Source organism: Methanobrevibacter ruminantium M1, assembly GCF_000024185.1.
Taxonomy (GTDB): domain Archaea; phylum Methanobacteriota; class Methanobacteria; order Methanobacteriales; family Methanobacteriaceae; genus Methanobrevibacter; species Methanobrevibacter ruminantium.
In genome coordinates, this window is the sequence record NC_013790.1 from 1,171,201 (window position 1) to 1,228,871 (window position 57,671).

Here is a 57,671-nt window from a genome sequence, read left to right on the forward strand (position 1 = left end):
CATATTCAAAGCTTGTTCAAGACGGATATCCTGAAACCTTTGTCATAATAGCCCCTAATCACACTGGCTTTGGAGAACATGTTTCCATCTTCAATGAAGGATCTTGGATAGTTCCAAATGGGGTTGCAGATGTGGATGATGAGCTTGCAAACGCAATTATAAATCAATCCAACTATGCAAAGGCAGATTTCCTGGCTCATAGGAACGAACACAGTATTGAAGTTCAGATACCCTTACTAAAATACTTTGATAGCAATTTCAAGATAGTTCCAATCTGTATGATGGATCAATCTCCTCAAGCATCAATCGACCTTGCCAATTCTATATTCGAAGCGGCCAATGATTTGAACCGAAAAATCACCTTGATTGACAGCACTGATTTAAGTCATTTTAAGTCACAGGAAAAGACCATTGAACATGATAACTTAGTGTTTAATGAAGTGATAAATGGAAATACTGAAGGCCTTTATCAAGTTGTTAAAAAAGAGCAGATTACTATGTGTGGATACGGTCCAACTATGGTAAGTATGGAATATTGCAAGAAATTAAATCAGAAGAACTTTGAATTGCTCCAGCATTCTACTAGCGGTGATATAACTTTGGATTATGCTTCTGTTGTTGGATATGGATCTGGGGTTTGGTTCTAGAAGCTTTTTCAGCAAGCTTTTTTGGCCTTCGGCCAAAAAACCTTGACCAAAAATTTTATTTCAACAGGCTTGTATAACGTATTTTAATTATTTGTTCAATAGAGCCTAAATTTTATTTATTTGCTTATTTTAATTATTTTGTTCTAAAAGCAGTCTTATTTTAATTATTTGCTTATTTACTTCTTTATTTTCTTTTAACTTAAATCTCTTTTTTTTCCCAATCATTACAGCTGTCATATTGATTGATTAATTTTTCATGAAAAACGCAATAATACTGTGTACATAAATTTAAGTCAAATTCCAGATATTTGCAGTTATAGCATTCCTTTTCTTCCATATTTATAGTATGGTTTTTTATATTATTTAAGATATAATTATAAATATACTAAAAGTTTAATGATTTTTGATTTTATTAGTTTTAATCAATATTGATTTTATTTAAAAAAGGCATTGTCCTTTTAATGATTATTTGGAGAAATTTGATGAGAAAGATGTCTGTGGCTTCCGCACCTGGAAAAACCATATTGTTTGGAGAACACTCTGTTGTTTATGATGAGCCTGCTATTGCAGGAGCAGTAAATAAAAGGGCTTCTGTAAAGATACAAGAGTCTCTAAATAATTATTCTACCTTAAAGTCTTATGACCTGGGCTTTGAAGTCATATTGAATACAAGAAGAGGGACCTATAAGCTAGTAAAGGGCAAGCCAGGAATCATTCGCTATATATTAAATGCAATGGGCAAGTTCCATGACCACAGCAATATTGACATGACATTGGGACTTAATCTGCCGATAGGTTCAGGATTAGGCTCTTCAGCAGCTGTAACTGTAGCTACAATTGCAGCATTGCATGACTATCATGGGGTTCCTATAACCAAGGAAAAGTTGGCAGAGGAGGCTCATGGGGTTGAGCAAGACGTTCAAGGAATTGCAAGTCCATTGGATACCTTGGTAAGCACTAATGGAGGGCTTGTTTATCTCTCTCGCGAAAAGCGCATCGTCCGCTTTGACAAGCCTTTGGATGCTCCTTTTGTAATAGGCTTTACCAATAAGTATGGAAATACAGGAAAGATGGTTAAGCATGTAAGGCATCTGAAGGACAATTATCCGGAGCTTATAAATCCTGTAATCAGCACTATGGGCAAGATTGCAAATGAGGCAAGAATTGCGATTCTAAAGAATGATATTGATAGGATAGCGGATTTGATGAACTTGAATCAGGGGCTACTTGATGGATTGGGAGTCAATACATATGAGTTATCTAGAATGATTTATACAGCTCGTGAAAATGGTGCTTTAGCTTCTAAAATCACCGGTTCCGGTGGAGGGGGAAGCATAATTTCATTATGTAAAAATAGCACTGTGGATAATGTTGCAAATGCGATAAATAAGGAAGACAGTACGATAAAGGTTAAATTCTCTGGAGAGGGTGTTTTGGTAAATAGGCGTTCTCCTCCATTTAATTAATCCTTTTTAATGGGTTCTTTTTATTTAGTTATTTATTTAGTTATTTTATAGTTATTTTATAGTTATTTTATAGTTATTTTATAGTTATTTTTTAATTAGTTTTATTTATTGTTTTTTTCTAAAATTTTATTTTTCATTTAAATTAAATATTAAACAATTTATTTCTTGAAATATATTATTTTTATCTTTAATTAATTCTTAAGTGTGATTTTATGATTATTTTAAAAATTGGCGGTAGCATATTAACTGAAAAGGATTCTGCAGAGCCTAAAGTGGATTATGCTAACTTAAACAGAATTGCAGAAGAGATCAGACAATCTTTATACTCAGATGAAATGAGCAATGACCTTATTGACGGGCTTGTAATTGTTCATGGTGCAGGCTCTTTCGGCCATCCACCTGCTAAGAAGTACAGAATCGGAGAGCCTTTTGATATGGAAGACTATCTTTCTAAAAAGATAGGATTCTCTGAGGTTCAAAACGAGGTAAAGAAGCTGAACTCAATCATTTGCCAGTCCCTTATAGAGCATGGGATTCCAGCTGTTGCGATTCCGCCATCTGCATTCATCACAAGCCATAATAAGAGAATCTATGATTGCAATTTGGAATTGATCAAGACCTATATTGGAGAGGGATTTGTTCCTGTTCTCTTTGGAGATGTTGTCTTGGATGATGAGGTGAAGATAGCAGTCATCTCTGGAGACCAGATTCTTCAATACATTGCCAAATTCCTAAAGTCAGATAGGATAGTTCTTGGAACAGATGTTGATGGGGTTTATACAAAGAATCCTAAGACACATGATGATGCGGTTCATATTGATAAGGTAAGCTCTATAGAGGACATTAAGTTTTTAGAGTCCACTACAAATGTTGATGTTACCGGAGGGATGGTTGGCAAGGTCAAGGAGCTTCTAGACTTGGCAGAGTATGGCATAAGCTCTGAGATAATTGATGCAAACGAGAAGGGAGCCATTTCAAAGGCACTTCAGGGTATGGAAGTTAGAGGAACTAAAATTTCCAAGGAATAATCTTTTTACAATTCTTTTGATAAAATTAAGTAATTGAGATTATTTTTTCACATTAATTGTCGTTTAACACTTGTTTAAAAATTTCTAGTTTTGATTTATTTATATTCAATCTTTTAAAAATGGTTTTTTCAATATGTGGTAATTTTTGATAATTTCATACTCAATATTTAAATACTATGATGATTATAAATAATTATTAATGAATTATATGGTGGTTATATTTATTTGATTATTATCATATGATTGGAATTTTAAATTGTCGTTTGTATATTAAAGTTTAAAATTCATCCGGGACCCTAATAAAACACTTAAGGGTATTTAATTTATCAAAAAAGATTTAAAATAAAAAATTAAGGTGATTTATAAATTTTAAAGAAATAAAATTTTATAGATATTAGATTAAAATTTGATTAAGATCTAGATTAAATTTTAGGTCAAATTTTAGATTAAATTTATCATAATTTTCAATATTTTATTTTAGGATTTATCATTTGGATTTAAGTTAATTAGAGTTAATTTCATATTTTAATAGATAATTTAGCTTATTAAATGATTTAATTTTCATTTTTTAAAAGATAATAAAATTTATATTTTATGTTTTATATTTTATGTTTTAAATAATTTTTAAGGGTATTAAATTATTTTAAGATAATTTAAGTAATATAATAATTTTTATCAAAAAATCTTCACTTAAATTAAATATCTGTTTTTTAGGTTTCTGTTTTTATTTAAATAATCATAAATTATTATTTTATAATAATTTCAATGGTTTTTATTTACTTATCATAACTTTTATTTTTTTAAAATAATGCTATGATTTTTATGTACTTGTCGTAAGTTGTTATTTTTTTAAAATAATGCTATGATTTTTATGTACTTGTCGTAAGTTGTTATTTTTTTAAAATAATGCTATGATTTTTAATTGTTATTTTTTAAAAATAACTCTAATGATTTATATTTTACAAATCAATTATTTATTATACTTATTCAATACAAAAGAGGAAAGAAATGATATCTGATAGAAAATTGGAACATCTTTTGATTTGCAAGAATTATGATGTTAGCTATAATGATAAGACTACCGGATTTGAGGATATTGAACTCATCCATAGGGCCTTGCCTGAAATCAATAATGATGATATAGATTTATCTACTGAAGTATTTGGAAAGAAACTGGATTCTCCATTATTCATTACAGCAATCACTGGAGGACATAAGGCTGCAAAGGATATTAATAAGGAATTGGCTATTATTGCAGAAAGCAGAAATATCGGTTTAGGTTTAGGAAGTCAAAGAGCAGCTATAGTAAATCCAGAGCTAAGGGATACCTATGATGTTGTAAGGGAAAATGCTCCCGATGCATTGATTTTAGGAAATATTGGAGCTCCACAAAGCGACTTGGCAATTGATGCTGTAGAGATTCTAGACAGCGATATCTTGGCAATTCACTTGAATCCTCTTCAGGAATCCATTCAGCCTGAAGGAGATGTTGATGCAAGGGGATATGTAGATTCAATAAAGGAGATCTGTAAGACAGTGGATGTTCCTGTTATGGCTAAAGAGACAGGCACAGGCATAAGAGCTGAAGATGCAATAGAACTTGAAAAGGCAGGAGTCAGTTTCATTGATGTTGAAGGAGCTGGAGGAACCAGTTGGGCTGCTGTAGAGACATATAGAGCTGAAGATAGATATCTTGGAGAGCTATTCTGGGATTGGGGAATTCCAACTGCTGTAAGCACTGTTGAAGTGGTAAATTCAGTTGAGATCCCTGTTGTATCCTCTGGAGGAATTTCGTTCAGGACTCGATGCAAGCTAAGGGCAATTGCCCTTGGAGCAGATGCTGTTGGAATGGCTTTGCCTGCATTGAAAGGAGCCTATGAAGGTCAAGAAGCTTTAAACCAGATGGTAAACAGATTCAATGAATCTTTAAGGATTGCAATGTTCCTTTTAGGGGCAAGCAATTTAGAAGAGTTAAAACGATCTGATTTGATTATTAAAGGCGAAACTAAGCAGTGGCTTGAAGCAAGGGGCTTTGACACAAAGCATTATGCACGAAGATAGTTTTAGCAAATAGATAATCTCGAGTATAGTTTTAGCTAAATAGATAATATAGGATATAATTTTAGCTAAATAGATAATATAAGATATAGTTTTAGCTAATTATTAATTTAATGAATTTAAAAAAGATTATTTAATTTAAAGGATAATTATCTATTTTTTAAAATAACTTATCAATAGGTCTATTTTTTAATTTTATTAAAGATAATTATCTTAATTTAATTTTAAAACCTTAAAACGGTTAATAATTTATTTATCATACTAATTAATTACGGGAAAAAATAACCAAAGGAGAAAATAAATGACAGTAGAAGTAATAGCAATTGGTGGATACGAAGAAGTAGGAAAGAATATGACTGCCGTAAAGGTAGGGGAAGATGTAATCATATTTGATATGGGTATCCACTTAGACAGAATAAGTATCCACGAGGATACAGATATAGACAGAATGCACAGTTTGGACTTGATAGAGCGTGGAGTCATTCCAGATGACACATTGATGAAGGATGTAGACGGTAAGGTTAAGGGAATAGTCTTCTCCCACGGTCACTTGGACCATATTGGAGCTGTAGCAAAGCTTGCTCACAGATACGATGCTCCAATCATAGGAACTCCATATACAACAGCCCTCATTGAAAAGCAAATCAAGGGAGAGCGCAAGTTCAAGGTAAACAATCCTATAAGACCACTCAATCCTGGAAGCAAGATCAAACTGTCAAAGGACATAACCTTGGAGTTTGTTCAGTCCACTCACAGTATTCCACAAGCGGTTTTCCCTGTATTGCACACTTCAGAGGGAATAATTGTCTATGCATTGGACTTTAAGTTTGACAATCATCAGAAGGTCTCTCCACCACCTGACTATAACAGGCTTAGGGAATTAGGAAGAAAAGGAGTATTGGCTCTTATTGTAGAGACCACCAATGCAATCAACTATACAGAAACAAGGACATACTCTGAAAAGGTTGCAAGAATAATCCTTGAAGACTTGATGAAGAGAGCCTTTAAAGGCCAAAAGGAAGGAATGATTGTAACCACATTCTCTTCACATATCGAAAGGATTCAAACAATTGCAGACATTGCAAAGGACAGCAATAGGGAAATATTATTCCTTGGCCGTTCCATGGAAAGGTTCTGCGGAATCGCTCAAAACCTTGGAATATTGAAATTGCCACAGAATGCATATGTATATGGCTCTCCAAAGGCTGTAAACAAGGCTCTTATGAAAGCAGAGGACGATAGGGATCAATACCTCCTTGTAACCACAGGTCACCAAGGGGAACCGGATGCTCTCCTTCCAAGAATAGCAAGCGCAAGAACTCCATTCAATGTAAAGAAAGGAGATAATGTTATATTTTCAGCTCCTATCATTCCAAATCCGACCAATGCAGCTAACAGACATATTTTGGAAAGCAAATTAAAGGCAAACGGTGCAAGAATCTATGCAAACGCTCACGTTTCAGGTCACGCAGGAAGGGAAGACCATAGGGACTTCTTAAGAATGCTAAGGCCTAAACACATCATTCCAGCTCACGGAGAGTTAGAGATGCTTGTGGCTTATGGAGAGCTTGCAGAGGAAGAAGGCTATAGGATCGGAAACAATGTTCATATATTAAGGAATGCTCAAGCTCAGGTTTTTAATGGTGATTAGCTCAAGCTTTTTTGAGGCCTTTGGCCTCAAAAAACCTTGACCAAAATTTTTTTCTTGGCTATGCTTGTAATCGCTTAGGGGGCTATCTAATAATTGCCTTTATATGTGCTTTAATTTAATACGGCTTATTTTTGTTCATTTTTATTTTAAATTTTTTTTATTAGGATTAATTATAATTCATAATTTATTAACCCATTTAAGAGTTTTCTTATTTTTAGGGACTTTTATTTTAAGAAAATAACTATTTAATATAGAAATAGCAATTAACTATTTAATTAAGTTTAAATAAATCTAATAATGTAAAATATTAATTTAAAATTATTGGTAATAAAAATTACCATTTTTATATTTATACTAATTATCATTCTATTTTAAGAGGGAAACTATGTCTGATGTAACTGATGTTTTAAAGGAATATTCTGCAGATGTCATTAAAACAATTGAAGAGAATTTAGCTCCTGTTCAACCTCAAAACTTACAGGATGCTTGTATTTATTTAACTAAGGCAGGAGGCAAAATGCTTAGGCCTGCTCTTACTTTAATATCCTGCGAAGCGGTAGGTGGAAATAAGGAGGATGCTCTTAAGACCGCAGCAGCAATCGAACTCATTCACACATTTTCACTTATTCATGATGATATTATGGATGATGACGATATGAGAAGAGGCATGCCTTCAGTTCATAAGGTATGGGACGAGCCATTGGCTATATTAGCTGGAGATACCCTATTTTCAAAGGCATTTGAAATGATTATCTCATCTAAGGAAGAGAACGCTCATCCGGAACATGTTGCAAATGCCCTTGCAACTGTAGCTGATGCATGTGTTAAAATCTGTGAAGGACAGGCTTCAGATATGAGCTTTGAAGGGGACTTTGATGTCAAAGAGGCCGAATACTCTGAAATGATTTATAAAAAGACTGGCGCATTGATTGCAGCAGCAACTAAGGCTGGAGCGATTATGGGTGGCGCTGATGAAAAGGAAGTCACTGCATTATATGAATACGGCAGAATGATTGGTATTGCATTCCAGATTCAGGATGACTATTTGGATGTAATCAGTGACGAAAAGGACCTTGGAAAACCTGTTGGCAGTGATATTGCAAAAGGAAAAATGACCCTTATGGTTGTAAAGGCTTTAGCTGAATCAGATGGTGAAGATCACGAAAGACTTCTTGAAATCTTAAAGGACAATGACTGTTCACAGGATATGGTTAATGAGGCAATAGATTTATTCAATAAGTATGGCTCAATTGATTATGCTTATAATTTAGCTTTAGAAAATGTAAATGGGGCTAAAGAGGCTATTGCATTTTTACCAGACTCTGATGCAAAATCAATGCTTATTGCATTGGCTGACTTTGTAATAGCCAGATCTTCATAATCTTATTCTTTTTTAATTTTTTTAATTTTTTTAATGGTCTTATTTATATCTAAAACAATTTTTATTTTTATTAATATCTTTCTTTTATAGAATAAGTGATAATATGGGTTTTAAAGACAAGGTTTTATCCTCTAGCAATCAATTCAATTATTATAAGGACAATTATGAAAAATTGCTTAATGAGAATAAGCAATTGAAGCAAAAGCAAAATCAGCTTATCGAAGAGAATGAGCAATTGATTAAGGAATTTGAATTAAATAAGCAAATCATAATCAATAAAGAGAATTTATCTACCGAAAGCAACTATTGCCCATATTGTGGGAGGATTTCTAATTTTGAACCTTATGGTGTTGTCAAAAGGGAAAAGGCAATGTGCCCATATTGCAAGTCTTTAGAAAGACACAGATTAATTTATCTTTTCTTTGAAAGAAACTATAGTTCTATTTTTAAAAATAAGGACATTAAGTTATTGCACTTTGCTCCAGAGAGAATTTTCTATAATTATTTCACCCAATTCGACCATGTGGATTATTATCCTGTAGACATAGACCCTGAAACATATGCAAAAAGAGGCCTTAAGCTTAAGATGAAGGTCAATATGGAAGAGGTTCCATATGGCGATGAGGAATTTGACTTCATCTATAACAGTCATGTTTTGGAACACGTTCCAAATGATTTTAAAGCTATGGGTGAGTTATATCGTGTACTTAAGCAGGATGGAGTCTGCATAACTGTGGTTCCCCTATCTGGAAATGAAGAGACTCTAGAAAAGGAAGAGTATAACACTCCTGAATTAAGAGAAAAGCATTATGGAAACAAGGATCATCTAAGGTTTTATGGTCTGGATGTTAAGCAAAGGCTTGAATCTGTTGGATTTAAGGTAAAAGTATCTAAATTAGAGGATTTGAATTTAACTGAAAAAGAGATTGAACTCTTTAATGTAAAGGAATCTTTAATTTTTGTATGCACTAAATAATCCTTATTGTGGGGATTATAAGGCTTTTTTTTATGAATTTTATCCTTTTATTTTTCATATACTACTTTTTTTAAATTATCAATTTTTTTACTTTTCATATACTTAGTTTTTTTAAATTATCAATTTTTTTACTTTTCATATACTTAGTTTTTTTAAATTATCAATTTTTTTTTAACTTTTTCTCAATCACTATTTTTTTCAAAACCCAATAATTTTTTTATTTTCCAATATGTCCTTTTTTTTTAAAATTCAATAATTTTTAAGTTTTTTACCAAAAAGTAGTCGATTTTTATAATTTTTTAGGTAAACTTTATTAATAAATAAATAAAAAATATTAATTAATAATAATTTAATTTAATATCTAAATAAGTAATAATTTATTCAAATAAATTATTTTATTTTCTTTTGTTTTAGGGGAGGTTAATTTGTGAATCTAAAACGTATTTTACTAGTGGTTTTAGTTGCTGTTGTAGTGATTGGCTCTACTGCATTCCTATTAAATTATGATGAAACTGTAAAATACACTACATATAATTTATCCAAAACATGCATGATGGATTTGCCATCTGGAGACAATTATGAAAATACCACTGTTAATGAAGCAATTCGTCAAATCAATGATACAAACCGTGATTTAACTGTTTTATTCTATAATAGTGAAGACAATAGTACTGTAGCCCGGGTAGAATTCGAATTTACCATAAATGATTTTAAAGCCACTGCTACTGAACAGACTGTTGCAAACAGAACTGTCTGGTATAACGAGGAAAATGGTACTTATATGGCATTTTTAGGTAATTCAGTTACCCATGACAATATAATCATCATCACAAATGATGTTGAGATATTGGAACATCTCATATCAAGCGTGAAATTTATTTTCCTAAATGAAGACGGCACTGTAAATTCCACATCTGATATGGTCAATAATCAAAGCATAAATGTCACTGGCGGTACGGCTTCAAATGGAACTGATGCAAGTGCATCTACAGCTACTTCCAATGTTTCAAGCTCTAATTCCCAATCTACAGGCAATGATGGATATTATTGGTCTGGACAAGATCAGGATTATATTAAGGAGTATACCGACAGCAATGGCATACAGCATATAGACCGTAGGAACGGACCTAATGAGGCTTATGATCCAAACACCCAAAGGCATTATACTGATGGTGTAGAGGATACAGCAGCTTATAATCAAGACTTTAATTAAATAGGATAATTTATTTTATCCTTTTGACTCTTTTTTTCATTACTAGGCTATTTGCCCTATCTTTAAGACTTTTTATTTTATTTTATTTCATTACTGGACTATTTGTCCTTTCTATTTTATTTTATCCATAGATTTCCTACTTATTATTTTATCAATTCTCTTTTTATTAAGCTGTCACACTTTTTTTAAAAATATCTTGTCACATAGATTTAGGGTGTGTCATATAAATTTAGAACAAAACATTTATATACTAGTTTGTTCATAATAATAATTGTGATTAGAAAAAACTTGAATTTGATTCAAGTTTTAATTTTTTTCAATCATTGGATTTGTCATTAAAATTAAGAACATTATCTCATAAAAATACTTTGACCTCTTCATTAATAAAAATCCATAATAAAACACATAAATCGAAACTCATTATGCAAATTTGGTGGTTGAAAAAATCTAATCCTTATCAAATGAAAATTTGATTATTCCATTGATTATATGATAAGATAAAAAAGCTCATGTTTATTCATATAACACCTATAATTAATTGATGGGATCTGTTAAGTTTCTTAATCAGGTCTTGTCATCGAAATAGTAATATATTGTTTCTGGATTCTAAGAATCATTTTGATACTTTATTTTACTAATCTGTTATTTGGAATAAGATTCTGGATTTTAGATTTTAAAATATCGTCTTTTGATTCTTATTATTTGGAAACAATATTATTTAAAAACGGAGAAGATATGAAAGTTTTAAAATGATAAAGAATTATTGTTTAATATCCAAATAAATTGTTTGTCAAATGTCTCTAAAAGATTCATAATATCATCATGCTTATGAAAAAATAATTGCATTCTTGGGGGTGAATTATGCAATAATGAAATATGAACTGGGGTGATTCATATTTCATTTTTCATAAGAAATAAGCTGGGGTGATCTTATTTCTTTTTAAAAAAGAATTGAGTTCGGGGGTGAGCTTTATTCTTTTTTCCTAGAAGCAAGTCATGATGAACTTGATTCAAATATTATATGATTCTTGGGGGTGAAAATTAAGGAAATATGAATTGGGGGTGATTCGTATTTCATTCATTGAATAGGCCTGGGGGTGAGCTTATTCATTTACTCTTATAGAATAACTCATCATTTAACTCTTATTGATAAGCTTGGGGGTGAGCTTATCCTTATGGATTGAATAAGTTATGGGGGTGACTTATTCAATTACCAATTATAATCTCATATGCGCTTTTTAAGAATTTAATTCTTAAATTCTTTAATCCTCTTTTAAACTGCTTATTTTCTATTTAAAAATCCATCTTATTTAAATAGTTTTTTTTGAATCTTAAACAATAATTTTCGCTGTTTTATAAATCATTTTTTAAAAACTTCTTTTAATTTTTCCACTAAAAATCCTTAAGTTTAAGAACAATAAGATACATAATATTATATATTCTTAAATTTTAGAACATTCATTTAATATTTATTTCATCAAATGATGAATAAGGTGAGGACTTAGATGATAGAAAAGGTACGATTCGATCAGATTGCAGATATCTTTACGGGAGTAAGGGTAAAAAGGTATCAGAAAGGTAAAGGAACTACAGTTGAAAGGCCCATTCTAAAGAAAACATATTCCGAAAACAGTTCAAAATTGGATTTGGAATATGAAGAGGTATCAGAGGAGATCCATGAAAGATTCTACTCACAGGAAAATGATATTGTAATTCTCCTTGCAGGATCTAAAGTGAGCAAAATAGAAGAGGCTGGAATTATCATTCCAATGTATTATGCTGTTGTTAGAGTAAAAGAAGGTTATGATGTTGATTTTATCTACCATCTGCTTAAAAGCGATATCTTCCCAAGGGAATTGCATAAAATTGAAGAGGGAACTACATTAAAGATTATAAAGACAACTCACCTTAAATCTATTTATTTGCCTGTTCCAGATTTAGAAACTCAAATAAACTATGGAAAATTGTTTAATTTAATGGATAAGCGCATCAAATTAAATATGGAATTGGCAGAACTTGAAAAACAGATTGAAAAGTCAATTATCAATGAGATGCTCCTGGAGGAAAAAACTTTTTAAAGACTATAAAAGATTTAGTTTTTTACTATTGAGGTTTATTTTTACTATTAACGTTATTTTTATATTGAGGATTATTTTTACTATTGAGGTTTATTTTTACTATTAGCTTTATTTTTATTATTGAGGTTTATTTATGTCAAGCAGATTAGGACGCCAACTATGGGATAAATATGAGGAATTAAGAACAAACAGCATGGTTGGTTTTTTAACAGATGAAGATTTCCAGAAGTACTTTTTAGGTTTCATAACCTACAAGTATCTCTCTGAAAATTTGGAATTGTATCTTGATAAGGAATTGGAAAAGGACGATTTGAAGTTTGAAGAGGCATATAACTTTGAAAATTATGGCAAGGTTTTAGCGAAAAAGGCAATCTATAACTTAGGCTATTTTATTACACCTAACCATCTATTTAGAAATGTCATAGCCTCCTATAATCAGGGTGCAGATATTTCAAGAGAATTGAAATGGGCTTTTGCTGAAATAAATAGTTCCTGTAAGAAAACCGAAAGTCAGGAAGATTTTGAAAACCTATTTGAAAGCGTTAATCTCCAAGCCACTCCATTAGGTAAAAAGCAGGAGGATAGAAATAGGGTAATCTATAATATATTGAACGCTTTGGATAGTGTTGACTTTGGCTTGGATGAGTTCAATTCTTCACTCTCTTTAATTAACCATTATTCTGAGCCTGCTCGAGAGCTTGGTGTGAATCTGGATGCTTTGGAAAAGGAATTGCTTTCAGATCCTAATAAGAATATCTTTTTAGATGATTCTCCCCTAAATGAAAGTTCTTCAATTCCATTAAATGAGGCTCCATTTGAAGAGTATGCATCTATGGAACTTTTCTTAGACGATATTGCTCCTGTTGAAGAGTTTGATTCTATGGAACTTTCAAATAAAGAGAATATTGTCACAGGTTTAGAAAATCCAAATCATCCCAATAGCTTAGTCAATGAGGGATGGAATGACAGGTCCTATGACAGCTATAGGATTCAAAAGCAATATTCCATAGGTGACGCATTTGAATATCTCCTTGATAAGTTTTCCCTAAATGCCTCAAAATCTGCTGATTTTTACACTCCAAATGATGTTTCAGTTTTGGTTTCAAAGCTTGTGGCCACAAACAAAAGGGCTATTGATTCAGTTTACGATCCTTGCTGCGGCTCTTCCTCAATGCTTCTGGAATTAAACAAACATGTTTCCTTAAATCTTATCTGCGGCCAGGAAGTGAATGCATATTACTATAATATTTCAAGGCAGAACATGATCTTGCATAACATTCACTTTAAGGACTTTGACATAAAGCAGGGAGATTCATTGGATAGCCCTCATCATATAGGGTATGATAAATTTGATGTTGTAGTCTCTCAGATTCCATTCAATGTAAGTTGGACCGCCAAGAAAAGCTTCTTAAATGATCAAAGATTTAAGGAGTACAATGCATTGGCTCCAAGGGTAAAGGCGGAATATGCATTTATTCAGCACATGCTTTATCATTTGGATGATGATGGGATTATGGTTGTAATAGCTCCTCATGGGGTATTATTCAGATCCGCTTCTGAAGAATCAATAAGAAAGATAATAGTCTCTAAGATGAATTATCTGGATGCAGTCATCGGTCTTCCGTCAAATATGTTCTATAGCACAAATAGCCCTGCATGTGTACTGATATTCAAGAAAAACAGAAGATATGATGATGACGTATTATTCATTGACGCTTCCAAGAACTTCAATAAGATAAAGCTTAGAAACAATCTTAGAAAAGAGGATATCAATAAGATTGTAGGCACTTATGTCTCAAGGGCTGAAGTTGACAAATACTCTCGAAGAGTCAGCTTAAGGGAAATTGATGAAAACAATTGTAACTTGAATATCCCTAGATATGTGGATACATATGAGGAAGAGGAAATAAACATCCAGGAAATTTATAAAAGACGGGAAGAAGCCTCTCGTGAACTTAAGGAAGTTACTTATGAAATAGATGAGCTTTGTAAGGAATTAGGTATTGAGAATCCCTTAATAAATAATATCTTTGAATAATGGATTTCATATAAGTTTCATAAAACGAAACAGAATTATTAGTTTTCACACGCTCTTGGACAATCCATTTATATATGCCTATCCAATATAATAACTAAGAACAATTATTTTGGTAAGGCTTTTAAAAAGCCCTTATTGGAATGGTTCTTTATCGGAAAACATGATTTAAAATTAATTTTCATTAAATTATTTTGGATTATTTGGATAATTGTTTGGACATATAAATTCTGGATGTCAACTCCTAAAACTACATTCTTATTATTTGGAATCAAAATGTTTGAATTAGCTTTTTCTAAATGCAATCTGGATTAATTTAAATGATTTTAGTTTTATCGGATTATTCTAAACCTAATATTTTATCAATTTATTCGGCTCTTTTATTTCTCGTTTAGAATAATCTCCAAATTCCATTTTCCGTTTTTCTTTTTTTATGCATGTTCATTATTTTTTTAGATTTCCATGATCCGTTTTTATGTATATTCATTATTTTTTAGATTTTAGTCATTTTTGCAAGGTTAATTTTTTATGATTATTATATTTATCCGACTATTTTATCAATTTTATAAGGAGTTTTTCCAATTAAAGAAAAATTATAAAAAGAATTAATTAAATAATTAATAAATGGTAAAACTAAAAGTTTAATCAATTTATAAATCTATAAAACTTAAGGTTTTATTATCAATTATAATTATAATAATTTATCAAAAATATTTAAAGGTGATATAAATGAGCAAAACTTATATTTTTGGACATAAAAGTCCTGATACTGATTCAATTACTTCAAGTCTTGTAATGTGTGACTTAGAAAACAAATTAGGAAATGCTGATGTAGTGTCATGCAGATTAGGAAATCTTAATAAGGAAACTGAATTTGTTTTAGATTACTTCGATATTGAAGCCCCTCAATTGATTGAAAGCATCGAAGATGATGCCGAGGTTATTTTAGTAGATCATAACAGTCCAAGCGAATCTGTTGACAATATTGAAAATGCAAAGATTTTAAAGCTTGTTGACCATCACAAGATTGCTTTTGAAACTTCCTATCCATTATTCATTAGAACAGAGCCTGTAGGCTGTACTGAAACAATCTTATTTAAATTATATAAGGAAAATGGCCTCACTCCAGATAAGACCATTGCATCCTTAATGTTATCAGCAATCATATCAGACACATTGCTTTTAAAATCTCCTACAACAACTGAAGATGATAAGCAAGCGGTAAAGGAACTTGCTGAAATTGCCCAAATTGATTATGAGGAATACGGTTTGGAAATGCTAAAGGCAGGAACTGACTTATCAAGTTTCTCAATTGAAGAGATCTTAAGCTTAGACGCTAAGCAAATTGACTTTAAAGATGTCAGATCCATTGTAAATCAGGTAAACACTGCAGATATTGATGATGTGATGACAATGAAAGATGATTTGGAAGCTGGAATGAATAAAATCATAGAAGATGAAAATCTAGACTTGTTCATGCTTTTAATCACTGACATTGTAAACAGCAATTCTCAAGTAATTGCTCTTGGAAAAGATGTGTGCCTTGTTGAAAAGGCATATGGAGTTAAATTGGAAGACAATACTGTTCTTTTAGAGGGTGTAGTCTCCCGTAAGAAACAGGTTGTTCCAATAATGACTGAAAATGCTTAATCTTTTTACTTGATTATTTTTTATTAAAGGGGGTTTTTTTATGTCAAAGTTTTGTCCGAAATGCGGTTGTGAAAATCTAGATGAAGCTTCTTTCTGCTTGGAATGTGGCGCTTCTCTTCCTAGCATTGAAGAGGTTAAGGAAAGGTCTTCTCATGGAGCTGGAACTAGCCATCAAAGCACTTTTAGTTCAAATTTAAATGAGGAAAATGGCTTTAATCAGGAAACCAGTAGTTTTTCACAGTCCAACTCAAATTCTAATGAAGCAAGCAATTCAAGCAAGTTTAAAAATGTAATAAATGAGGCAAATCCCGCCAATAATGACAATCAAGACTATGCTATCTGTTGCCTGGTCATATTTGTTCTTTTATTGATTGCATTCCTATGTAATTTTTAATTGATAAATAGGGTGGTAGTGTTTTTATAAATGAGGATTGCTTTATTTTAATTTGACTGATTAAATAAACTGATGTTTTTAAATAGATATTAATAGTGTTCTTATGGAAATAAATGATTTTGGCCATGATTTAGATGAATCTGCTCAGTTTTTAGTTCAAAAGCTATTGATTCTCCATCCTTGGGATGAAGAATGGGACTTAAGCGTAACTGCCAATTTGGTTCCCTTTTATAAGGAAAAGATAGATATACAAATATCTAAGCAAGGAAAATGCGATGAGGAGTTTTTTGATAAGCTTATCCGATTTTCCTCTATTTTAGATACAAATCAGGTTAGACTTCTTTTTATGGAACAATTAGTTGGTATGCCTTTAATCCTTGATGGCAAATATCTAAATAATGATGAGCGCATTGATTTATTGATAGAATCTTTAAATGGAAGGTTAAAAAGAGTTGATAATGGTTTATATTTATTTTTCAATCACGAAGAGGAATTTTAATCATCTATTTTCATTTATACATTATTTTTAAACTCTTTCCCCTATTTTTTTCTATATTTTTAACTTTTTTTTTTTAATATTTTTTCTAATTTTTTTTTAACTGTTCTTTTTTTATAATTTTTTCTTATTTATTTTTCTAAACAGTTTTTTTTTCAACGATTTTATTAGCATTTATCCATTAAATCTATTTGCCAATTTTTAATTAGCTATTTTTATATATTCTTTTTAACAAAAATTATATGTGTGATTAAGATTATATTTTTTAAAATTAAATATTAGGCAAATCCTAATAGAAAGGTGTTTGAATGATATATAGGAAACTAGGAAAGACTGATTTGGAAGTGTCAAATATAGGCTTTGGATGTATGCGTTTGCCCCATAAAGAGCATTTTTACCAAATAGATGAGGCAGAAGCTAGCAAAATGTTTGATTATGCAATAGATCATGGAATAAACTACTTTGACCTTGCCTATTCATTTCATAGCAAAAACAAAAATCTTGGAGGAAATGCAGAGCCCTTTGTAGGTAAATACCTGGCTGAACGTGGAAACCGTGAAGATATGGTTATTCAAACAAAACTCCCTGGATGGCTGGTAAATAAAAGGGAAGATATGGACAAGTTCCTTGATTTGCAACTCGAAAGACTTCAAACTGATTATATTGATGTATATATGCTCCATTCCCTTAAGATAGACTTTTGGAACAAGTTATATGGCATGGATGTATTGGAATTTTTAGACAGCATCCTTGAAGATGGCAGAGTCAAATATGTCGGTTTTTCCTTTCACGATGATTTGGATGTTTTCTTTAGCATTATGGATTCATATGATAAGTGGGATGTTATCCTAACTCAAGTAAATTATCTTGATGAGGATTATAAAAGTGGCCTTGGCGGTTTGGAATTTGTTGGAATGGCAGGACTTGGTAATGTAATTATGGAACCTTTAAGGGGCGGAAGCCTAATAACAAACATTCCCGATGAAGTTCAAGCTCTTTGGGATACTGCTGATAAGAAAAGAACTCCTGTGGAATGGGCATTGGAATATCTTTGGGATAAGCCTCTTGTAACATCTGTATTCAGTGGAATGAGCAATATGGAACAGGTAAAGGAGAATATTGCCATAGCTGAAAACTGCCAGCCGGATTGTATGAGCGAACATGATAGGCAAATATTAAAGGATGTTGCTCAAGTCTATAAGTCTAGGGAAGAGATTCCATGTACAGGATGCAGATATTGCATGCCTTGCCATAATAGAGTGGATATTCCCCACTGTTTTAAGCAGTATAATATTGCTAAAAGCTTGAATTATATTGATAAGACTGCAGCACCTTATTTCTGGTTGGTAAATAAGGATGAAAGAGCTGACAGCTGTACATTTTGTGGTGAGTGTAATATTCAATGTCCGCAGGGCATAGATATTCCTGCAGAGATGGAAAAGGTCTTTGACTTCTTCCATGAGGAAAGTCAGTATTAGTTTTTATAAATTTTTCCATGAGGAAAGCCAGTATTGTTTGGCTTTCATTTATTTTCTTTTTCAGATTCTTTTTCAGATTCTTTTAAATATTTTTAATTATTTTTACTTATTTTTATTACTTTAAATTTTTACTATTATTTTTTATATTTAAACTATTCTTCTTCTTTTTTCCACCAAATTAAAACTAAATCTGTTTTGTCCTTTGGATTAACCCAATTTCCTCTTTCATTTTTTACAAGGGTCTCTTTGAAATATTGTCTAAGTGCAATTTCTCTATCTTCTTCCAACTCTCCAAATCTCCAAACAGATCTATTGATTGCTTCATCAAAGTCACGATATTCCTTTAGATTTTTACACTCTAACTGAACAACATTGGCTTCAATTCCAAGACTTTTTAAAAGAAGCACTAAAACCATATAGTCAGTTCCTGCTTTAAATGGTTTTCCTGCAATTTCACATTTCTCTTTTTTGTATTTATGGCTTTTTGAACCAAATACTGTAATGTAAACATATTTATTTGCTATTTCATTAAGGGTTGTAAGTGTATTTTTTATATTATATATTCCATTTAGGCATCTGGAAGCAAGAATGATGTCATAGTCTCCAATTTCCTCATAATTAAGTTCATTTATATCCATTTGAATGGTGGTAATATTATCTATTCTCTCTTTTTCTGCTTTTTTATTTAATTCCTCTAACATCAATTTGGATTTATCGATACCAGTAAGTGATTTGGCTTTTTTCGCTAGCTTTCTGCTTATGGTTCCCTCAGCACAGCCTATATCCAGTATGGTGTCCTCTTCATCAATTCTCATCTCTTCAAGCAATACATCAGGATAGTCGTCATTTTCAAGCCATTGTCCAAAATCTTTTGCTATATCATCCCAGTTCTTTTCCTTTTTAAAACTCTTTTTAAGGGACTTTTGCCAAACTTCTTCCCAATCTATTGCATCAAGGTTTATTAGCTCGTCATGATTCATTTATTCACCGATTAAACTTTTTTTAGCTTGTGCTTTTGTTTTTTGATAATCTTAAAGTTTTTTTATTCACATCTTGTTGAAATTTATTTTTTCCACCAAAGAAGCACCCAATCTGGTTTGTCTTCAGAATTAGATAGCAAACCGGTTTCATTATCTCTAATTAATACTTCATTTAAAAATTTAGGCAGTTTCTCTTGTTCTTCTTCACTAAATTTAGCTAAATTCCATTTTCCATTATCTATGGCTTCTTCAATTGTCTTATAAGTGCGCACTGGCCCAACATCTAAATTTATAATATTCGCATAAATTCCCATCTCTGCAAGGAGATTTAGAAGTATGGTATAAGAGGGAGCTCCATTATACTCTTTAGATAAATATTCATGGAAATCTTTTTCCAATTTCCAATTGTTTGGTCCAAACAATGTAATGAATACATATTTATTGGCCATTTCATTAAAGTTAGAAAAAACCTTTTTAGGGCTTTTTATGCCGTTTACTACGCGAGATGCAAGCACAATATCAAATTTGCCATATTTTTCAAGATTTACATCATTAATATCCTCTTTAATTGTCTTTATATTTTCAATTCCTTCAGATTTAATTTTTTCATCTAGTATTTCAAGCATCTTGTCTGTTGCATCGATGGCTGTAATGGATTTTACTTCTTTAGATAAAGGAATGGTTACGCTTCCTTCTCCACAGCCCACATCCAAAACGGTATCCTCTTTAGATATGATCATTTTTGAAATCAATTGTTCGGTATAGTTATCTTTGCTGGCTCTCTCACTATACTTTTCTGCTGCTTTAGACCAGTCTTTTCCACGGTCTCCCTTCTTATCCATCTTAGCAGTCCATAATTGGTCCCAATCAATTTCATTCTCATCTTCAATGATTATTTTCTTAGTCATAATATCCTCTTTTCGATGCTTTATTAGTTTTCAGTTGTCTTAGTATTTTGAATAACGCTTCTATTTTTTCAGTTGTCTTAGTATTTTGAATAAATATTCTATTTCTTCCACCAATATAAAACCCAATCTGCTTTATCATTAGGATTGGAGAGCTTTCCATTATCATCCTCTTCTAATATATCCTCTAAATATTTATAAAGCTGTGCCTTTTCTTCATCGTCTAAAAGTTCCAATCTCCATTTTCCACTTTCCAAGGCCTCTTCAATGTTTTCATATTCCCTTTTATGGCCGATGTTAAGGTTTTCAACATTAGGATAGATTCCCATATCAACAAGTATATTGAAGAAGTATCTATGGGATGGAAACTCTACATATTCCTTATCAATGCTTTCAAAGAACTCTTTTTCTATTTTCCAATTGTTTGGCCCAAATAGGGTAATATAAACGTATTTGTCAGCTATTTCATTTATATTGGAGATTGTTTCCCTAATGTTTATTATTCCATTCAAGGATCTTGATGCAACTACAATGTCATGATTTCCCACATCATTGACTCTAATATTTGATAAGTCCTCTTCAAGGGTTCTTATGTTTTCAATTCCTTCCTTTTTGGCATTTTCATTCAGTATCTCAAGCATCTTATATGCAGAATCCACTCCAGTGACGGATTTTGCCTTTTTAGCTAGGGGAATTGTTATGCTTCCGTCGCCACAGCCTAAGTCAAGGATTGTGTCCTCTTTGCTGACATTGATTCTTTCTATAATCTTTGTATGGTAATCGTCCTTTTTTGCAGACTTTCCAAAGTTGGGAGCTGCCTTATTCCAGTCTTTAGCCCTGTCCTTTTTAGATTCCAGTTTTTTAGCCCAGAAGTAAGCCCAATCGATATCTTCAGGGTCATCTATTTGAAAACTCATATTAACGCCACGGTTTCTTTTGTTAATTCCATTATTTTCACTTAATAATTATTATTCTTGGCTTTTCATTTCTTTTTGAACTTTATAAACATCAGCTACTGTTAAGGTCCTTTTAAAGTCAAATCTGAAGTTTTCAATAATGGATCCTAATTCTCTCATTGTTGAATCAAACTTTTCAGTCCTTATAGGAATTCCAGATAAACTATCAATGGTCTGTCCCAATTCATCAATATACTTTGGAAAAGTGTTGCTTGCATGTTCTAGGAACACATCATACTCCTCTGGGTTTTCTATGGTGTCATTTTTAACGTTTTCTTTTAATTTCTCATAAAAGTCGTTGTAATATCCATAGTTTTCTCTAAAGGAGTCTAATCTTTCATCAACCCTGTCTGCCATCTTGTTAACGCAGTTTTCTTTAGCAGCTTGGCTTGCTTCACTTGCTAAAAGAGGCATATTTGCTTGAAAGAGTGCTCCAACATCGTATAAGTTTTTATTTAAACCGTTGATTGCCTTTTCAAAAGAATCTATATCTAATCTTCCATCCATTCTATCTCCTCATTCTTTAAGTCAGTAAAATATAATTTGTGAACTTTTTTAATTTTATTTTTATTTATGTCTTTTCAGACATTTATTTTTTATATTTTTTTAAGAGATTTCACTTATTGTTTTTATTATGCAAAACTATTTTTTCCCATATTTTTTTGCTATTGTTTGGCTATTGTAGAACTATTTTTTTCCCATATTTTTTTGCTATTGTTTGGCTATTGTAGAACTATTTTTTTCCCATATTTTTTTGCTATTGTTTGGCTATTGTAGAACTATTTTTTTCCCATATTTTTTTGCTATTGTTTGGCTATTGTAGAACTATTTTTTTCTCATATTTTTTTGCTATTGTTTGATTCTAGCTGAACTATTTTTTTAGAATTTTTCCCTATTTGTTTTATAGATTATAAACAAATTTCCCTATTTTGTTCGCTATATATTAAATAATTTTATTTTTAGTTAAATCACTCTTTTTTCTATCAATAGTTCAATTTTAGTTATTTCTTTAAAAAGAAAACATATTCTATTGAATTATTTTTAGTATAATCCTAAAAAGTGTTATTTGACAAAAAATTTTTTCTATTGTATACTTGGAGGGAGAGGTGCATTTCTACTGTAACTCGTTTTTTAATTCTTTCTTAAATTAATTTTTTTCTTAAAATAAAGAATATTCATATTTTCTTTCACTTGCATTTATTTTTTAATTAATATTTTTTATAAATTTTAACTAATGTCCATTATTTTTTCTATTCCATTTATTTTTATTCAAATATCATTATTTTACTATAATTTGTTTCTTTATTCCTAATTTAATCCTTTTATTTAAATTATCCGTATATTTTTTTCTTGATATATGTGTAATGGACTTGAAATTTTTATATTGTATTTTCAAAATATGAATTTTTATAAAAAATTTAGATTTTTTTCAGGCATTTTTTAAAAATTTTTACTAATTCATTTTGAAAAATTTTCATCTTCAAATCATCATCTTCAATAGGAAAAATTTTTGAAGTTTCTTATTATTCTTTCCAATATTTTTTTTTCAATTTTTTCAATTTTTCCAATATTTTTTTCAATTTTTTTCAATTTTTTCCAATATTTTTTTTCAATTTTTTCCAATATTTTTTTTCAATTTTTTTTAGATTTGACTAATTTTCTTATTCAAGTTTAACTAGTTTTTCAGTATAAGAATTAATTTCTTTAAAAAAATTTCATCTCCCATTATTGTGATCTAGAATTTTTTAAGATAATTTGCTAAGATTTCTTGAATAATTTTTTAATAAATTTAATTAAAATAACGATTAATTAAACAATAGGTTTAGTCAAAATTAATATTAAATATTAAGGATAAATTTGTTTATTTTAATTCAATATGATTATTTTCATAATCTGATTGGTGATATGTAGATAGAATAACTTATAAAATATATTTTATTATATTTTGGTCATACAAATCACATCTTAATTATGCGAAAGGAATCTTTTATAATCCGAATTTAAGTTTGAAAAAAGCTTTAAATTTAAAAATAGTTTTTTATTCTATTAAAAATGAGTCGATATTAAAAAAATAAGCAATATTAAAAAAATAAGCAATATATAAAAAATAGCAATTTATTAAAATTAGCAATATATTAAAATAAGCAATATATAAAAATAGACTTCTATCTGAAGTGGTATGTTATAAAAATAGGCATATTATTGAATTAAATAAATGAAGAAAAATAAGTAAGCTATTGTATCTCTTCGTTAGTCTTAATGACTTTATAAGCTTCTAAACCTTTGTCGGTTAACTTATAAAGTCTGCCTACCTTTTCTTCTTCATTTATGCAAGTTACAATATCTTCTTTTTTTAAATCCGATAAGACTGCACTTATCTGATTTATTCTTAGATCCATTTCACTTGCTATTTCACTGGGCATCTTGAATTTTCCATTCATATTCATTACTAATACATATCTGTTATTGGATCTCTTGATATAAGAGACCGCTTTCATAATTTCTTTGGTATTCATAAAAAAGTATATATTGTTATGATAGATATATTATATTAGTAAGAACTTAATAGAATTTAAGTAGTATATTAGTATTGTTTTAATAAGTTCTAACAAATAATCATATTTTTGGCCTTTTGCCTAATCTATATTATAATTATTTTTTAAAAATATATTTAGGGGTTATTGAGTACATTTTAGATGTAGGCGTCTTGATTTTTTAATCAAGATGTATTACATCCTTTTTTCTCTTTTTGCTATAATTTTATAATGTCTTTATTATTGTTTAATCATGTTTTTAGTATAGTTTTATAATGATTTTCTTATTGTTTTATTAAGATTTTATTATAGTTTCATTATTGTTTTATTAGGATTTTATTATAGTTTTATTCTTCTTTAGTTTGGTTTTTATTCTACTTTAATTGCAATAAGTTATTGTTTTATTTTGACTTAATAGATTATTTTGCCTATTTTTTAAATAATATTTGCCACTTTAATAATTTTTTAGGTAAAACTAAATTAAATCAACTATTACGAAATAATCAGTCTTTATTTTTAAAAAGAAATAATATTTTAGAATAATTTAAATATAAAGAACATTAAAACTAATATTGTCTGATAAAGAATGGGTTAAACCTATTATTTATGAGATTTGCCATTCTAATATGTTTGTAATGATGATTAATTTCTGATTTATGAACATATTAGAGTATACCTATCTATTTTTCTTAAATTTTATTTTAATGATTATCTTTTAAAATAAATGATGATTTAATCGATTTTAACTAATCTAATTGATTTAAATTGTTTAAAAGATTGATTAGTTTTATAATTTATTGATTTAAATTGTTTTAAAAGATTGATTAATTTTAAATAATTTTAATTTCATAACTAATAAATAATTTAAGTTTTTAAAAAATCCTTGGATTTTTAATTTTATAAAATTATTATTGACTGACGATTATAGTGATTATAATGGACGAATTAGAAGAAATTGTATTTAAGCATGCATTATTGAATGCAGCAAAGCATAAGGGAAGCGCAAACCCTGGAGCGGTTATGGGCTCTATAATGAGCAATGAACCTGAACTTAGGCCTAGAGCAAAGGAGATCGGACCGATTTCCGGTAAGATTGTAGCTCAAGTAAATGCCATGTCTCCTGAAGAACAAAAGACTAAGATGGAAGAGCTAGGAGTGGAAGTGGAAGAGAAAAAGAAAAAGAAAGAGGAAGGATTGCCTAAGCTTCCAGGCAGCAATAAGAATGTTGTCATGCGTTTTGCACCTAACCCAAGTGGACCATTGCACATTGGACATGCAAGAGCAGCTGTTCCTAATGGTGAATATGTTAAAAAATGTGGCGGAAAATTCATTTTAAGAATTGAGGACACAGATCCTAAGCGTATTTACGAACCTGCATATCAATTGATTCAGGATGATTTGAAATGGCTTGGTATAGAGCCTGATGAAGTCTATTACCAAAGTGACCGTTTTGAAATCTATTATCAATATGCTGAAGAGCTTATAAAGCGTGGAGCAGCATATATGTGTACCTGTGACGGGGGAGAGTTTAAGAAGCTTAAGGACAACTGCCAGCCTTGCCCATGCAGAGACAATAGCGTAGAGGAGAATATGGAGCTTTGGAAAAGGTTCCCTGAAATGGAAGCTGGAGAGGCTGTACTTAGGATTAAGACTGATATAAATCATAAGAATCCTGCCATTCGTGATTGGGTGGCTATGAGAATAGTTGAAGAGGAGCATCCTAGGCTTGGAACTAAGTATAGGGTCTATCCTATGATGAACTTTTCAGTATCTGTAGATGACCATTTGCTTGGAATGACCCATGTATTGAGAGGAAAGGACCATCTTGCAAACAGCGAAAAGCAAAAATACCTTTACAACCATATGGGCTGGGAGATTCCTGAATTTATACATTATGGTCGATTGAAGATGGAAGACATTGCATTAAGCACCTCCAAGGCTATGGCTGGAATTGAAGAGGGCACCTACAGCGGATGGGACGACCCAAGGCTTGGAACCTTAAGGGCTATAGCTAGACGTGGAATCCAGCCTGAGACAATCACCCAATTGATGGTTGAGATTGGAATCAAGATGTCTGATTCAGCAATCAGCTGGAAAAAGATATATGGATTGAATAGAAATCTCATTGAAGAGAAGGTAAACAGGTATTTCTTTGTACCGGGCCCTGTAAAAATAGACATTGCAGATGTTCCAGAGGACATTTTAGGATGGGAGGTCATTAGGCCGCTACATCCAGACTTTGAGGAAAGGGGCAATAGAACTCTAATCTTTGATAAGGAACTATATATTCCTAAAGCAGACTGCAAAGATGGAATTATCCGTCTGATGGATGCTGTTAATGTTGAAATCAGTGGAGAGGATGTCAAGTTCCATAGCGAATCCTTTGAAGATGCTAGAGAGGTCAAGGCAAGAATCATTCAATGGGTTCCTCTTGATGCGATAAAGGCTAAAATAGTTATGGATGATGCTTCTATAGTGGAAGGGCTTTGTGAAAAGGACTGTGGTGATTTGAAAGTTGGCGATATAGTCCAATTGGAAAGGTTTGGATTTGCAAGGCTTGATGAGATTAAAGATGATGAATTAATCTTCTATTTTGCACATAAATAGATTGATTACTTTAATTCTCTTTAATAATTATTTTTTCTTTTTTTTTAGAGAATTATTTCTATTCTCTTTTCATTATTTTATTTTAAAGCAATTATTTTACTATTTTTTTCTATCTTTTTTTATTTATATTCTTTCGCCCTCTATTTTTTCTTTTTATTCTTCTAATTCTCCAACCACAAATTGCCCATCTTTTATTTTAACATAGAACAGTTTATCAAATCCCTCATCATATTCAGGAACTTCCAATTTTTTATAGGTTGATAGGACTCCCACTCTTGGAATCCTAGCCAAGCCTTCTCTTTGATTGTTTCTTTCCATAGACTCTTCCAAAGGTGAATTGAAGAAGTATCCCCAAATCTCATATCCATTTTCACGGGCAGTTGGAATATAACGTTGGCGATCGAATTTAGTTGGGTTTGTATTGTCTACAACAAATGATTTTCCTTCTTCTATACACATGTTAAAGAATTTTCTTTCCTTGCTTCTTTTTTTAAATGTGTCCAGATTGACATGGGCAAAATCTGGGAAGTATCTTTTATAGAAGCTTGTTTTTCCGCTTCCTTGAATCCCTATAAAAATAACTGCTAATTTTTTATCCATTTAAAAACCTCTTATAGTTATTTTGATTTTTTTAGTATTTATTATCGTGGGATGAAGATTAATGGAAGTTAATAAAAAAAGAAAAGTGAAAAAAAAGAAAGTGTTTAAGATTAATTCGGTTGTATTTAAAAAAATAAAAATTAAATATTTGTTTTTTTTTTTAAAAAAATAAAGAAAATAAAATAGTTAAAAAACTATTTTATTATTTAATTCGGTATTTTAAAGTCCTAGTTAAAGCACTCTTTTAACATCGGTTGCTTTAATCCAGACTTTTTTGCCTCTGTATTTGACGCCAACAAATCCTGGTTTTAACTTTAATATTTGGCTAGAGTAAGTTTCATTGTTGTGATTAAACATTACAGTCTGGCCAAGTTTGAGTTCAATCAATTTGCCATTGATATAAACCTCTTCAACATTGCTTCTTTGTTCGGTAAAGACCAATTGCTTTTGAGCAGGATCTTCTGGCTGTTCTGTAGATACAGATTCTTTTTTAGAAGAGCGAGGCTTTTTGGATTCAATTCCCTTAAGATCTAAAATCTTTTGGGTATTTTCTTCTCTTGCCTTTTTCTCCTCTTCCTCTTTTTCGATTTGCTTATAATCCTCTACAGTGTAGGTGTTAGCTTCTTCTTCGGAAGTTTCATCTGTAACATCCTCGTATGCTTCATCCAATTCGGAATCAATGGTTTTATTGTATTCTTCTTCATTGACTTCCTTATAGATTTCATCTACATCTTCATTAGGTTGATTATAAGCCAAATCATCGATTTCGTCTTCACGGATAGGAGTGATTGTGATTGTGTCTCCGATTTCTTCTATACCGTTTCCAAAGTTGTGGATGTAGTCATCTGGAACTACTTCCTCTTTGATTTCTTCAACCTTATGCTGTTGGGTGTTTGCTCCTCTGAATTTTCTAATGGAGTTTATAGCATCTCTGAATATGTCGTTTCCTCCAGAGCTTGATTGTCTATCGGAATTGATTGTGACAAATTCGTTTTCAGGGCCTTCATCTTCGATTTTCTCTTCTCCTAGGAGAATGTGGAGGTCATCTTGATAAACGCCTTCTGTTTCTAGAGCTTCTATGTAATCGTCAACAGCTTCTACTTCTATTTCTTCAGTAGGTTCTTCTGTAGGTTCTGCTACTTCTATTTCTTCAGTAGGTTCTTCAGTAGGTTCTTCTGTAGGTTCTGCTACTTCTATTTCTTCTGTAGGTTCTTCTGTAGGTTCTGCTTCTACTTTTGGTGCGTCTGATTTTATTTCTCCAGTAGTTTCAGCTTTTACTTCTTCTGCTTTAGGCTCTTCAGCAGGTTTGGTTACTTCTTCTTTGATTTCTTCTGCTTTTGGAGCTTCTACTTTTTCAGCAACTTCTTCTGCAGGTTTTCCTGCTTTTGGAGCTTCTACTTTTTCAGCAACTTCTTCTGCAGGTTTTTCTGCTACTTTAGTTTCTTCAGCTTTAACTTCTTCAGTAGTTTCTTGGACTGGTTCTGCTTCTACTTTTGGAGCTTCTTCAGTTTTTACTTCTTCAGTAGTTTCTTGGACTGGTTCTGCTTCTACTTTTGGAGCTTCCTCAGTTTGAACTTCTTCTTCTACTTTAGGAGCTTCTTCTTCAGCAGTTTCAGCTTTTTCTTCTACTTTAGGAGTTTCTTCAGTAACTTTTACTTTAGCTTCTTCAGTAGTTTCAGCCTTTTCAATTAAAGCGCTTTCCTTGATTTCTTCAATGTCTTCAGCTGGTTTAATTGATTTAACTACTTTAACAGCACCGTCATCATCTTCAACAATAAGTTTTTTAGCGGTTTCAGATGAAATGAACTCTTTCTGTTCTTTAGTCATAGGGACTTGACGAGGTTTGACTTCACTTTCACCTTGTCTTACGCTATTGATGGTTTCCTTGTGCTCTTTTGTAATAGGTTCTTGGATAGGTTTTACTTTCTCTTCCTTGTTCATTTGTTCTTTGACTCTATCTGGAGTTCTTTGAACTTTTTGAACTGTATCCTCTTGGGATTTTACTTTTCTAACCTTTCTGACCTTGGTCCTAGGAGCTTGTTCGCGGGCTTTTGCAGCCTCTGCCCTTTGTCTTAACAATGCGGCAGTGCCGTTAGCTTGAGTAGTTTCTGCTGTTTCAGCTTTAGCAACTCTTCTAACCTTTCTGGTTCTTTGAGCTCCCCTATTATCACCATCATAATCTACAAATAAATCATTATTGGATGCGTTTTGTAGTGTGTTAGCATAAATTTGTGCTTCGCTTAGGTTTTCATTTCTGTTTTGAGATTCCTTAGGGACTTTTCTAACTCTTCTGCGTCTTTGGACTTTCTGAGGCTTTTTAGAGCCTTCAGCTTTTTGCCTTGAGCTAATCTTCTCATGTGATTCAATGCTGGAATTGTAATCGCTTGAGTTAAGGAATTCCTCTAATCTTTCTTTATCATGATCTTTTTCTTTTTCTCTGTAATATAGTTTCACTATTATTATTGATATTATCCCAATTAGGGCAATAATAACTAGTAAAATTGCTGTAACCTCTTTCATATATGTTCACCGAATTAATCTTTATTTTTTATTAAGTTATACAACAAATAAGTATGAATTTGTTTGGTTTACTATATGCATAATATATAAAATTAGATTATGCTATCTTATAGTATTATAATTATATATTTTTTATTTTATATATACATTGTTTTTTTACGAATTTTTTTTAAAATTTTTATTATTTTTTCCATATTTTTTTATTATTTTTTATTATTTTTGCTTAATTTTTTATATATTCCTTCTAATTGTCTTTATTTATGTTTTCATTAAATATTTTTTACTCTAGATAATTATATTATTTTTATAGCTCATATTGCTAAATGATTAATTCTATTTAAGTCAAATAACTGTCTATTGTCCCTTTGACTATTTTTCTACATCAGTTTTATATAATATATTTAATAAATAATTAATTGTTAGGTGATTTTAATTTTTTAAATTAAATCTCTAAAGCATTTTAAGGTTTAAAATTTAAACATTTAAAGGCTCTAAATTCAACTATCAAAATTATTTAACTTGATTATAATTATTTTTCCAGGTGAAAAAATGGTTAAAATTAATGAAAATTATCTTTTATTGCAAAACAGTTATCTTTTTGTTGAAGTAAACAGACGTGCAGAGAAATATATGGAAGAAAACCCAGATAAGGATGTCATCAAAATGGGAATTGGGGATGTAACCAAACCTTTAACCCCTACAGTAATTAAGGCATTCAAGGATGCTGTTGATGAAATGGCAGATGGAGAAACATTTATGGGTTATGGTCCAGAGCAAGGATATGACTTTTTAGCTGAAGCAATCATTAAAAACGACTTCAACAGATGGGGAGTCGATTTAGACCTTGATGAGGTCTTCATTTCAGACGGTGCCAAATGTGATACCGGTAACATACAAGAGATTTTTGACCTTGACAATGTAATTGCTGTTACTGACCCTGTATATCCTGTTTATGTGGACACAAATGTTATGGCTGGCAGGTCTGGCCTAATAAAGGATGATGGAATGTATGCGAATATCGTATATCTCCCATGCACTGAAGAGAACGACTTTGTACCAGCTCTTCCAGAGGAAGATGTAGACTTGATCTATCTCTGTTTCCCTAACAACCCTACCGGAACCACCTTGACAAAAGATCAATTGGCTAAATTTGTCGAATATGCAAAGGAAAATGACGCTCTCATTCTTTTCGATGCAGCTTATGAAGTATTCATAACAGAAGATGACGTTCCTCACACCATCTATGAGATTGAAGGTGCTAAGGAAGTGGCTATTGAATTTAGAAGCTTTTCAAAAACTGCAGGATTCACTGGTACACGTTGCGCTTACACTGTAGTTCCTAAGGAAATCAAGATAAAGACATCTACTGGAGATGAGCAATCTGTAAATGCTTTATGGAACAGAAGGCAGACCACAAAATTCAATGGAGTATCCTATCCTGTCCAAAAGGCTGCAGAGGCAGTTTACAGTGAAGAAGGACAAAAGGAAATTATGGAAAACATTGAATATTATTTAGAAAATGCCAGAATCATTCGCGAAAGCCTATCTGATATTGGATTGAATGTTTATGGTGGAGTTAACTCTCCTTACATTTGGGTAAAGACCCCTAATGACATGGAATCCTGGGACTTCTTTGACCTTCTTTTAGAAGATGCAAATATTGTTGGAACTCCTGGATCCGGATTTGGTCCAAGCGGTGAAGGTTATTTAAGATTAACTGCATTCAATACTTTAGAAAATACTAAAGAGGCAATGAACAGGATTTCTAAATTGTCTTTCTAATTTAGATTCCCTTATTCTCTTTAATTTTATTTTTTATTAGTTATTTTTATTATATTTCTTATTAGAATTAATTAAGATTCTTAATTCTTATTTAATTCTTATTAGATTTCTATTTATTTCTTTATTAGAATTCTTTTCAATTTATTATATTTTTTAATTTATTATTTTGGTGATACGATGGAAGCTGATTTTAGCCTTGTTAATGAAAATGATGATTTGCAGGATTTATTCTCCAAATACGGAGCTCTTGCTTTGGAAAAACAGGAAAACCTCTCCAAGCTTGTTGGCGATAGCGAGCCTGAATTGGATATTGAAAATGGAATAGTCAAGTTTGGTGATAAGGAGTTTCCTATTCAACTTCTAGGGTTTTTAGATCCTGATGAGGACACTTGGTCATGGGCATGGGACAATGAGGAAATAGGATTCCCTGAAGAGCTCATTGAGGAAGCCAAGGAAGTTAAGGAATTTGGAGAAGATCAGAATATAGTTCAGTTTAAGCAAAGCATGTTTGCTGCAAGCTTTGAGGAAGCCCATATTTTATCCATGACTGTATCTTCAATTTTTGGAGACGACGCATACTGTGGAGTTAATTATGGAAACTTTGTATTCTTTGTAACCATAAAATCTGATGAGATTCCATCATCTGAGGGTCCTGAAGAATTCTCCAACATTTTCAATGAATTCCATCGCAGATTTGAAGTAAATCATTTAAAGGCTTTGGAATCCTATGCAATGCTTAAGGGTTATGAATACAAATACAGAGATGACTTTGCTCTTGTTAAGATTGGAGACAATAGGGTAGTTGTAGGATTAACCGAAAGAAAAAATGTTCAAAGCATTAAGTTTATTCTAGCTTAAATCGGATTCTTTAGATTAATTGGGATAATTTACTGTATTTTAGTTAATCGAATTTATATTATTCTTAAAAGGGTTCATTTTTTAATTTTCTGGCTGTGATCTTATGGATAGTGAATTAATTGAAGAAATAAGCTTTGAAATTCAATTATTGCTTAAGATGGGCTTCTATAATGATGAAGAGATTTTAGAAATAATTGATGATGAATTTATTGAAGAGGACATTCCAAAGGAAAAGCTTTTAGAAATATTCTCAAATGTTAAAGAGAACTTCGATTGTCCAAAAAGCGATTCAGAAGACTTTTTGAATCTGAAAGAGGCTTTTTTAAACTTGTCTAAAAATCATAATATATTAACTATTCATAATGCCGGATACGATATTGAAGAGGGAATCCAAGACTCATTTGAACTATTCACCCATCTTAGAAACAATAAATATGAAGTGGAAGGATTCTGCTTCTATAGCTTTGAGGATATTGAAATTGCAATTGAAGAAAACAGCCTTTTAATAGCCTTTGGCGATTTTGAATTTGATGAAGATAAAGGCCTAAAGATAGCTAAGACAGTTAAAGATGAGCTAGTTTCCAAGGGATTCAATATAAATTGGGATGAAAGCATTGATGAGAGAATTGAAATAGTGGATTTCAATTGGCAAAAGGCTTATGAAGATAGGGATTATTCCATGGATGGAGCTTTAAGTGATTATATTGAATTAAATAACTTAGAAGATTAAGTGTTTTTGTAAACTTAGAAGATTAAGTGTTTTTGTAAACTTAGAAGATTAAGTGTTTCCGTTCAATTAATAGGTTTAAACTTTTTTTTATTCAATTTAACAATTTTAACTTTGTTGGGGATTAAATGAACGCTCGTTCTTTTGAAATCATTGAAGAGGCCATTTCAAATGGAGTTTGGACATGGCTTGAGTTGGATTGCTATTCAAATTCACTCTATTTAGAGTTTGAAAGGCTTCAATTATTGTCTAAATCCATTGTAAATCCATTTAAGCCTGTTCAAGAATCTACTTATAACGATTATAGGGGAGAATTGGCTATTCGATTTGGCACAAACATTTATTTGGCTATTCTTTATGATGATGAGGATTCTTTTGACTTTTTAGACCTTGAAGAGGATATTTTAAATTCCTTCTTAAATTCAGATGCCAAATTAAGCGATAATGATTCCTATTTCTATAGGCAGTTTAAAAAGGAAATAAGAGGATTCAAGTTTCAGGATGAGGATTATTCAAGTAATCTCACTAAAAAATATAAAAAAGAGATAGTTTTAGCCCAGCTTCCCAATAAAAAAGATAGTTATGACTTTTTATTGTCATTTGAATTAGACAACTTTGCAATAATCGTTAAGGGAGACATTATTTCATGCTTTAATGATTTCGAATCCTTAAGTGATGGCGATATAAAGAGAGCTTCCAACGATTGGATCTTGTATTATTTGGATTATTGGATAAAAAAAGGAACTGAAGAGGAGTATGATGAAGATTTCCTTTGTGAAAATATTTCATTTGACTGATAATTTATTTTTTAGATTATTTTCATTTTCAATCAATTCAATCAATTTTATTAATTTTATTTTATAATGTCAAACTTTTATTATGGTGTATTTATGAATCAATTAAGACCAGGATATAACTTTTTAGCCACTCATGAACTGTTTTTTGATGAGATTCCTCATCAAAGGGCCATTCATTTGGCAAACTATGAATTCTTTTGGAACATCCTAGATGAGCTTGGGCCATTTGGAACAGAAGAGTCATATCTTGCCTTTTGCGAACTATGCGATTGGCTAATAGATAATCCCAATACGCCCATAATAGAATGTTTTAGATGGATATTGTCCTCTTGGGACATTGAACTTGAGGATTTTGACGATAAGGTTATTGAAAACGAGAATATCCTAAAGATAATCTATGACTTGGATTTCTATGAGGATTTGATGATGCTGGACTTTACCATCATAAGCACAGGGTTCGGTCAGCTTATTCTTCAAGGAAAAATCGATGCTGATGTAAAGAACATTATTCAATTGTCCCTTCTGCGTCAGATGAACTCTCATGTACTGGATGAGTATTTGGGAAGTAATATGCAGTATAAATACGAAAGATATTTGTATCTTCAAAAGCTTTTGGACATTTTGGAAGAGGCTTAGGCATTTTAGGAGAGGCTTAAACATTTTAGGAGAGGCTTAGACATTTTTTGGTCAATATGTAGAGGTTCGTTTTTTTAACTTATTCTAAGAGAAATTTTAAAAATCACATAATTTTTTTTATTCATTTTGAATAAATTTATAAAAACTGCATATTTTTACATCAAAAACAATTTTTATGTTTAATTTTTAGGATAATATTTATAAATATTAAAAAATAAAATATATATGGTCAATGTTATGAATCTTTATTGACTTTTCATTAAGACTAAAAAAATAGATATTTTAATGTTCTTAACTATTTTAATTATTAAAAATCAATTATATTTAATTTCAATTGAAAAATTATTATTTTTTAAACTTTTCAAATTTTGTGCTTTCAATTGAAAAATTATTATTTTTATTAAATAGACTAATTAAATTCAGATAAAAATCATTATTTATCTGCAAAACTAAATTTATTGATTAATATATAAAAGGAGATTTTAGATGACTTGTAGTATATTAGTTGGAGGAGCTTGGGGAGATGAAGGCAAAGGAAAATGCATTACTTACCTTTGCGATACAGACAAACCGGATATAGTTGCTCGTGCAGGTGTAGGTCCTAATGCTGGACATTCAGTGGAATTCAATGGAGAAAAATATGGATTAAGACTTGTTCCATCTGGTTTTGTTCAAACTGAAGCCCAATTGCTTATTGGCGCTGGAGTATTAGTTGACCCTGAAGTGCTTTTCCATGAATTTGACTATTTAAGCAAATACAATGTGAGGGAGAGAACTTTAGTGGACCCTAGATGTTCAATCATCGAACCTGAACACAAAGAGAGGGATCAAGCTTCAGAGCACTTGGCTAAAAAGATAGGAAGCACAGGATCCGGTTGCGGACCTGCCAATTCAGATAGGGTTTTAAGAACTGCTAAAATGGCTAAGGAGATTCCAGAGCTTGCAGACTATTTGACTGACGTTTCTTTAGCAGTCAATGACGCTTTAAATGATGGTCAAGACGTATTCATAGAAGGCTCTCAAGGATTTGCCCTTTCATTATACTATGGAACCTATCCTTTTGTTACAAGTAAGGACACCACAGCAAGCAGCTTTGCAGCTGATGTTGGGGTAGGCCCTACTAAGGTGGATGAGGTCATCAATGTATTCAAGTCCTATATTTCCCGTGTTGGAGAAGGTCCTTTCCCAACTGAAATGAGTCAAGAGGAAGCTGAAAGCAAAGGCCTTGAAGAGTATGGTGTAGTAACTGGAAGGAGAAGAAGAATCGGTTACTTTGATATGGAGCTTGCAAAAGAGTCATGCAGAATAAATGGGGCTACTCAAATTGCTTTAACCTGTGTTGACAAGTTATATGACTGTGCACGTGTTAGGGACTATGCTGAATTGTCTCAAGAAACTAAAGACTTCATTTCAGAAATCGAGCAAGAGACTGGCGTTCCTGTAACTATTATTTCTACTGGACCAGACTTGCAAGACACTATTGATTTAAGAAAAGAATTATTATAATTCTTTTTTCTTTTTAAATAGTTTCTTTCTTTTTTTATTTTTAGACTCTTATTTTTTCTTCTTTCATCATTTTTTAGGTGCTTATTTTTCTTTTTTTTATCATTCTATTTTTATATAATAATTTTTCCTAGTTTTTTTTTAAGTGAATTTAGACTCTAATTTTGATATTTTTAGTTATTTTTTATATTTTTACGAAGTATTTGTGATTTAGATAAAAAAGTAAAATAATTATTCTTTTAAAAAAAGATAATTTATTAGTTTTAAAAAAGAGTTTATCTATTTAAAATATAATATTTAAAAGAAGAATTTTGCTTGATTTAGAATTAAAAGTAAAATATCAGTTATATAAAAAATAAAAAGAGTAAAGTTTTTTAAAAAAAGAAAAAAAGGTTTCGACATTTAGTCATTTGCTAAATTGTCGAAGTATCCTTGAATGAATATGACAGGAGTACCTTTGTCTCCAGAACCGCTGGTTAAGTCACAAAGGGAACCAATCAAGTCAGTTAATACTCTTGGAGTGGTTCCTTCGGTAATCATCTGTCCGGTTAGGTTTTCAGCCTTTTGTCTTATCTCTTCCTTAATCGCTTCCTTCAATTCGTCTCCATGCAAGTCAGCGAATTGATTGTCTGAAACATATTTCAATTTGATTTCATTAGGATAGCCTACAAGCCCTGCTGTATGTGCAGGTGAAACCACAGGGTCAGCCAATTCCCAAATCTTTCCGACAGGATCCTTGAATGCTCCGTCACCATAGACCATAACTTCAATCTGTTTGCCGGTAAGTTCAATAAGTCTCTTTTGAACTTCATTGACTAATTTATCTCCTGTTTTTGGGAATAGTTTTAATCTTTCTTCTGTTGCCTTATTGGAACCGAGCAATCCGTATTCTGGGTTGCAACCTGAATCTCCAATAGGTTCAACTAGAATCTCATGCAATCCATATACATTTGCTCCTTTTTCCTTAAGCATTTTTGTGGTTTTCTTTCTTGTATGGATGTCACAGGTCAAGACGTCATTGGTATAGTCAAGAATGGTCTTTACGTCATTTGAAAAGACAAATTCAACTTCACAGTCTTCGCTTTCAATCAATTCCCTATAGAAATCAACCATGTTGATTCCGGTAAATGGATGAATCCAGGAACTGAAGTTCTTTTCGTAGTCCTCTTCAGTGATGACGCTTCCTAAATTGAATTCGCTTTCATCTAAAGCACGTTCGTCTAAAATGCCGTTTCCCACTTCATCTGCAGGGAAAGAGCTTAAAAGGGTAATCTTATCCATTCCTCTTGCAATACCTTTTAGGATTATTGAGAATCTGTTTCTGCTTAGGATAGGATTGGTCACTCCGATTTCTTTAGATGGGAATTTCTTTGCAACATCCTCTGCAACGTCATCCACAGTCACATAGTTTCCTTCGGAAATTGCTACAACAGCTTCTGTTATTGCAACGATGTCCTTGTCTCTAAATTCAAATCCTTCACTTTCTTTTGCTGCCATCAATGAATCTACAACGATAGTTGCTAAATCGTCGTTTTCTTTAATAATAGGTGTTCTTATTCCGCGTACAACTGTACCAACACATCTCATTTTAACTGCTCCTTAAAATCAAAAAACTTTTATTGTGATTATACTCCATAACCTATTAACTTTATATTCATTCAATTATATATATGTTAAGTTTTTCAAGTTTTTCTTTTAGTTTCTCATCAGTTTTTTAAGTTTTTCTTTTAGTTTCTCATCAGTTTTTTTAAGTTTTTCTTTTAGATTCTTATCAGTTTTTCAAGTTTCTCATTGGGTTTTTCTAGAACTTTTCTAAATCCTTTCCATTCGTTCTATTTTAATTCTAATAGTCTCAATTTCTAATGTATCAAATAACTTTCTTAAATCCAGTATTACTTATTTTACAAAAATTATATATATTTTATTAACTATAAATTTAAGCATGAAAGATATTATTAATCCGAATGTAGAAATTCCTGATGAACAGGTAGCTATGGCATTTTTTAGAAGTGTCCGTTGGGTTAATGGGGTCTATTGTCCTAAATGCAAGTCATATAATGTCAATAACAGAGGAAACCAAGGCAGAACTCGTCGATATGTATGCAAAGATTGCGGATCTAATTTCAATGACTTTTCAGGCACAATCTTCCATAAAAGCAAGATACCGCTTAATGTAATGCTTTATATTTTATTCAATTTGGATGAAAAAACCACCACTCAATTGTCTGAAGAGTTAGGCTACAGCAGGCAATGCATCTCAAGAATATCTAAATTATTTAGGGATAAGCTATTGAGCAATCCTGAGTTTTTTGACATTGAAGAATGATTTTTACGATTAATTTTTAAATTTTTTAATGCTTTTCTTGCATCTAAAAAAAATATTTTAACTTTTCTTCGTCTAAAAAAAATTTTTTATAGCTTTTTTTTTTAAAAAAATTACACTAACAATCATACCAAAAAAGTGTCCAATGTTAGCATATTGGTGCATGATTTCTCGTTTTTGTAACTTTAACGGTACATTTATGTAAGCATATCAGTGTCTTAACAATTGTTATACATTCTTAATTAAGCCAATATATTCTTTTTATTCATATTTATTTTAAATAATATCAATTTATTTTTAATATGGCTTAATATTTCTTCGATTTTGTATATTTAAAAGCTTTTAAAGCATTTAATTTGTACTGATTTTAAAAATTTTTAGTTATTTTTTGCACTATTAATCTATCAATCCTTTATTTAATGAAAAACATTATATACTTTGTTTATACAATCTTTATATAGTAATAAGTTTTTAAATTATAAGTTTTATAATCCATAAGAACTAATTCAAAAATACCTTTTTAATTTCCAAAATTAAACCTTTATTTTAATAATTAGTTTTTTTTAAAAAGAATTTATAAAAAACAACTTATTATTTTAAGATTTTTATATAAATGGCTATGTATGATTGGAGTAAAAAAATCTCTTCAATAGGCATAGGCCACATTTTTTGTTAAATAAATTTATATAGAAATTAAAAAAGACAATTTTTTGTTTAATTTTTAAATTAAAGTGATTTTTATGGATAAAAAAACTCTAGCAATTATTGCTATTATCGTTATAGCTCTTGTAGCTGTTGGTGCTTACTTTGCAACCAGCGGTGGATCAAGTGACAATGTAGTAAGAATCGGTCACTTGCCATCAGACCATGACACCGCACTTTTCGTTGCAAAAGAGAAGAAGTTGTTTGAAGATCAAGGTCTCACTGTTGAACTAACTCAATTTAACAATGGTGGAGACTTAATGACTGCTATGGCAAGTGGAGATATTGATATTGGTTATGCAGGTATCACCCCTGTAATGTCTTCCATTTCCCAAGGAGTTCCTGTAAAAGTTGTATCCGGTGCTCAAATTGAAGGAAGCGCTATCGTTGCCAATAAGAACAGCGGCATCACTACCGTTGCAGACTTAAAAGGCAAGACTGTAGCAACCCCTGGTGAAGCAACAATTCAAAACATGCTTTTAACCTCTGCTTTAACACAAGCAGGCGTATCCACTGATTCAGTTGAATTCACAACCATGAAAGCTGCTCAAATGACTGACGCTTTAAAGGCAGGTCAAGTTGACGCAATGATCATTTGGGAGCCATATTCCTCAATTGCAGTTAAGAATGGTGACGGCGTATTGATTGAAAACAGTTCTGAAATCATTCCAGGACACCCATGCTGTTGTGTTGTAGCTAGGGAAGACTTCATCAAGGACCACCGTGACTCATTAGACAAGGTATTGAAAGCTCATGAAGAAGCTACTAAATTCACTAATGAAAACCCTGCAGAAGCGGCTAAGATGTTACCTGAAGACATCGTACCAGATCAAGAGTTACAAGCTAAAGTAATCGCAGATACCGTTTTCATTTCTGGTTTAGATGCTGAGTACAAACAAAAGGTCATGGACTTCATGGCTCTTGAAGTGCAATTAGGTCTTTTAAAACAACCTTTAACTGAAGAACAAATCTTTGCAGACTTATAGATTTAAGTCTTTAAAACTCCCTTAGGTTTGTTTAAATAAGCATTGCTCCTTGAGCAATTCTTATTTTTTCTTTTTTTTATTTTTTTAAAAAACATTTATTATTTTCATTATTTTATTATTTTATTTTATTTAATTAGGCTATTTTTGATGGTTCTGTTTCAGAAAGCAGTTTATTCTAGCCTATGCTTTTATTCATTTTAAATTGACATTTTTTAAATGCCAAATTATATATATAATAGAGTATTAATCTATTAATATATGGATAATATAATTCATTAATTAATAATTTTAAATAATCTTTGGATATGATTCATTAATTAATAATTTAATTAATTCTTTGGATATGATTCATTAATTAATACTTTAATTTATTCTTAGGATATGATTCATTAATTAATAAATTATATTAAAAAATTTTATAGATCGTGGTTTATGTGGAAATTAAGAAAAAATTTTTACCATTTATCCTACCGGCAATACTTCTTATAATCTGGTACCTTATTACAGATGGTTTGCATTTGATTCCTTATTATATCCTGCCAAGTCCTTTAAATGTATTTAATGCGGCATGGACTTTAATAACTAATGGAAAACTCTTCATGCATACCTCTAGCACACTTATAAAGGTATTCTCAGGTATCATTTTAGCATCTGTAGTTGCCATTCCACTTGGAATAATCCTTGGATGGTATGAGACCTTAGACAGATTAAGCTCCTTAATCATAAGTATCCTAAGGCCTATTCCTCCTATCTCATGGATTCCATTCTCCATTCTTTGGTTTGGTATAGGATTATCCTCTGCAGTATTCGTTATCTTTATCGGTTGTGTTTTCTCAGTACTTGTATACACAATTGACGGTGTTAAAAGAACCGATAATGTATTAATCGAAGCAGCTCAGACTTTAGGTGCAAACAATTGGGATATCTTGCTTAAGATTGTCCTTCCATCCACTTTGCCTTATATAGTCTCTGGACTTAAGGTAGGTGTGAGCATAGCTTTAATGTGTACCGTATCTGCTGAGATGATTGCTTCAAGCAGAGGTTTAGGTTATATGATTCTAACTGCAAGTCAATTGTTCCAGCCTGGAACTGTGGTAGTTGGTATGATAGTTATTGGTATAATCGGTATTTTATTTGATTATGGATTTAGAAAAGCGCAAGAGAGAATATTCTGGTAATTTGCCAGTCTGATTCTCATATTTGTATTTTAAATAATTATTGGTGTTAATTATCAGTATTAATTTTATTGGTGTTAATTATCAATATTAAATTTATTAGTGTTAATTATCTGTTTTAATTTTTATTAAAAGGTGTTTATATTGGCAATTGATATAAAAAATGTTTCTAAATCATTTGTTACAAAAGATAAAGATTTCATGGCATTGAAAAATATTAATCTCCATGTGGATGATGGAGAATTGATCTGTCTATTGGGACCTTCCGGCTGTGGAAAGACCACCTTGCTTCGTATGGTGGGTGGTTTGGAAAAACCTGATGAAGGAGAGATATATGATAGGGGAGAGCTTGTAACAGGTCCTTCCAAAGACAGAGGATTCATTTTCCAGCAATATTCTTTATTCCCTTGGCTAAATGTTTTAGATAATGTTATGTTTGGATTGAATTTAAATAAAGATACAAGCAAGGAAGAAAATTTGGCTGCTGCTGAAAGATATCTTGAAAGGGTAGGATTGGCTGAATTTAAATACAGCTATCCCCATGAATTGTCTGGTGGTATGAAGCAAAGGGTGGCTATCATTCGTTCTTTATTAAATCACACTCCTGTTCTTCTTATGGATGAGCCATTCTCAGCAGTTGACATGCTTAATAGGCATAGTCTTCAAGAGCAACTTATAGGAGTTTGGAAAAGATTTAATACCACAATTCTTTTTGTAACCCACGACGTTGACGAGGCAGTCTATTTGGCTGATAAGATTGTGATTATGGATAAGAATCCGGGCAGAATTCAAGATGTTGTTGAAGTTCCTCTTGAAAGGCCTAGACAAAGGGAATCAAGAGAATTTTTAGACTTCCAGGATGAAATAGAAAAGCTGTTAGGTGTTTGGGAACCTTAGCTCAAGCTTTTTTGAGACCTTCGGTCTCAAAAAACCTTGACCAAAATTTTTATTTCGGTTGTTTCGAGTCAAGCTTTTAGTTTTGGCTGTTTTCAGATAGGCCTTTTGGTTTTGGAAAAAAAACTAGCTGAATTTTTATTAGAGCGTTTCCAACTTATCTTTTTTAATTTTATCAATTTTTTTTATTAGATTTTTTAATTGTTTGTATATTTGCGAATAATTCTTATTTTTAAAAAATGTGCCCAAATTTTTAAAAAATCTTTTTTAAGTTATTTATTTCTTTGTTAAAAAGAGTAATGAAAAGAACTAAAATGAATATTTAATCTAAAAGGCTATTTTAAAAAGTCAAGATTGCTGTTAAAATTAGGATTTAATGTGCCATACCTACCCTTCTTAACCGCTTCATAAATGAATTTGGTAGATCTTTCTATTGCAATCTCTAGATTGTTTTCATCCTTGCTGTCTTTGTCCTTTTCATTTAATATAATAAGATTTGCACATATTGCAGCAGAGAGACTGCATCCTGTGCCATGAAGATTATCTGTTTTGATTAGATTCTGCTTTAAAATGCTTAGCTCATCCTTTTGTTTATTGTAAATGACATTGTTTCCATCAAGATGGCCACCTGTAATCATTACATTGCAACATTCTCCAATCTTATATGCAGCTTCCTTTGCATCTTCTATTGATTTTATGCTGATTCCTGAAAGCTCTTCAGCCTCTTTAACATTTGGAGTAACAAGAAGTGCATTTTTCAAGAGATATTTCTTTAATGAATTTGCCATTTCCTTCTTTGCAAGTTGCCCACCTGAACTTGCCACCATCACTGGGTCAACAACTATGCGTAAATTTAATTCTTCGACCTTTTTACTTACAAGTTGGATGATTTCTTTTGAGTATAATAGGCCTGTCTTTGAGTATTTGATAGGATACTCATCAAATATGGAATCTATCTGCTGCCTAATATATGAGGTTTCTATAGCTTGCACAGAAAACACTTTTTTAGGATTTTGCGCAGTTAGTGCGGTGATTACTGAACAGGGGTGAACTCCATGTGCAGCCATTGTTTTCATATCTGTGCTTATTCCAGCTCCTCCTGAAGGGTCAAATCCAGCTATTGAAAGTCCTATCATAATATCATCTTTAAAAATAGTTTTTATAAAAAAATAGGTTTAATGATTTATTTTAAAATTTATTAAAATTTATTAAAATTTATTAAAATTATTAAAATTTATAAAAATTCAATTGTTTAATTTTTAATTTTGTCTAATCTCTAGTCACTTTAAGCCTTTCATGGTCATGGGAGGATTCTACCTTGATTCCAAGGGATTCTAAGTATTTTTTGGTTTCGGTTCCATTTCCATGAAGCATGATTTCTCCAAGATCCTCTGTGGTGTTTACATCCAAGGCCATATAGAATGAATCATGTACAATAGGAACTAGTTTTTTTCTTTTGGCCTCTTCGATATGTTTATTGAAGCTAAATCCTTCAAATTTCATGTCAATTGCCAATGGCTTTATGATAAGAGTATTGGTTCCTCCTCCCTTTGAAGGAACGATGATAAAATCAAAATTCTTTGCCTGGTCAATTAGGAGCTTTACATTGGTCTTTCCAATAAGTGGAATGTCAGATGGCAGGATTATCACTTTTCGGGTTTTCTTTCTTGACCATTTCATTGCCTGTTTTAAGGCCTTATTTAAAGGGTTGTCATCAGAGGAGTTAACAGCTTTGGATTTTTTATATTCCTCTTCAACAATTGTAGTAAGCTCCAATTCTTCTGCATATGCTAAAACTTCCTCATCTCTGCTGATGATAACGACCTTATCTACAATAGGCTTTAATGTATCTGTAATGTCTTTTAGCATGGCTTTTAAAAGATCCCTCCTTTCTTCAGGTGTTAGAAAAGGAGATAATCTTGTTTTAGCATTTGCAAATTGATTTACAGGAATTATTGCATAAATCTTATCCATTTTCATTCCTCTTAATATATTTTAGTCCGGTTTTTCCTAGTTGTAAAAAAAATTTTGGTCAAGGTTTTTTAAGGCCGAAGGCCTTAAAAAAGCTTGCTAGTAAGTTTTAGCCATAAGCGCAACATGCTTTGCAGGCTTTCCGCAATGAGGACATATCTTGTCTGTTTTTATGTTTTCCTCATTGATTCCAAGAATGTCAACTTCTGTTTCCTCTTCTATTTCCTTACCACATTCCTCTTCTCCGCACCAGTAGAATTTAACCACTTTTTCTTCATCTACAATTTCTCCAACATTGTCAAGACTTTCTAAAGTGATTAGTTTATCTTCCTGTGCTTTCCAGGATTTTGCTTTTAGATTTTCTTCAATTTCCATTAATAAGTCTTCTACTTTTGATGGAAGATCATCTTCTAGGCTTATTTCTATCTTTTCACCAGTGTCACGTCTGCCAAGGATAGCTACATTGTTCTTTAAGTCTCTTGGACCTAATTCGAATCTAAGAGGAGTTCCTTTCAATTCCCAATCAAAGAATTTCTTACCTGGCCTTATGTCTCTTGTGTCCATTTGGACTCTGATTCCTTTTGATTCTAAGGATTTCTTGATTTCAAGGCATTTAGCCATTACTTCCTCTCCTCCATCCTTAAATATGATTGGAATGATTGTTATTTGCTTTGGAGCGATTCTTGGAGGTAGGATAAGCCCTTTTTCATCTCCGTGAGCTGCAATTGCTGCTGCAATTACCCTATCTGAGATTCCATAGCAGGTCTGGTAGGCGTATTCATGGTTTCCTTCCTTGTTTTCAAAGGTTATCTCAAAGGTCTTTGCAAAGGTCTGGCCTAAATTGTGGACTGTTCCAATCTGCAAGGTCTTTCCATCAGGCATGATTGTATCAAATGCCATAGTGTATTCTGCACCTGGGAACTTGTCCCAGACAGGCCTCTTGCTGATGAGATATGCAATTCCCATTTCATCAAAGAGCTCTTTATATATTTCAATTCCAGTTTCAACCTGTTCTGCCGCTTCTTCTGGGCTTGAGTGAACAGTGTGGGCTTCTGCAAAGGTGGTAATTTCCCTTACTCTTATAAGAGGCCTTGTATGCTTGGTTTCATATCTGAATGTGTTTACCACTTGGTATTGCTTGATTGGAAGGTCAATGTGTGATCTTACCCATAGGGAAAACATAGGATACATTGCAGTTTCGCTTGTAGGTCTTATTGCAAGCTTTTCATTCAATTCCTTTTGACCTCCATGGGTTACCCAATAGACCTCATCTTCAAATCCCTTTACATGAATTCCCTCTTTTGCAAGTTCCTCTTCTGGAATAAGTAGTGGGAACAATACTTCATCATGTTCGCTGTCAAGCAGGTCTCTGTAGATGTTTAAGCATGCTCTTCTTATTTGAAATCCATAAGGGAGCCATACGCTCATTCCTTTAATAGGATATCTTGAGTCTGTAATTTCTGCCTTTTCTAATATCTCATGGAACCATTCACTAAAATTTTCCACATTATCACCATAATTAAATAATAAATCTGAATAATTGATTGTTTTTATTAAATATAATTTTTAAGCTTATATTTGAATAAATGATTGTTTTTATTAAATATAATTTTTAAGCTTATATTTAAATAAATGATTGTTTTTATTAAATATAATTCTTGTTATATTGAATAAATTTTTTATTTATTAAATATCTTGTTTTATATTTTTATTTAATAATATTAATAGTTTGTATTTAATTGATTATATAGTTTTTAGTTGATTTTTCTTATTTTGAATAATTTGCTTTTTAATTTCATTTTATTTTATTCATTTTTATCCTTTTAATTAAGACTATTTATGGTTTGTCAGATTTTATTGAAAAATAACTTTTTATTACTTTTTTAGCTATTTTTTAATTTAAATCATAAGAAATCTATTTTTATCTTGTTTTTCTAGGATTAAATCAAAACTTATTTTATTAATTGTATACATATATATAAATTAATATAAATTAACATGCTTTAAATTTATGAAGATAATTAAAAATTTATAAGGAGAATAATATGGATTCTAAAAAGATTCAAATGCCAAGAGAAGTACATATAGGCCCTAATGTTTTAGATGAAGTTGGGGAAATATGTAAGGATTTACGTTTATTTGATGAAGCTCTTGTTGTATCCGGATTTCATACATTTGATGTTGCCGGTCAGCAGACAGTTGACGCTTTAGAAAGTTCTGATTTTGGTGTGGATGTCGTAAAGGTTAAGGATGCATCTGTAGAATCAGTGGAGAAGGTTAGAGAGAAGATTGCCAATGCATCTGTTGTATTGGGAGTCGGAGGAGGTAAGATAATTGATGTTGCAAAGCTTGCTTCCACTTATGAGCATTCCTACTTCATTTCAGTTCCAACCACTGCATCTCACGACGGAATAGCCTCCCCTATGGCCTCCATTAAGAATGACAAGGGATCCATCTCTAAAAATGCAAATTCTCCAATGGCTGTTGTTGCAGACACTGGCATAATCAACACTTCTCCTTTTAGATTAATCGCTTCAGGCTGTGCAGATATCGTTTCCAATTACACTGCAATCAAGGATTGGAGATTGGCTTATAGGTTGAGAAATGAAAAGTTCAGCGAATCTGCAGCTGCCCTTTCTGAAATGACTGCAAAGCTCATTATCAATTCCTCTGACAGCATTAAGGAAGGATTGGAAGAAAGCGCTAGAATAGTTGTAAAGTCATTGTTCAGCAGTGGAATGGCAATAAGCATTGCAGGTTCAAGCAGACCTGCAAGCGGTTCTGAACATCTCTTCAGCCATGCATTGGATAGAATCGCTAAAAAGCCAGCATTGCATGGTGAGCAATGCGGTGTGGGAACTATCATGATGATGCACTTGCATGGCGGTGATTGGAGAGCTATTCAATCTATTTTAAAGACAATTGGGGCACCTACAAATGCCTCCGAATTAGGATTGGATGATGATGAGATAATTGATGCATTAACAATTGCACATACATTAAGGCCTGAAAGGTATACCATTTTAGGTGATAATGGATTAACTAGGGATGCTGCCATTAAGTTAGCTAGAAAAACTGAGGTTATTTAATTAAAAGGATTGGTGAATAATTTATATTTAATAATTTAATGTATTCTCCTTAAGTTTAAGCATGTTTTAATAAACTTATTGGTGATGATTATTTATGATAACTTTAATTGGTAAGAAATTAGCAAAGGAAGGAGAAAGCTTTATATTTTATGAGCCCGCAGAGGAATGTTCGACTTGTAGGTTTAAGGCTTCTTGTATAGATTCCCTTGAAGAGGGACATAAGTATACAATCACGGAAGTCCGTGATGTGGAACAGAAGTGTCCTATTCATGAGGATGAAAAGGTTCAGGTGGTTGTTGTGGAAAAGGGAGAGACCACTATTTTAACCGATTCCAAAGGAGTCTTTGAAGGATCCAGCTTTGAATTTAATAGACAAGGATGTTCAAATAAGGATTGTGACTTTAGGGACATGTGTTTCCCTGAAGAGATTGGAAAAGGAGAAAAATGCGTTTATATTAAGGACCTTGGAAAGTTCAATGACTGTCCTCGCGGAAACTCTTTGATTAAATGTGTTGTAAAGATATATGACAAATAAATGATTTATTGATTGTTTAATGGATAATCGATTAATCAACGTTTTCAATTTTTATATTTATAGAATTTATAGATTTCATTGATTTATAGATTTTATAGATTTTATTGATTTATAGATTTTATAGATTTTATAGATTTTATAGATTTTATTGATTTAATGAAATATTGATTTTATTAATTTTATTAATTTTTTTGATTTTTATTAGGGATTTTGGTGTTTATTATGAGTCAAATGAAAAAAGATTGTGGTTATGCTGCTGCAGAATTGGTAAAAGACGGTCAAGTATTAGGGCTTGGAACTGGTTCAACAACCCTTTATTTTATTGAAAAGGTAGGGATGAGAGTTAGAGATGAAGGAATTGAAGTTATGGGAATTCCAACTTCCTTTCAGTCTTCCTTGCTTGCTCGCAAGTGGAACATTCCAATAACAAGCCTTGATGAGCATGAGATTGATTTGGCTGTTGACGGTGCAGATGAGATAGATCCGGACTTTAACTTAATCAAAGGTGGAGGAGCTGCACATACTATAGAAAAGATAGTTGACTATTCTGCTAAGGAATTGGTAATCATTGCAGATGATTCCAAGCTCGTTAATGTTTTAGGTGCCTTCCCACTTCCTATAGAAATTATTCCAGTTTCCTTAAACCCTGTAACAAAGGCTTTAGAGGATATGGGAGGGGAAGTAAACATTAGAATGGGCCAAGCTAAGGATGGTCCTGTCATAACCGACAACGGAAACTTCATTTTGGATGTTTCTTTTGGAGAGATAGACAATCCTATTTCTATGGAAAAAGAGTTAAACACCCTTCCTGGAGTTGTTGAAAACGGATTGTTTACTGAAATGGTAGATAAGGTTATTATTGGTTCTAAAGATGGTGTAAAATACTTATAATTTACACTTTTTTATTTTTTCTTTTTTTTTTAAAAAGCACTTATTACCTTATTCAATATTTGAGCTATTTTTTCTTATTTTCAAAAATTCATCTCTTTTTAAGCCTTAAATTTTATCAATTTCTTATTTAACCTATTTAACTAATTAAACTATAAATAAGATAATTAAGATAAATATAGTATAATTCTAATATTCAATTTAAACAATTATTTTTTTAATCAATCATTGATTTTAATTATTAATTATTCTTATTCATACTTATTAGAATGTTTATATATTTCAACTAACTAAAAAATCAATTTTATTGGGATTTGAGTAAATGAAAGTAGTTATAGTAGGTGGAGGAGCTGGAGGTATATCCACAGCTTCCAATCTTAGAAAATTAGACGAAGAAGTAGAGATTGTTGTATTGACTAGAGATAATCAAGTGTCTTACTCTCCTTGTGCAATTCCTTATGTACTTTCCGATAGGATCCATTCATTTGATGACATTGTAATGAGGACTGTTGATGATTATAAGGCAAAAAACATTGATGTTATGCTTGAGACTGAAGTGACTGGAGTCGATTCAGCTAAAAAGCAAATCACCTATTCTAAAAATGGTGTTGTTCAAACCATGAACTATGATAAGCTTGTTCTTGCAACTGGAGGAAGTCCATTTGTCCCTCCTATGAAAGGGGTTGATTTAGATGGCGTATTTAAGATAAGAACTCTTGATGACGGAAAACAAGTAAAGGAATGGGCTGAAAACTGTAAAAGCGCTTTAGTAACTGGCGCAGGTCTTATTGGTATTGAGATAGCATATGCATTTAAAAAGATGGGCTTGAAGGTAACCTTATGTGAAATGTTGCCACAGATCGTTCCACGTTCACTTGATCCTGATATGGCTAAAATCCTTACTGACTATTTGATTGAAGAGGGAATTGATGTGGTTCTTGGCCAGCCTATTACAGAGCTTAAAGGGGAAGATGGCAAAGTCAAAAAGGCTGTCTTTGAAGACGGAACTGAAGCAGATGCAGATATGGTTATTTTGGCTACAGGTGTTAGAGCAGAGCTTAATTTAGCAAAAATGGCTGGATGTGACTGTGGAAGATGGGCCATACTTGTAAATGATAGGATGGCTACCACCGTACCTGATGTCTATGCAGTTGGAGACTGTGTAGAGTCTTACAGTGCAATTCTCAGATCAAACACTGTTTCTCAGTTAGGAACCACTGCAGTTCGTCAAGCTAAGACCTTGGCTCAGACTCTTGCCGGCAAACGTTCAAGATTCAATCCTGTGCTCAATTCCATGGTATCTAAAGTAGGCAAATTGGAGTTCGGTGCAGTAGGCCTTACCAGAAGCTTTGCACAGCAGAACAGCATAAAGGCAGTTGTAGGAAAGGTTGAGGCATTGACAAGGGCAAGGTATTATCCAAATGCAAAGCCTATGAATGTAAAGGTCATCTGTGATGCAGATGGTACAATAATAGGTTGCCAGATAATTGCAGAGGAAAGGGTAGCTGAGAGAATTGATACCATGACATTGGCAATCACTCAAGAGCTTACCTGCTTTGAACTCAGTAATATGGAGTTTGCTTATGCACCTCCTGTTTCCATGGTAACTGATCCATTGGTAATTGCTGTAGAGGAAGTCAGTAAAAAGTTTAATTAAGTTTAAACTTTTTATTTTTACCTTTATTCTTTCTTTTTTTAAATATTTTTTATAATTTTTTAATTTTAGCAATGTTTTTAGACTAATTTTTGTTTTCATTTATTTTTGCAATATTTATTTTTTATTTTTGTTTAATTTTATCATTTTTGAATATTTATTCTTATTTTTAAAAAATTTATCTTGATTTTTATTAATTATTTTGCTTATTTTTCAATAAGAATTATTCATTTTAGCTATTTATATTATATTTAATATTCATAAACTTTATATTTTCTAATAAATTCTAATAAATTTAGCTATTTAAAATTTAATTATTAATTTATTTCTTTTTATTAATTATATAAATAATTGCAAAAGTTATTTTTTATTTTTGTTTTAATTTCATAAAAAAATGCTAAATTTTATTACTATTCTCAATTATTTCATCAAAATTAGTTTATTAATTTTTCAATTTTTTAACTATATTTGCAAACTTTACCTTTTATTTTTGTAGAATTTTTAATAAAAATCATTAGTTATTTATATAACGGATAATAAATATTATAGTGTTAGATGATTAGTTTTTATATATAAAATTTATATAAAAATTCATTAAAAATCAATTTAATCTATAGACTTTAAGTCTTTAATAATTAATAATATTTTAGAGGAGTGTTTATTTTGACAAAAATATTTATTTCATGTGCCCTTCCATATGCAAACGGTCCATGTCATTTAGGTCACTTACGTTCAACATATATTCCAGCGGATATCTATGCAAGATATAACCGTATGGCTGGAAATGATGTCTTGATGGTATGTGCAACCGACGAGCATGGAACTCCAATTGCAGTTAAAGCAGATGCTGAAGGCAAGAAACCTATTGAAGTTGCAAAACGCTATCATGACATGATAGCCCGTGACATTGAAAGCTGTGACATCAGCCTTGACAATTTTGCAAGAACAAGCGACGAGTTGCATTATAAGATCTCACAAGACTTCTTCCTATACCTTTATGAAAAGGGATTGATCTATGAGGAAGCCATTCAACAGCTTTATTGTGAAAACTGTGAAAAGTTCTTGCCAGATAGGTATGTTGAAGGAATCTGTCCTGTCTGTGGGGCTGAAGCAAGAGGAGACCACTGCGAATCCTGCGGAAGAGCTTTGGAACCGACTGAGCTTCTTGAGCCACACTGCCTTACCTGTGGAAATACTCCAGTAATAAGGGACAGCACACAATATTTCTTTAAGTTAAGCCATTTCCAGAATCAATTGGAAGAGTATATTACAACCAACGAGTATCTTCCTCCAAATGTCAGAAACTATGCTCAGAACTGGCTTAAGGAAGGCCTTGAAGATTGGATAATGACCCGTGATATGAAATGGGGTATTCCAGTTCCTCTTGAAGGCGCTAAAGGAAAGGTCATCTATGTATGGGGAGAGGCTTTCATCGGATATATTTCCTCTGCAGCTGCATGGAGCAGAAGAACTGGAATTCCTTGGGAAGACTATTGGGATGGACATGTTGTTCATTTCATTGGAAAGGACATTATCTATCACCATTCACTCTTTTGGCCTGCTATGCTTATGGGACATGACTGCAAGTTACCTGATGACATTTTTGCAGGTGAATTCTTATCCCTTGAAGGCAGAAAGATGTCTACCAGTAAGAATTGGGTTGTCTGGGTATCTGATTTTGTAAAAGACTTCGAATCAGACTTGCTTAGATTCTATCTAACTATTAGCGCTCCTTTAAATAAAGACACTGATTTCTCATGGGATGACTTTGGAAGAAGGGTAAATGATGAATTGGCAGATATAATTGGAAACTTCTTGCATAGGACTTTTACATTCACTCATAAGTTCTTTGACGGTAAGGTCCCTGAATATGCAAATCCAAGTGAAGAGGACTTGGAATTTGAAGCTGAGATTAAGGAATTACCTGCTAAAGTGGGAGAGCTTATCTCAAGCATGAAGTTTAGGGAAGGTTTGGTTGAGATTCTCAAGACTGCCAAATCTGCCAATAAGTACTTTAATGATCAAGAGCCATGGAAAGCTGTAAAAGAAAACCCACAAAAGGCTTCTAACTGTTTATATTTATCCAATCAGTTCTGTAAATCCTTGGCAATTCTTTTAAAACCTTATATTCCAAATAAGGCAGATGCAATCTGTGATATAATTAATATTTCTAAGGAAAACGTTTGGGATGATGCAAGCATATTCCTAGAGAATGGTCATGAGATAAATAAGGCAAAGCCACTCTTTAAGAAGATTGAAGATAAGGTTATTGAAGCTCAAAAGGAAAAGTTATATGCTAACCTAGAGGATTCAGAAGAAACTAAAGATGATAAAGACAATAAAAAAGATAAAAAAGATAAATCTAATAAGAATAAATCAAATAAAGACAAAAAAGATAAATCTAAATCAAATGATGGTGAAAAAATGGATTTAATTAGCATTGATGAATTTGCAAAAGTGGAAATTAGAATAGGAAAGATTGTAGAGATTGAAAAAATAGAAAAATCAAATAAATTATTAAAGACCCAAATTGACATTGGAGATAAGACCATTCAAGTTATTGCAGGTCTTGGAAAAAGATATGCTCCTGAAGACTTATTAGGCAAAAAGGTACCTGTAGTAACCAATCTTAAACCAGCTAAATTGATGGGTGAATTATCTGAAGGAATGATTATGGCTACTGAAAGTGCAGCTATTTTAACTCCTGACGATTGTGAAATTGGCGAATTACTTATGTAATTTGCTTAATTTTTATTTATTTTTAATATTTATTCATTAATTAATGTTTAAGTTAAAATTGCAATGTTTAATTTTTAGTTTAAACATATTTCTTAAACATTTTAAAAAAATAAATTCAATTCAAATATCCAAAATTAATCAAATAAATTCTTTCGGCGGAGAATTTATAAAAGTCCTCACGGTGATATTATGGATGAATCATTAATGATAACAGAGTCTGAGAAATTTTTAAATCAAATAGAGAGGGAGAAGTTAGATCTAACCAATCTTAAGTCTGACTTTAGTGACTTGGAGTCATATTTAGAGGTTTACGAACTTCTAAAAAGCAACTTTGACAAGCTCCAGGACATGAAGGAAAGTATGGATGAGAGAGGTTATACTGCTCCATTCAGATCTCTCAATCGTTATGGTTCTCGTGTAAGTGAGGATGTTGATTATGAGGAACTAGGTGAATTGAACCGCCATAACACTATTTTTAGAAACAATGCCTCTGCTAAAAAGAACAGCTTTGATAGGGTAAAATATGCCATAGCAGCTCATAGGATTGCCTTAGGCAATCTTGAGGAATATGCCAAAATCAGATGCAAGGACTGTCAAAAGTCATATAAGGTTAGCACATTCCTTGAAAACTCTAAGACCTGCAAATGCGGAAGCACTGATTTTGAGCTTAAGGTAAACCACTCTGGAATCCATAGATTGGAAATCATTCCTTATCTTCCATTATCCGGCAATTATATGGTTCTTCTCTCCAGCTTATCCGGTTGGGGAAGGGATTCATTCAGAAGAATCCTAAACATATTGCAGCAGAAAAGAAAAGGTGTTGTAAAGACTGTAACTCCTATAATCCGCATAAAGGAAAATGGCAGAACCATTACTAAAAGGGTAAACCTTGATAGTGAATTTGCAGATTGCTATGAAGAGGAACTTAGAAGAATATATGGTAAGGGAGTTAGAATAGAAAGGCTTGAATTCCATAGTACAAAGCCAACAATAGTTAATGATAAGTATACCCGTACCAATCTGGCCTTGGCTTATGTCAAGCATGCTGAAGACATTGTTTCAAGACATGAGGAAGAGATTTTTGAGGAAAACATCAAGGACTTGAATAATCTTAAGACCTATGATGAGCTTATCTATTCAGTCAATCTTGAAAAGCCTGAATATATGGATGAGGATGACTTAGACTCTTGGAGAGAGCAAAAGATTCAGGACAATCTTTTGGAATTAGGCCTTATGGACAAATATGGGCACTTAGATAAGCAATTAAAGAAAGACCTAAAGGAAAGGGAGAGAATAAAGTCTAAGATTTTTGCAGACATTGCACCAACCCTTATTCTTTGGGACATTTCCAAATATTATCTCTGCACATCCTATGACCGCCGTAAAAGGTATGGATCTCCATTCCCTTTCATTAGAAACGATTTAGACAGACAGCAGCGTAAGGTATTTGCAAATCCCCATGCAAATGTAGTAGGTCTCCTTAGGGAAAAGGAGAAAAAGCATATGATAGCAATAGATGAGATGGATTTATTGCTGTATAAAAAGTTTAAATTGGAAAAGAGAATTAAGAACACTAATTTTAAGCTGAATTATGCAGCACTAGGACCCGCTATTGTATTTGCAAATTCTGATTACAACATTAAGGAAGTTTCTAGAGCATATAAAGTTGGAGAGAAAAGCGTAAAAAGAGAGATTATGAATATTAAGAGCTTTAGAAAGCCAAACAGTAAAAAATCAAGAGAGTTTTTAGGTAAGATTAAGGGGTAGTCTCTTTTTTATGGATTTTTCTTATTCATTTTTTTGTTTTATATTTTTAGTTGTGATTTGAATTTCAGAAAAATAATTTTTATCTATAGTTTGTGATTTAAATTTTAGAAAAATAATTTTTATCTATTATGGGTGCATTATATGAGTTATGATTTTGATGACTTTGATGAGGATTTCGATGATGATGAGTTTGATGAATCTGAGGATTATGATGACTTTGATGAAGATTTCGAAGATGATTTTGAGGACGATTTTGAAGATGACTTTGATGACTTTGACTTCGATGATGACTTTGACAATCTAGACTCAAAATCAAAGGAAGATATTGATATATTTGATGAAAAACCACTTGAAACTGATTCAGGTTATGAAAGAACCGCTGTAGAGGTTCATGTTTCAAGTCCTTTAAGTTCAAGAAAGCTTGTTGAACTTATGGACACTTATCCTTCCTTAAAGAGAATTACTTGTCCTAAAAGCATTTATGATAGAATGTCTTCAAAATATATTAAAATTTTAAAGGAAGATTTGAACATCACTGTTGAAATCAAATATAATTGGGGAAAGAAAAAATACACAAAAAAGGAAGTCGATTCTGTAATTGAATTGTTCAATGAGGGAAAACGTTCAGGTGAAATTGCTTCACAATTGGATATGCCTATTTCCAATGTTAATTATATCAAATCCAAATACTCTGATAGGATCAATGTAAAGCATTATAAAAAGAAATATGATGATGAATGCAGATTAAGGATAAAATCCATGAAGGAAGATGGCTTAAAGCCAAAAGAGATTTCTCAAAATCTGGGCATTCCAGTTAGATCTGTTTATTATATTTTGAATAAGAAATGATTTTTTTATTTCCTTTTTTTTTATTTCCTATATAATATTACTTTTTTTTTTAAATTATGATATAAATTTAATTTTAGTTTTCTAATTTTTATACATAATTACTATCTTTTTATTTTTTTCAACAGCTTTTCAAGTATTTTTTAAAATTTTTATTTGTTTCTTTAAAATTCCTTTCATATAATTGAAAGGATATTAATTTATTTTTACTTTGATATGAAACGAATAATTTTAATTAATTATCATTTTTATTATTTTATATTTTCTCTCATTTTCTTGGATATTTTTATGCATAGGACTATTTTATATTTTTAAATATCCCAATTCCTTTAATTTTTGCTTTATTCTTTAAATAAGCCCTAAAAAATCTTTTCATAACATTTATATATTAGATTAAATAAATATATATAGTATAATGGACAGTTTTCGATTAATCCTTTTTCAACGATAAAAACCTAATTTGGTTAAGTTAATATGCTAATTATATTAATATTCTTTAAATTGTCTTATTTGGATTAAATGATTTGAATTTTATCTAAAAATAATTTAACTTTATTTATTGATAAAATAAAGATTTTATGGGAGTCTTTTCTTTGTTTTATCTTTTAAATATCCTTTAATTTTTTAGATATTCTTATAATTTTTTCAGCAAAAATAAGTAAATTTTAAGTTTATTTTTGTCTTAATTTTAACTTGATCATATTAAATTTGTTTTAAAAGATTAATTTGAAAAGTTCATAAAAATTTAGTAAAAATTAAATCAATGCTTATTAGCCTTTGAATTAATTATTCACTTATTCAATTTCATTATTGGATCTAATTTATGGGAGTCTATTAGTGAAGGTATTGCTTTGAATATGATGCTGATATATGGGAGTCTATTGGCGTGGAGTAATTAAATCATGAATTAATCATTGTGAGATTTTGCTAGAATTAATTTATTTAAAGAAATAGACAGAATTTAAAAAATCAATTAATCCAGTACTTCTGGTAAAAAAGTGAAAAAATCAGTAATCCTGATTTAAATGTGAAATCATTTTCACTAAAACTCATTTTTTGAGTTTAAAGTTTAGTTCTGATTTCAGGAGAAATTATATTTCTAAAACTCATTTTTTGAGTTTAAAGATGAAATCATAATTTCTGGAGAAATTATATTTATTATATAATTAAAGATGTTGAATTTATATAAATTGTATGGGCTTTAAAATATATAGCTGCAGAGGATTTTACTATCACAGTCAAATATCTGGTTTAAGAAGAATTCAGTCTTACAGAATATTTCTTAAGCTATTGTTTGATTAAAATAGTTCTATTCTTATAAGCTAAGGTAAAAGATATGATTTTAAAGAGTGTATAATTTTCGTACTATGTTTGTTGAATGATATTTTTCATAAATTATATGATTATTACAATTTAATTAAATAAATTTGATTCGCCTTTATACAATCAGAAAGATCAAGCAATTGAAATTCTATTGACTAATGATCATGAATTTGGCCGCAATCACAATATTCATATAATTTGGTTTGAAAAATATTTTAGTTTATTGAAAGTATATAATTTGAATAATGAAAACATAATTTATATGGTTGTTTTTAATTTATTCAAATTAAAAAATTATTAATCAATAAAAAAGAAATAAAAAGTGATTATTTGAGGAAATTATTGATTGATAATTCATCAATTATTAATTAAGCTAAACTGAAGCAAGTTAAAAATAATTAATTAATGATTGTAAAACAATCATATAATAAGTTCAAGTTATATGATTTAAATTATAATTAAAGGAGATAAAATCAGATTATATGTTTGAATATTGTAATTAACGGGTTAAATTTAAAATAAAAAACTAAAATAATATCAATTCGAATATGCATCACAAATGAAAAGAAAATTTATTAAATGTGTGTGTAAGACTTGGCATATTCAAAATTATTTGATATTATTGGTTTTTTCTGTGTATAAAGGAAAGATAATAAAGTTAACTATTATAAAAATAGGTGTTTTAAAAATTAACTAAAATGGTGTAAATGAACTAAATGATGTGTATCAAATACTTACTTTTTGGGTATTTATCACATTTTTGAAAACGAGTGTTACTTATAATAAAAAATTTATCAAAATTTGAATGCTTAGTTTTATAGTA

At 31.3% G+C, this 57,671-nt stretch carries 45 protein-coding genes (1 of these 45 running past the window's edge); 32 read left to right on the plus strand and 13 right to left on the minus strand.

The annotated features are described in order from the left end of the window. A protein-coding gene (gene amrB, locus MRU_RS04635) for an AmmeMemoRadiSam system protein B (protein WP_012955721.1) crosses the window boundary here: on the plus strand, positions 1–647 show its 3' portion. 202 nt of this gene lie to the left of the window's left edge; the window shows 647 of its 849 coding nt (coding positions 203–849); its start codon lies beyond the left edge, outside the window; its stop codon occupies positions 645–647. A gap of 199 nt (positions 648–846) precedes the next feature. Here amrB and MRU_RS11915 read toward each other — a convergent pair whose 3' ends face one another. Then, on the minus strand, positions 847–984 hold the full coding sequence (locus MRU_RS11915) for a hypothetical protein (RefSeq protein WP_171776164.1): 138 nt from the start codon (positions 982–984) through the stop codon (positions 847–849). Between the two features lie 145 nt (positions 985–1,129). On the opposite strand from MRU_RS11915, the gene mvk reads away from it, so the two are divergent. The 13 genes from mvk to MRU_RS04700 all read left to right on the plus strand — a co-directional run bounded on the left by mvk (position 1,130) and on the right by MRU_RS04700 (position 18,551). Next, complete coding sequence (gene mvk, locus MRU_RS04640) at positions 1,130–2,113, plus strand: mevalonate kinase (RefSeq protein ID WP_012955722.1); 984 nt, start codon at positions 1,130–1,132, stop codon at positions 2,111–2,113. 212 nt (positions 2,114–2,325) lie between these two features. After that, a complete protein-coding gene (locus MRU_RS04645; RefSeq protein ID WP_012955723.1) occupies positions 2,326–3,141 on the plus strand; it encodes an isopentenyl phosphate kinase in 816 nt (271 codons plus the stop codon). A gap of 1,008 nt (positions 3,142–4,149) precedes the next feature. Then, positions 4,150–5,202 (plus strand): type 2 isopentenyl-diphosphate Delta-isomerase, encoded by a 1,053-nt coding sequence (fni, locus tag MRU_RS04650; protein ID WP_012955724.1) that lies wholly within the window; start codon positions 4,150–4,152, stop codon positions 5,200–5,202. A gap of 298 nt (positions 5,203–5,500) precedes the next feature. After that, entirely contained in the window at positions 5,501–6,850 is a 1,350-nt protein-coding gene (locus MRU_RS04655; protein WP_012955725.1) for an RNase J family beta-CASP ribonuclease, read from the plus strand. A gap of 385 nt (positions 6,851–7,235) precedes the next feature. Then, the gene (gene idsA / locus MRU_RS04660) at positions 7,236–8,231 is read left to right on the plus strand and encodes a short chain isoprenyl diphosphate synthase IdsA (RefSeq protein WP_012955726.1); all 996 of its coding nucleotides are present in this window, start codon (positions 7,236–7,238) and stop codon (positions 8,229–8,231) included. A gap of 103 nt (positions 8,232–8,334) precedes the next feature. Beyond that, positions 8,335–9,207, plus strand: a complete 873-nt coding sequence (locus MRU_RS04665) for a class I SAM-dependent methyltransferase (protein WP_012955727.1) — start codon at positions 8,335–8,337, stop codon at positions 9,205–9,207. 427 nt (positions 9,208–9,634) lie between these two features. After that, complete coding sequence (locus tag MRU_RS04670) at positions 9,635–10,420, plus strand: hypothetical protein (protein WP_143714304.1); 786 nt, start codon at positions 9,635–9,637, stop codon at positions 10,418–10,420. A gap of 1,505 nt (positions 10,421–11,925) precedes the next feature. After that, positions 11,926–12,498 (plus strand): restriction endonuclease subunit S, encoded by a 573-nt coding sequence (locus MRU_RS04675; protein ID WP_012955729.1) that lies wholly within the window; start codon positions 11,926–11,928, stop codon positions 12,496–12,498. A 133-nt stretch (positions 12,499–12,631) separates the two neighbouring features. Next, positions 12,632–14,536, plus strand: a complete 1,905-nt coding sequence (locus tag MRU_RS11190) for a type I restriction-modification system subunit M (protein WP_012955730.1) — start codon at positions 12,632–12,634, stop codon at positions 14,534–14,536. Positions 14,537–15,262: 726 nt separating this feature from the next. Beyond that, positions 15,263–16,183, plus strand: coding sequence for a manganese-dependent inorganic pyrophosphatase (locus tag MRU_RS04685; RefSeq protein ID WP_012955731.1), 921 nt, complete (start codon positions 15,263–15,265; stop codon positions 16,181–16,183). Between the two features lie 40 nt (positions 16,184–16,223). Beyond that, positions 16,224–16,577, plus strand: a complete 354-nt coding sequence (locus MRU_RS04690) for a zinc-ribbon domain-containing protein (RefSeq protein ID WP_012955732.1) — start codon at positions 16,224–16,226, stop codon at positions 16,575–16,577. A 103-nt stretch (positions 16,578–16,680) separates the two neighbouring features. Continuing rightward, positions 16,681–17,076, plus strand: a complete 396-nt coding sequence (locus tag MRU_RS04695) for a hypothetical protein (RefSeq protein WP_012955733.1) — start codon at positions 16,681–16,683, stop codon at positions 17,074–17,076. 305 nt (positions 17,077–17,381) lie between these two features. Continuing rightward, complete coding sequence (locus MRU_RS04700) at positions 17,382–18,551, plus strand: aldo/keto reductase (protein ID WP_012955734.1); 1,170 nt, start codon at positions 17,382–17,384, stop codon at positions 18,549–18,551. 152 nt (positions 18,552–18,703) lie between these two features. On the opposite strand, the gene MRU_RS04705 is transcribed toward MRU_RS04700, so the two are convergent. From MRU_RS04705 to MRU_RS04725, 6 genes are all read right to left on the minus strand, one after another. Further along, positions 18,704–19,531, minus strand: a complete 828-nt coding sequence (locus MRU_RS04705; RefSeq protein ID WP_012955735.1) for a class I SAM-dependent methyltransferase — start codon at positions 19,529–19,531, stop codon at positions 18,704–18,706. Positions 19,532–19,614: 83 nt separating this feature from the next. Then, the gene (locus MRU_RS04710; protein ID WP_012955736.1) at positions 19,615–20,439 is read right to left on the minus strand and encodes a class I SAM-dependent methyltransferase; all 825 of its coding nucleotides are present in this window, start codon (positions 20,437–20,439) and stop codon (positions 19,615–19,617) included. A 98-nt stretch (positions 20,440–20,537) separates the two neighbouring features. Beyond that, complete coding sequence (locus tag MRU_RS04715; RefSeq protein WP_012955737.1) at positions 20,538–21,353, minus strand: class I SAM-dependent methyltransferase; 816 nt, start codon at positions 21,351–21,353, stop codon at positions 20,538–20,540. Between the two features lie 51 nt (positions 21,354–21,404). Beyond that, a complete protein-coding gene (locus MRU_RS04720) occupies positions 21,405–21,899 on the minus strand; it encodes a hypothetical protein (RefSeq protein WP_012955738.1) in 495 nt (164 codons plus the stop codon). Between the two features lie 987 nt (positions 21,900–22,886). After that, positions 22,887–23,015 (minus strand): hypothetical protein, encoded by a 129-nt coding sequence (locus MRU_RS12145; protein ID WP_265101245.1) that lies wholly within the window; start codon positions 23,013–23,015, stop codon positions 22,887–22,889. Positions 23,016–23,626: 611 nt separating this feature from the next. Continuing rightward, the gene (locus MRU_RS04725; protein ID WP_143714305.1) at positions 23,627–23,908 is read right to left on the minus strand and encodes a MarR family transcriptional regulator; all 282 of its coding nucleotides are present in this window, start codon (positions 23,906–23,908) and stop codon (positions 23,627–23,629) included. A 954-nt stretch (positions 23,909–24,862) separates the two neighbouring features. Between MRU_RS04725 and MRU_RS04730 the strand changes: the two genes are divergently transcribed. Next, on the plus strand, positions 24,863–26,533 hold the full coding sequence (locus tag MRU_RS04730) for a glutamate--tRNA ligase (protein ID WP_012955740.1): 1,671 nt from the start codon (positions 24,863–24,865) through the stop codon (positions 26,531–26,533). A gap of 153 nt (positions 26,534–26,686) precedes the next feature. Here the strand turns inward: MRU_RS04730 and MRU_RS04735 are convergent, their stop codons facing one another. Both MRU_RS04735 and MRU_RS11685 read right to left on the minus strand, forming a co-directional pair. Then, on the minus strand, positions 26,687–27,133 hold the full coding sequence (locus tag MRU_RS04735) for an AAA family ATPase (RefSeq protein ID WP_012955741.1): 447 nt from the start codon (positions 27,131–27,133) through the stop codon (positions 26,687–26,689). A 231-nt stretch (positions 27,134–27,364) separates the two neighbouring features. Then, entirely contained in the window at positions 27,365–29,653 is a 2,289-nt protein-coding gene (locus MRU_RS11685; protein WP_012955742.1) for a hypothetical protein, read from the minus strand. A 549-nt stretch (positions 29,654–30,202) separates the two neighbouring features. Here MRU_RS11685 and MRU_RS04745 point away from each other — a divergent pair. The 6 genes from MRU_RS04745 (at position 30,203) to MRU_RS04770 (ending at position 35,959) form a co-directional block, all read left to right on the plus strand. After that, positions 30,203–31,435, plus strand: a complete 1,233-nt coding sequence (locus MRU_RS04745; RefSeq protein ID WP_012955743.1) for an LL-diaminopimelate aminotransferase — start codon at positions 30,203–30,205, stop codon at positions 31,433–31,435. 177 nt (positions 31,436–31,612) lie between these two features. After that, positions 31,613–32,293, plus strand: coding sequence for a DUF6882 domain-containing protein (locus MRU_RS04750; protein ID WP_012955744.1), 681 nt, complete (start codon positions 31,613–31,615; stop codon positions 32,291–32,293). 103 nt (positions 32,294–32,396) lie between these two features. Beyond that, positions 32,397–33,023 (plus strand): DUF6891 domain-containing protein, encoded by a 627-nt coding sequence (locus MRU_RS04755; RefSeq protein ID WP_012955745.1) that lies wholly within the window; start codon positions 32,397–32,399, stop codon positions 33,021–33,023. Positions 33,024–33,148: 125 nt separating this feature from the next. Next, positions 33,149–33,817, plus strand: coding sequence for a hypothetical protein (locus tag MRU_RS04760; protein ID WP_012955746.1), 669 nt, complete (start codon positions 33,149–33,151; stop codon positions 33,815–33,817). A gap of 93 nt (positions 33,818–33,910) precedes the next feature. Continuing rightward, entirely contained in the window at positions 33,911–34,453 is a 543-nt protein-coding gene (locus tag MRU_RS04765; protein ID WP_012955747.1) for a hypothetical protein, read from the plus strand. A gap of 486 nt (positions 34,454–34,939) precedes the next feature. After that, entirely contained in the window at positions 34,940–35,959 is a 1,020-nt protein-coding gene (locus MRU_RS04770; protein WP_012955748.1) for an adenylosuccinate synthetase, read from the plus strand. Positions 35,960–36,358: 399 nt separating this feature from the next. Here the strand turns inward: MRU_RS04770 and MRU_RS04775 are convergent, their stop codons facing one another. Next, positions 36,359–37,543, minus strand: a complete 1,185-nt coding sequence (locus MRU_RS04775) for a coenzyme F420-0:L-glutamate ligase (RefSeq protein WP_012955749.1) — start codon at positions 37,541–37,543, stop codon at positions 36,359–36,361. A 355-nt stretch (positions 37,544–37,898) separates the two neighbouring features. Here MRU_RS04775 and MRU_RS04780 point away from each other — a divergent pair, with 355 nt between their 5' ends. The 4 genes from MRU_RS04780 (at position 37,899) to MRU_RS04795 (ending at position 42,039) form a co-directional block, all read left to right on the plus strand. Beyond that, complete coding sequence (locus MRU_RS04780; protein ID WP_012955750.1) at positions 37,899–38,282, plus strand: transposase; 384 nt, start codon at positions 37,899–37,901, stop codon at positions 38,280–38,282. Between the two features lie 737 nt (positions 38,283–39,019). Continuing rightward, entirely contained in the window at positions 39,020–39,967 is a 948-nt protein-coding gene (locus MRU_RS04785) for an ABC transporter substrate-binding protein (protein ID WP_012955751.1), read from the plus strand. Between the two features lie 434 nt (positions 39,968–40,401). Then, positions 40,402–41,145: an ABC transporter permease gene (locus tag MRU_RS04790; protein ID WP_012955752.1), complete on the plus strand. Its 744-nt coding sequence runs from the start codon at positions 40,402–40,404 to the stop codon at positions 41,143–41,145. A 141-nt stretch (positions 41,146–41,286) separates the two neighbouring features. After that, the gene (locus MRU_RS04795) at positions 41,287–42,039 is read left to right on the plus strand and encodes an ABC transporter ATP-binding protein (RefSeq protein WP_048812422.1); all 753 of its coding nucleotides are present in this window, start codon (positions 41,287–41,289) and stop codon (positions 42,037–42,039) included. Between the two features lie 332 nt (positions 42,040–42,371). Here the strand turns inward: MRU_RS04795 and thiD are convergent, their stop codons facing one another. The 3 genes from thiD to proS all read right to left on the minus strand — a co-directional run bounded on the left by thiD (position 42,372) and on the right by proS (position 45,513). After that, entirely contained in the window at positions 42,372–43,172 is an 801-nt protein-coding gene (thiD, locus tag MRU_RS04800; RefSeq protein WP_012955754.1) for a bifunctional hydroxymethylpyrimidine kinase/phosphomethylpyrimidine kinase, read from the minus strand. Positions 43,173–43,305: 133 nt separating this feature from the next. Beyond that, the gene (gene cofC / locus MRU_RS04805; protein ID WP_012955755.1) at positions 43,306–44,010 is read right to left on the minus strand and encodes a 2-phospho-L-lactate guanylyltransferase; all 705 of its coding nucleotides are present in this window, start codon (positions 44,008–44,010) and stop codon (positions 43,306–43,308) included. Between the two features lie 96 nt (positions 44,011–44,106). After that, positions 44,107–45,513, minus strand: a complete 1,407-nt coding sequence (gene proS, locus MRU_RS04810; protein ID WP_012955756.1) for a proline--tRNA ligase — start codon at positions 45,511–45,513, stop codon at positions 44,107–44,109. Positions 45,514–46,052: 539 nt separating this feature from the next. On the opposite strand from proS, the gene MRU_RS04815 reads away from it, so the two are divergent. The 7 genes from MRU_RS04815 (at position 46,053) to MRU_RS11920 (ending at position 55,528) form a co-directional block, all read left to right on the plus strand. Next, positions 46,053–47,096, plus strand: a complete 1,044-nt coding sequence (locus MRU_RS04815; RefSeq protein WP_012955757.1) for an NAD(P)-dependent glycerol-1-phosphate dehydrogenase — start codon at positions 46,053–46,055, stop codon at positions 47,094–47,096. Between the two features lie 94 nt (positions 47,097–47,190). Beyond that, complete coding sequence (locus tag MRU_RS04820; protein WP_012955758.1) at positions 47,191–47,631, plus strand: UPF0179 family protein; 441 nt, start codon at positions 47,191–47,193, stop codon at positions 47,629–47,631. Positions 47,632–47,853: 222 nt separating this feature from the next. Beyond that, complete coding sequence (gene rpiA / locus MRU_RS04825) at positions 47,854–48,522, plus strand: ribose-5-phosphate isomerase RpiA (RefSeq protein WP_012955759.1); 669 nt, start codon at positions 47,854–47,856, stop codon at positions 48,520–48,522. Positions 48,523–48,841: 319 nt separating this feature from the next. Continuing rightward, positions 48,842–50,176: an FAD-dependent oxidoreductase gene (locus MRU_RS04830; RefSeq protein ID WP_012955760.1), complete on the plus strand. Its 1,335-nt coding sequence runs from the start codon at positions 48,842–48,844 to the stop codon at positions 50,174–50,176. Between the two features lie 660 nt (positions 50,177–50,836). After that, on the plus strand, positions 50,837–52,912 hold the full coding sequence (gene metG / locus MRU_RS04835; protein ID WP_012955761.1) for a methionine--tRNA ligase: 2,076 nt from the start codon (positions 50,837–50,839) through the stop codon (positions 52,910–52,912). A gap of 189 nt (positions 52,913–53,101) precedes the next feature. After that, the gene (locus tag MRU_RS04840; RefSeq protein ID WP_012955762.1) at positions 53,102–54,679 is read left to right on the plus strand and encodes a DUF530 domain-containing protein; all 1,578 of its coding nucleotides are present in this window, start codon (positions 53,102–53,104) and stop codon (positions 54,677–54,679) included. Between the two features lie 141 nt (positions 54,680–54,820). Continuing rightward, positions 54,821–55,528, plus strand: coding sequence for a hypothetical protein (locus MRU_RS11920; protein WP_012955763.1), 708 nt, complete (start codon positions 54,821–54,823; stop codon positions 55,526–55,528). Positions 55,529–57,671 lie beyond the last annotated feature (2,143 nt).

Bases quoted from the DNA above. Each gene is read 5' to 3' on its own strand.
- MRU_RS11915 (WP_171776164.1), bottom strand. From the start codon at position 984: ATGGAAGAAAAGGAATGCTATAACTGCAAATATCTGGAATTTGACTTA.
- mvk (WP_012955722.1), top strand. From the start codon at position 1,130: ATGAGAAAGATGTCTGTGGCTTCCGCACCTGGAAAAACCATATTGTTT.
- MRU_RS04645 (WP_012955723.1), top strand. From the start codon at position 2,326: ATGATTATTTTAAAAATTGGCGGTAGCATATTAACTGAAAAGGATTCT.
- fni (WP_012955724.1), top strand. From the start codon at position 4,150: ATGATATCTGATAGAAAATTGGAACATCTTTTGATTTGCAAGAATTAT.
- MRU_RS04655 (WP_012955725.1), top strand. From the start codon at position 5,501: ATGACAGTAGAAGTAATAGCAATTGGTGGATACGAAGAAGTAGGAAAG.
- idsA (WP_012955726.1), top strand. From the start codon at position 7,236: ATGTCTGATGTAACTGATGTTTTAAAGGAATATTCTGCAGATGTCATT.
- MRU_RS04665 (WP_012955727.1), top strand. From the start codon at position 8,335: ATGGGTTTTAAAGACAAGGTTTTATCCTCTAGCAATCAATTCAATTAT.
- MRU_RS04675 (WP_012955729.1), top strand. From the start codon at position 11,926: ATGATAGAAAAGGTACGATTCGATCAGATTGCAGATATCTTTACGGGA.
- MRU_RS11190 (WP_012955730.1), top strand. From the start codon at position 12,632: ATGTCAAGCAGATTAGGACGCCAACTATGGGATAAATATGAGGAATTA.
- MRU_RS04685 (WP_012955731.1), top strand. From the start codon at position 15,263: ATGAGCAAAACTTATATTTTTGGACATAAAAGTCCTGATACTGATTCA.
- MRU_RS04690 (WP_012955732.1), top strand. From the start codon at position 16,224: ATGTCAAAGTTTTGTCCGAAATGCGGTTGTGAAAATCTAGATGAAGCT.
- MRU_RS04695 (WP_012955733.1), top strand. From the start codon at position 16,681: ATGGAAATAAATGATTTTGGCCATGATTTAGATGAATCTGCTCAGTTT.
- MRU_RS04700 (WP_012955734.1), top strand. From the start codon at position 17,382: ATGATATATAGGAAACTAGGAAAGACTGATTTGGAAGTGTCAAATATA.
- MRU_RS04705 (WP_012955735.1), bottom strand. From the start codon at position 19,531: ATGAATCATGACGAGCTAATAAACCTTGATGCAATAGATTGGGAAGAA.
- MRU_RS04710 (WP_012955736.1), bottom strand. From the start codon at position 20,439: ATGACTAAGAAAATAATCATTGAAGATGAGAATGAAATTGATTGGGAC.
- MRU_RS04715 (WP_012955737.1), bottom strand. From the start codon at position 21,353: ATGAGTTTTCAAATAGATGACCCTGAAGATATCGATTGGGCTTACTTC.
- MRU_RS04720 (WP_012955738.1), bottom strand. From the start codon at position 21,899: ATGGATGGAAGATTAGATATAGATTCTTTTGAAAAGGCAATCAACGGT.
- MRU_RS04725 (WP_143714305.1), bottom strand. From the start codon at position 23,908: ATGAATACCAAAGAAATTATGAAAGCGGTCTCTTATATCAAGAGATCC.
- MRU_RS04730 (WP_012955740.1), top strand. From the start codon at position 24,863: ATGGACGAATTAGAAGAAATTGTATTTAAGCATGCATTATTGAATGCA.
- MRU_RS04735 (WP_012955741.1), bottom strand. From the start codon at position 27,133: ATGGATAAAAAATTAGCAGTTATTTTTATAGGGATTCAAGGAAGCGGA.
- MRU_RS11685 (WP_012955742.1), bottom strand. From the start codon at position 29,653: ATGAAAGAGGTTACAGCAATTTTACTAGTTATTATTGCCCTAATTGGG.
- MRU_RS04745 (WP_012955743.1), top strand. From the start codon at position 30,203: ATGGTTAAAATTAATGAAAATTATCTTTTATTGCAAAACAGTTATCTT.
- MRU_RS04750 (WP_012955744.1), top strand. From the start codon at position 31,613: ATGGAAGCTGATTTTAGCCTTGTTAATGAAAATGATGATTTGCAGGAT.
- MRU_RS04755 (WP_012955745.1), top strand. From the start codon at position 32,397: ATGGATAGTGAATTAATTGAAGAAATAAGCTTTGAAATTCAATTATTG.
- MRU_RS04760 (WP_012955746.1), top strand. From the start codon at position 33,149: ATGAACGCTCGTTCTTTTGAAATCATTGAAGAGGCCATTTCAAATGGA.
- MRU_RS04765 (WP_012955747.1), top strand. From the start codon at position 33,911: ATGAATCAATTAAGACCAGGATATAACTTTTTAGCCACTCATGAACTG.
- MRU_RS04770 (WP_012955748.1), top strand. From the start codon at position 34,940: ATGACTTGTAGTATATTAGTTGGAGGAGCTTGGGGAGATGAAGGCAAA.
- MRU_RS04775 (WP_012955749.1), bottom strand. From the start codon at position 37,543: ATGAGATGTGTTGGTACAGTTGTACGCGGAATAAGAACACCTATTATT.
- MRU_RS04780 (WP_012955750.1), top strand. From the start codon at position 37,899: ATGAAAGATATTATTAATCCGAATGTAGAAATTCCTGATGAACAGGTA.
- MRU_RS04785 (WP_012955751.1), top strand. From the start codon at position 39,020: ATGGATAAAAAAACTCTAGCAATTATTGCTATTATCGTTATAGCTCTT.
- thiD (WP_012955754.1), bottom strand. From the start codon at position 43,172: ATGATAGGACTTTCAATAGCTGGATTTGACCCTTCAGGAGGAGCTGGA.
- cofC (WP_012955755.1), bottom strand. From the start codon at position 44,010: ATGGATAAGATTTATGCAATAATTCCTGTAAATCAATTTGCAAATGCT.
- MRU_RS04815 (WP_012955757.1), top strand. From the start codon at position 46,053: ATGGATTCTAAAAAGATTCAAATGCCAAGAGAAGTACATATAGGCCCT.
- MRU_RS04820 (WP_012955758.1), top strand. From the start codon at position 47,191: ATGATAACTTTAATTGGTAAGAAATTAGCAAAGGAAGGAGAAAGCTTT.
- rpiA (WP_012955759.1), top strand. From the start codon at position 47,854: ATGAGTCAAATGAAAAAAGATTGTGGTTATGCTGCTGCAGAATTGGTA.
- MRU_RS04830 (WP_012955760.1), top strand. From the start codon at position 48,842: ATGAAAGTAGTTATAGTAGGTGGAGGAGCTGGAGGTATATCCACAGCT.
- MRU_RS04840 (WP_012955762.1), top strand. From the start codon at position 53,102: ATGGATGAATCATTAATGATAACAGAGTCTGAGAAATTTTTAAATCAA.
- MRU_RS11920 (WP_012955763.1), top strand. From the start codon at position 54,821: ATGAGTTATGATTTTGATGACTTTGATGAGGATTTCGATGATGATGAG.